The following is a 57,671-nucleotide window of genomic DNA, read 5'->3' on the forward strand; positions in this document are numbered from 1 at the left end:
GATCCAGACGAAGGCCGTTTCCGCGTACGGCGGTTACCGAACCGAGTGATCAAGTACGAGGCACCGTTCGACCTCGGACGTTAAAGGTCAAGCTAAAGGCTGTTGCGGAACGGTCAATACTCCAGTGTGACTTCGCGATCATGACGGTCTCACGGTCTGCTCTGGCTGGCCATGGGCTACGACGTGCACATCACGCGGCGTGAGAACTGGCGGGATGAAGAGGGCCAGGACATCAGCACAGCGGAATGGGAAGCGGCGGTCGCTAAGAAGGGCCGCCGCGGTTCGGCAGGCGCCCGGCGGCAGTACACGGGAACCGCCGGACGGATCGAGAACAGCCAGGTCGGCGTCTTTCTCGCCTGTGCCTCCAGCAAGGGACGGGCGTTGATCGACCGACGGCTCTACCTGCCCGAACAGACCTGGTGCCCAGACGCCGAACGACGCCGCAAGGCCGGCGTGCCCGACGATGTCGTCTTCGCGACCAAGCCCCGCCTCGCCCTGCAGATGATCGAGCAGGCGCTGGATGCCGGAGTCAGCATGTGCCGGGGCAGCCGACGACGCGAGGCCGACCAGATCCGCAGACCCGAACCGCCCCGCCCGAAGCGGAGAGCCGGTCGGCCTGGGACAACAAGTGAGACTGTTGGACATGGGAAATGACGAGGGTCGCGAGCAGTGGGTGTGGCACCCCCTCGTAGCTGTGGGACCGCTGGAGTTCGGCATGAGACCGTACGAGGTCGCGGAAGCCCTTGGCCAGCCCCAGCCCGGTGGACAGGAACGATTGGGGGCCGCCAACCATGAATACTTCGGCGGCTCAGGAGTTACGGCCTAGCACCTTGCCGCTGTGGCCTTGTGTGCGGTGCAGGGACCCCAGGTTGTCCTGGGCGAAATCCCTCTCGTTGGGCAGGTGCCGTCGCAGACGATAGAACTGCTCTTGGGCCATGCCGACAGCCACGGCCTCGAAGCCTGGTGGACGCCCTCCGGCCACCCTGCACTATCCGATGTGAGCCTCTTCCTGCCCTGATGCTCGCCCGGTCCGGCGACAGCGCTGCTGGCACCGCCCACGCCCGCGCGGCGCTGGACGCCCTCCCACCGGAGACACACTCCCTGACCCTCCGCCTCCTCATGACGGAAGCGGAACAGTCCTGACCTCCTTGGCTCATGCCGGCTGGGCGAGCGCGGTGAGGCTGTGGGGCCGGTGCTGGACGCCGGCGCGAGGACGGCGGCCGCGGAAGGGTACACAGAATCAGGTGCGTCGCGGGCACCCCGCCGTCCGATCTGGGGCACTTCCGGCCACCCGCATCCCCGGCCACCCGCATCCCCGGCCACCCGCATCCCCGGCCCCCGCATCGTGGGGACCGACCGCCTGTCCGCCGGCCTGGTACGACCCTCAAACGCCACTCCCAACCTCATTCGTGCGCCGACCAGCGCCTACGGCATGGTGGGGGCATGACGAAATCTCTCGCCGCAGCGGGTCTGCAGATAGTGGGCGGGTGGGTCGAGCCCGTGGGGCTCATACCGCCGTTCATCACCGGCCAGGCGCCGAGCTGTCCGCCTGAGGAAGGCCGCGTCGAGTCGGTGCTGGACGTCATCGACCCTCTGCTGCACGAGAGGGCGAACGCAGATTGGTACCGACTGGCGGTCGAAGGGGGGCTCTTCTCCGAGGCCGACCGCAGATTCCTGCTCGCCCACAACCCCGTGGAGGGCGGCCCCAGCCGGTGGTGCTGCGTCGAGTTGCAGGACGACTGGGACATCATGGGCAAGGGCGCCGCCGGGCTGCTCGGCAGCGCGCCGTTGCGCCCCGAGTTCCGCATGCTTTCGCTCGACGGGAACGTGCTGTGCTTCGCAACGACGTGGCAACACTCGATCAGTACCTCGGTGCTGACAGCGCCGCATCAATCGCGAGTCCTCCGCCGGTTCGCCGAATGGGTTGCCCAGGGGGCGATGGACCGGCCGAACGAGCCGCCGCTGAGCACGGCGGTGCGCCGCTGGCTCGACACTTCGTCCGGCTGAACGGGACGGAGACCTACGGCCCGCGGTAGCGCCGGAGGAGCGCCGCACGTCCCGGGCGCGGGGAGGGCCGTGCTCCTGATGCTCGTCGGGTTCTGGCTCACCTTCTGTGGAGCTGTGTCGTGCGCGCTCGTATCGGCGGCGGACCAACCCGCCGACCCGCCAGTACCCCGCGTTCGGGGTCCTTCCCGAGCCCGCCGGGTGCGATCTCTCGGGTTGGGGTCAGCGGTCGGGGTCGCGGAGGGCGGTTCTTTCGGCTGGTCGGTGGGTTGGTGGCTCCACGCAACGGACGGTCTCTTGTCCGGCTCTGTTCACGAGATCGGGTTCTGGCCGAGGTTGGCCGAGCCGGCGGCTGGTGCCTGTCACGGTGTCGTGACGCGGAGAGCGCCACTGCGGTCTGGCAGCGGGTGGAGCCCTCGCGGATCGTCTCCTCGCTTTGCACTCCACCCGTCGGTCTCGGCGTTGGCGGCCACGGGTGCAGCACCCGGGCCGGGAACGGAGCGTGATCTTCAGTATCCGCAGGGTCGGAGGGCGAGGGCAGGGGATCAAGGGCGCCCTATCCGGACCTTAAGGGACAGATAACAGCGAGCTCATAGCCCCTCAGAGGCCCGTTCCGGCCGCAAACCGCGCTTAGGGTCACGGGTGTTGACCGAGGCACTTTTCGATGCTGCCGCTGCACCGGCGGATCGGCTCTACCAAGAGGTTTCTGATGTCCCGAAAGCGAATTGCCCTGGCCTGCGTGGCCGTAGTCGTCGGGGTCTGCTCCGTCGTCGTACCCGTTGCCGCCAATGCGGGAGAGGAAGAGGACGGCTTCAGCGCCGCCTGCCGCGTCGCGGACCAGGCCACCGTGTGGTGGGCGTCCGGCGAGGTCTCCCTGGCCAACAAGGGGGACCGGCCCGTACGGGACTGGACCGCCGAGTTCGACGTGTCGCAGGGGCAAGTCACCCTCGACAACCCCTGGGCGTACGAACTCCGCCAGGCCGGCAAGCACGTCACCATCAAGCCGATCGCCGACCGCGCCGACGTGGCCGCCAAGGGCAACCGGGCCGTCAAGGTCGGGATCAACCCGGCCGGCAAGGGCATACCCAAGATCACCGGATGCCGCGTGAACGGCGCGTCGGGCAGCGGGAGCGACACCGGCACGAATACGGCCGTCCCCGCCGACAGCGGCTCCTTCGTCAAGGACGACACCGCCGTCCACCTCATGTGGAAGCCGCCCACCGGCGGCGCCGAGGTCGTGCGCTATGAGGTCTTCCAGGACGGCAAGCAGGTCAAGACCGTCAAGGACACGATGACGGACATCGAGCGACTGGCCCCCGCCACCCGGTACGCGTTCAAGGTCCGCGCCGTCCGCGCCGACGGCCGCACCACCGGCTTCAGCAAGGACATCGCGCTCACCACGCTCGCGGCGCCCGGCCAGGACAAGGCGAAGCCGGTCATCCCCGCGGACCTGGAGGCGACGGCCTCCGGCCCGTACCAGGCCGCCCTGCGGTGGCGCGCGGCGACCGACGACGTCGCCGTCACCGGCTACCGGATCTATCGCAACGGCGCGAAGGTCCAGGAAGCGGACGGCAAGGCCACCTCGGCCACCGTCTCCGGCCTGACCGCGAGCACCGCCTACCGCTTCAAGGTCACCGCTGTCGACGCCTCCGGCAAGGAGTCCGACCCGACCCGCGAAGCACAGGTGACGACCACCGCGGCCCCCGACGGGAACGGCGGCACCGCCACCCCCGGCGACTTCGCCGCCACCACCGCCACGAAGCAGGACGGCGCTGTCACCCAGCACTACCTGAACCTCACCTGGTCCGTCCCGCAGGGCGTCGGCCAGATCACCGCCTACCAGGTCTACCTGAACGACAAGCCCGCCCAGACCTTCATGTGGGGCACCGGCGACCCGGTGCTGCCGGTGCCGACGACGAAGGGTTCGCGCGAGGTGCTCGTCGGCGCCCACCCCGGCGCGACGTACACCGTGAAGATCCGGGCGCGGCTCGGCGACGGCACGTGGGGCGCGTTCTCCCGCGAGCTGACCGTGAAGACAGGCGGCTGACCGCCCCGCCCGCCTGCCGCCTCACGCACACGACCGACCCCATGACCAGGAGCGTCCCCCTCATGAGTACGACCTGCCCCGCCGCCACGACTCCCCCCGACCCGGCACGGCCCCCGGCTCGCCGCACTGCCTTCCTGCGCCTCACCGCGCTCGTGGCCCTCCCCCTCGCCGTGACCACCCTCGGCTCCGCGCCCGCCTCCGCTCACGGCTCCACCGCCGACCCGGTGAGCCGCAGCGTGGCCTGCACCAAGAACCCGAAGGCGAGTGAGGCCTGCCGGCTGGCCCTCGCCCAGAGCCCCGGCATCCCCGGCGACTGGAAGTCGATCGTTCAGGGCCGCGCCATCGACCACAGCACCCCGACCTCCTCCCCGCAGCACCGCGCCCGCATACCCGACGGCAAGCTGTGCAGTGCCGGCAACGCACAGTTCTCCGGCCTGGACCTGGCGCGGGACGACTTCCCCTCGACGACACTGCCCGGCGGCGCCGAGTACGACCTCCGCTACGACATCAGCGCGCTGCACAACCCGTACCGCATGGAGATGTACGTCACCAAGGACGGCTACGACCCGAAGAAGCCGCTGAAGTGGTCCGACCTGGAGGACACCCCTTTCCTCAGCGCCGACAACACCGCGGCCACGGCGGCACCCTCGGGCTTCCTCGGCGCGAAGGCATTCACGTTCAAGGCGGTGCTCCCCGAAAAGAAGGGCAAGCACCTGATCTACACGATCTGGCATGGGCTGAAGCGGCCCGACGGCTCCTTCCAGAGCGAGGAGGCCTTTTACTCCTGTTCGGATGTCACCTTCAAGTAGGCGGACGCCGGCAGGCCCCACACCCCGAGCCCGGGTACCCCCTTCCCCGGGCTCGGGGGTTCAGCCGCCTCTCTCGGCATCGGCGCACCGCGCCGGCGCCGAGGGGGCAAGTCGTGGACCGGCAGTACGAGCCGCGGCCCTCCGCCTTGCGATGCTTCCCCCAGGCCCTGCGGGCCTGGGGAGACCCCATGCACCGGACGCCGCGACCGGGCAAACCTTCCCGGCCACAGCACGAGGTGAGCCCGGGGTTCTGCCACACATTCCGTGAAGATCCGGTAGCGCCAGTTCCTGGTGTGGCCGCCACTTCACCCGCGTGACGACCTCATTCCCGGGTGGGGCCGAGCCCTTGTCCCTGTGCGTCAGGAGGACGCCGCTGCGGCAGCGGTGCGCAATAGCAGCGCGCGAGTGGCACCCAATAGGTCGCTGCTCCTGTCCCCTTGGAGCTGTCGGCTGCGGGCGGGTTCCGGCAGCCGTCACACGTCGCCGTGTCGCCGCCCCGGCCGGCAGCACCTCAGACCCCGCGATCCGGTCCACGGTCTGCGGCGCGATCCCGAGCGCGGGCCCGGTGTCGCACAGGGTGTGGCGGGCCCGTAGGTGTCCGGCATGCCGGTCACCGCGACCCCGATCGGTGCCGAAGCGCTCGACGATCCGGTCGTAGATCTTCAGACGGCGCGCCGATTCCACGCGATGTCGATGGTCGGCAGCGATGACCGCCGGACACTGAGGAAGCGCTCGAACAGCGTGTCGGTCGTTCCCGGCTGTTCGGGTGAACCGCGATCCGCCCCGGCCCTTCTCCCACGCGGTGCGGGCATCCATGGGCGAAACGAAAGGGAGACACGATGCCGCTCTACCTATCGAGGTTCAGCTACACGCCGGAGACTTGGGCGAGGCTGATCGGCCACCCCGAGGACCGCGCAAACGCCGCTCGGGCCTACATCGAATCCGTCGGTGGAAAGCTCCACGGCTTCTGGTACGCCTTCGGCACGCACGACGGCTACAACCTCTGGGAGGCTCCGGACAACGTGTCCATGGCCGCGGTCGCGCTGGCGATCAGCGGAGGTGGCGCGCTCAGCTCGTTCGAGACGACGGTTCTCCTGAGCGTCGAGGAAACGCTGGATGCCCTGCGCAGGGCCGAACAGATCCAGTATCGGGCTCCTGGAGAGTAGCGGCCCGCGAGCAGGGCCTGCTGCCTCAGCGGGCCCGCGCCCGGTTCGATGAAATCCACGACATGGTCGACCTGACCTGAGCTTGCCGTTTAACCCCCGACGTCGAACTGGGATCGAACTTGGTCAGTGTTTCCCCAGCTCACCGGACCGGCGAGGGGCCCGGGCCCGATCCTGTGCTGAGCGGTGAGACCGCACGGAGGCCGGGATCGTGGAACTGGGCGAGCACGGGGGTCAACGAGACGCGTTGACCACGGTGACGGACTTCCGGTCGGAGCTGTATGCGTGCTTGGTCTCCAGAAGCGACGCGCTGTTCGAATGGTATGACGCGCTGCTGTGCAGCGCCGGTCCGGTCCGCACGCTTGTGGACCTGTGCTCTCGCGCCGGAGCATCAGCGCTGGAACGGGGCTCTGTACGCCGGGCTGAACCGGGGTCGCATCGACGTAGCCCGGCTTCGTCGCGCGCTGCTGGGTGTGCCGTTGCCCCGGGCGGACGACGGCCGCCCGATGCCGGCCGTGGACGCCTCACCGTGGCTGCGGCTGGATGTCAACACCTGCTCGGACCGTTCGTTCTGCCACACCTTCGGCGGCCATACGGCGGGTAGTCCGGTGTCCGCCCGCGCCGTGGTAGCCGCCGGGCTTCCTGCCCGCGATGCGACCGTCATCCCCACGGAGTTACCGGCCGCCTCCCCTGTCGTCAGTGGCAACAGGGGAGGCGGGATACACCGGTCCGGTTCCTCGACGGGCTCGACCTGGTCCTTGTCGACGACGCGGAGGGCTGCCTGCCCGAGTGTTCAGTGCTCATAGCGGAGCCCTGGGGTGATGGGCAGCACCCGGTCCGGGCAGGTGGTCATCGGGCCGCGAACTGGGGGTGTGGGTGATCGAAGGGTTGCCCCGCTCCGCATGTGGCATGTGGCATGTGGCATGCGGTGGGGCGGGGCAGTTGCGCGGAGGGCGTGTTCGTGGTGAGGGGCAGGGTTTTACGGCCAGCCCTGCTTCACCTTGGCGGGGGCGGTGTTCCAGGTCTTGGGTATGAAAGTGACGATGTAGGTTCCGCGGTCGAAGTCGGTGTAGCCGCTGGACCAGCTGCGGAACTTGCTCTCGTATACCTGCATGGGCCCCATGGCGCCGCCGGGCGAGTGGTAGTGGTTGGCGTGGGTCCATATGGTGTCGTCGGGGTTTGCTTCTTTCTGGTCCCCGAACCAGCCGTAGTCGAAGTTGACGTAGCTCTCGCCGGGCTTGGCGGGGCTGCGCGAGGTGTTCCTGTCCTTCGACATGTCGACCAGGCCTGTGTTCTGGTTGGGGCGGAAGGCGTCCGGGTCGCCGAACTTCCTCTTGTCGGAGGGGTTCCTGGGGTCCTGTCCGCTCCAGAAGTGCTTCGAGTAGATGACCGCCTTCATCTTGGACGGGTCGTAGTTGCCCCCGCTCCTGTCCTTGAAGGCCGGTGTGTTCCTCAGGGCTGAGTAAAAGTTCGAACGGCTGTCTTCTTTGGACAGAGCGTCGTTGTTTTTCGTGAGCTCTGCCTTGAGGTTGCTGAGATAGGACCCCTCGTCGTGGGCGCTTTCCAGGGCCTTGTTCATGACGGATGCCACATCACGGGCCCGGTTGAACCCCTTTGTCTCGTCGAAGCTCTGCTTGGCGATGCGCCCCTCGAACTCGGCCCGCGTCTCGCCCGGCCGTGGGCCGGTGGTCTCCAGAGCGTTCTTGTACTTGTCCTCGTCAAAGGACGCGAAGGCCAGCTTGTTCGTCGGGTAGGGGCCTGAATTCACCCAGGTGACGCCGACGCACCCGTAGGACAGCTGCTCTCGCTGCTCTTCGGCCATCTGCTGAGGTTTGCCGTCGCGGTGACTGTAGGCCTGCTGCCACTTGCGTATGTAGTTGCTGACGCCGGTAGTGGCCCTGTTTCCGTGCGCCCGGTACGCGTCAGGCATGCTGTCGAGCGGCTCGGCGGGAGGGGTCACCCTGTCGTCAGCCGATGCGGAGGCCCTGAGGGATGCGGTGGCACTCGGCAGTAACCCTCCCGATGGCTTACCGGGCTGACCCAGATGAAGAGCCTTCTCGTTCAGTGCGTTGATGTGCCCGATGTCATCCACTGTCAGGCCGTGCTTTTCGGCGTAGGACCCCTTCTCGCCGTCGGCACTGCCGGCTGCCTGGCTGACCGATGGCGTGAGACCAGCGGTGCACATCACTACGCCCACCGTGGTGAGGGCGAGAAACCCCGAGCGTTTGTACATGAAGATCAAGAACTCCTTTGACAGTGGAATTTCGTGAATGCAGGGCATGCGAGAGGGCGGCGCGGCGGAGGAGAACGCGGCGAGCTGCTGATCAGGTCATGGCCGCGCACTCCTGCGTCATTGCGCCGAAGAGCGGTAGAACACCGGCACAGGGAGAGGTAGTAGACGCGCGAGACAGCCATGGCCGCGCGGCCGTCGGCAGTTGACGGGCGGATGGCCATGTCTTGCTCGGCCGACCGGGGACTGCCGTGGTCAGAGCCGGCTCTGCCCACCCCGTTCGGGCCGGGTCGGCTGCATCAGGCCAGGTGATGACGACGCGTGTCGGATCGCGTGGTCTGCGTCGGCGCAGTAGCGGAGCCTGGCGTGCGGGGGCGTAATACATGAAGTCGTGCCGCCAGGCGGACCCGCTCGGCGTGAACGGCCGTGCCTACGCAGATGTTGTAGCGCGGGAGAGGCTGAGAACCGCCTGCGCGAGCGCCGAGACGAAAAGCCCCCGGAGTTCGTCCGCGTGGCTTTGCAGGTGAGTTTCAGAAACGTCCGTTGCTCAGGAACCAGAACCCTGCACTGTGGCCCCGGGGTTGCAGGTACCGGAAGGCGGCCCGCAGGCCGTCCAGCCCCATCCCGTGGAAGGGGGTTTGCTATCACATCTCGGCTCCCGGGTGGGTAGTCAGGTTGTACGAGAAGCGATCATGGCCCGGTGTCAACTCCCCGACAACACCGCGGCTTCAAAATCGGCCACGCTGTCTAATAGGGCGGTATTCGGTCATCAAGACGGGCGAGTCCGGCATCGGGACACGTAGCGGCTGCGTTTTCCTGCCCGTGGCGTACAGCCCGCGGTGAGACCGGTAACAGTGACCTCGGGAGTCCTGAGGAATGGTGCACGAGGCGCCGTCGGCCGGACCGAAGCGTTTCGTGCAGCGGCGGCGGCGATCCGCATGCGGAGGCTCCGGTCCACACCCTCCGGGTCTCAACCGACGAACGCCCGCCGGAAGGACCGCAAGATCTTCGCCACTATCCGCTGCGGGCCTTCGGTCGCTGCACTGCCCGCCCCAGGGCTGTCATTCGCCCTCGTCTTCTGTAAAACGGCTGGTTGCGATCTCTTGGTTTTGGGGTGGTGGGGTGAGAGACAGTGGGCCTTGGGACGTTGTTGCTGGTAGCAGGCTGTTTTCAGCGGGTGGGGTCACTGACTTGGGGGTGAGAGATTTGCACGGGATCGCTGTTCCCGGGCTTTATCGCATGTGGGGTGACGTTGTCTCAGTTGCGTGAGTTCTGATCACGGGCCAGCGGGGGGCGGGTGGATCAGGAAGCACGGGGACCCGGACTTGGCAGGGATGGGTACTGGTTCGGACGCTGCTTTGCCGACGGTGTCGGTGCGGGCGTTGCGGGGGTCGGCAGTACGCCGGGCTGCCCGGGCAAGCCTGGTTCGACCGGTCCCACCGGTCCCACCGGACCGGCTGGTCCCGCAGGTGCGCAGGGTCCGGTCGGCCCCGTGGTGCCCGGGCCCGGCGGCTGCCCCCTCGCGCCACGCGGCCTCGGTCTGGGCGAGCAGGTCCAGTGAGGGCATCAGCACCAGCACCCGGCTCGCGTGGAGCTCGTCCGAGCTGCGGACCGCGACCCGGGTCCTCCCCGACCCCGGCGCCATGATCACGTGGGTCCGCATCCCACGCTCGGGGATGGTCCGTGCGGCGGCCAGTTCCAGGGCGCGTACCACCGCGTCGACCGCTTCACGTTGGTGGGGTCGAAGTTCCGTTGCGGCCGTTACTGCGGGTCCTGCCCGTCGCGGTCGGGCGACGTGTGCGGCTCTTCGGGGCAGACTTCTGCGGGCTGGCCGGAGGTGGCTTGGCGCTTGCGGCGCCGGTGTTCGCGCTGGCTTTCACCGAAGGTAGTACCGCTGGGCTCGATGCGGTCGACCCCGCGCCCGCAGGGATGGTCCGACGGACGGGCGGTGCGACCACCAGCACGGCGGGGCGACCCCGCGCCCGCGGGGATGGTCCCGCCTCGGCCCATGCCGAGGCGGTGCCGAGGGCATTGACCCCGTATGGGGATGGCCCCGGTCAGACTCCGTTCCGCCTCCCGTCCCGGCATGATGAGGCCTCTGCGCTTCCGTTCCGGGGCTTCGCCGGGGGGCGGGGCCGGGGCCAGGGTAGGCAGTTCTTCTGCCATTGGAGTGAGTCCATGTTGAGTTCGGCGTCGGCGAGGGCTTTCGCGGACGGGGTCTTGAGGGAGGCGAGGCTGGTGTCGATCCAGTTCTGCGTGAGGCTGTAGCCCTGCTCCCGGTGCTCGACGGCCTGGACGAGGCATTCCAGCTTGTCGGCGTCGCGGGCGACGATCGCATCTGGAGTTGCGCCGGCCTCGTACTCGGCGACCGCGCCCTGAACGCTGGTGCGGACGGCCGGGTGGGCGTTGGCGACCTGGTCGGCGGTGACCTCCTGGTTCGGGGCGGCCTTGATGTACTTGCGGCCGATGTGGGGGATGTCCCCGATCCGGGTCTCCTGGCTGTCGTGGAACAGGCACAGCAGCGCCACCCGGGCCGGGTCGGCGCCTTCCGTCATGGCGAGGACCGAGCCGATCACCCTGACCCGGAAGGAGTGCTCCGCCATGGACTCGGGGGCCTTGTTGCCGGTGAACCACCAGCCGGTCCTGGAGACGCTCTTCAAAACGCCCATCTCGGAGATGAGGCTCGCGGTTCCCCTGGTGACGTCCTCGGCCGTTGGGGTCCTCCCGCTGTCAGCGGTTGTGATCGAAAACGTAGTGGACGCGGTCGAGTTCGCGCCTGCCGCTGTCCGCGACTACCTGCAACGCTTCTCATACGACACGGCTGGCCCCATGGCGAGCGTGGCGACGCTCCTCTCACACGTGCCCGCCGACCACGTCCTCTTCGGCACCGACTGGCCTGCTGCCCCCGCCGACACCGTCACGGAGCTGGCGCTCCCCGCCCTCGACGCCGACCCGGCCTTCACACCGAAGCAACTACAGGGGATCTACCACTCGCCCGGCGCAAGGACAGGGCGAAGGCGCAGCTGGTGACGGCGAGGACGACGATCGGCGGCATGGGCAGGAGCAGGACGGATATCGCCAGGCCCACCAGTGAGGCGACGAGGGGGATCCATCCGAAGGCGGTGCGCTGTTCGACCAGTTCCGGGGCGTGCCGGACGGCGGTGAGGGCGAGGAGCCCGCACGCGATGACGAACAGGGCCATGACGAGGCTCATGCCCTGGACGATGTCGAGGGTGCTGCGTTCCAGACCGAGCAGGGTCATGCTCGACTCCCGCATGGCTGCCGAGGAGGCTTGCTGCTGGGGGGTGGGGTCGCCCAGCGCCGTCGCGGCCGCAAGGGCGAGGTGGCCCGTGCCCAGCAGGAGGAAGCCGCCGGCCCCGACTCTGAAGGGTCGCAGCGGCTTGGGCTGGGGCTTGCGCTCGAGGACGGGTGTGACGGTCGCGCTCACCGTGGCTCCTTGAAGTCGAATGAGGCCGCCCTCTACATCGGTAGAGGATGTTGCCCGCACTCTACACATGTAGAGGCGTATTGGTGGTGGTGGGTGGTGGTGGGTGGGGGGGCGAACCGGATTCGAACCGCGCACTGCTGATTTCGGCGGTCGTTGTCAGGGACGCGCTGGATGTGTCCGGGACGCTCTCCTCGGGGTGGTGCCTGGGTGCGCTGCGCCTCCCGGGCCCGCTCCACCCGCCGGGCCCGGCCCGCTGCCCGCTGCCCGCGGGCTCGGACCGGGAGCGGTCGCTGCGCCTGCTGAAGGCGATCGACGAGGCAGCCGATGACGGCTTGTCGGGGGAGTGGTCGGAGTTCGAGCGGGTCGTCCTCTACGGCTCTGCCGGAGCCCCGGGGTGGGGGTACCCGCCGCCGGGCCACGGTTACCCGCGCCTGTGAAGGCGGAGCGCCACGAGGACGGTGACCACCCTGCGGATCGTCGCCGTCTCCTTCTTCGTGCTCGCCGCGTACGTATGCGGCGACGCGGTTCGCGCGGTGGCCGGCACCGGCGAGTCCGACCGCTCCGTCCCCGGCATCGTCATCGCCGCCCTCTCCCTGGCGATCATGCCGTTCCTGTCCGCCGCCCAGCGCAAGGCCGGCCGAGAACTCGGCTCCGCCTCCGCGGTCGCCGACTCCAAGCAGACCCTCCTGTGCACGTACCTGTCCGCGGTACTCCTGGCCGGCCTGGTCCTCAACGCCACTCTCGGCTGGTCCTGGGCCGACCCGATCGCCGCCCTGGTCATCGCCGCCATCGCCCTCAAGGGAGGACGCGATGCCTGGCAGGGCAAGGGCTGCTGCGCCGCTCCGGCTCCAGAGTTCTCGCTCAGCCCACTCAGCAGGAACGCGACTCCTGCGGCTGCCGCCCTGGCTGCGACTGCTGCGGTTGATCGACCCAGCGACCGCAGCCGGAGCGCCCGGAGCTGTGGCCAACCATCGTGCTCAGACTGGCCAACTACGAGGTTCTGACCGCGCTTCCGTGACGGCTACGGCTGAAGGGGGAACGCAGGCCGTCGAGATCTTTACGGACATCCCAAGGCCGATGTCACCCAGCTTTCGGAGGACGGTGCGTCTTCGAACGCGAACCTGGCCTTCGAGCTGGCAAGCCGGCGGGCAGAAACCCTTTGTCAAAGCTCCTGTGGTCCTCCGCTTGAGAGACCGCCTCTGTCGTCCCCAGCGCGGGCCGCCAGCACCCGGTGGCGGCCCGCGCTGTCGTGAAATGGTCAGGGCCGCGCCCGCGACGCGCCGACGGACGTGGACGCGAATCCAGTGCTCGATGCGTCCGCGGTGAGTGACCGAGCGCCTCATGCGCGCCTCCAATCTGGCCGGTCGTGGCAGCTGTGGCCGCGACGGCCGGTGACTCCCGAACTCGCCAGAACCACTCCACCACCACGACCTGACCCGCCCTTGAGAGGGGGTGTACCTGGATACACCCCTTCCGGCACCCACGTGCAAGGACGGCCCCGACCGCGACCGGCAGAGTCGAACGCGGGGCGTGACAGCCGCGCCCCCAGCGATCCACGGGGAGGCCGGGCAGCATGCCGGACCACAAGCAGGACCACAAGCAGGACCAGGACCAGGACCAGGACCGGGAGCAGGGGCGGGGGCAGGGGCAGCGGCGAGTACCGCGCAGCGGATGGGCCGCGCAGGCAGGGGTGTTCCTCGCCGTCGCCTTCCTGACGGCGGGACTGTGCGGGGCGCTCCAGCCCGCGACCGGCATACCACCCGAGGTGCTGCAACTGACCCAGTTCGGCCCCGCCCTCGCCGTGGCGGCCGTGGCACTGCTGTGGCCCGGCCGGATCAGGGACCGGCTCACGGGAACGCTGCCCGCCCGCAGCAAAGGACCGGCAGACCACGAGGCCCGGCTGCCGTCCGGCAACCGGGCCGCCCTCCTCCTCACCCCCGCCCTGATCACCGCACTCTCCGCCGGCGGCGCCCTGCTCACCTCCGGCTCCCTCCCCGTCACCAGCCCCCAGGCCTTCGCACACCCCCTCACCCTGCTCGTGACCGCCCAACTCATCGGTGCCTGCGCCGAGGAGATCGGATGGCGCTGCTACCTCCAGCCACTGCTGCGCACCCGCTTCGGCCCGGTCACCGCCTCCGTCCTGGTCGGGACAGCCTGGGGCCTGTGGCACGTACCGGCCCTCACCCAGGAGCCGGCCTACGCGGCCGGATTCCTGACAGCCACCATCGCGATGTCCGTGATCCTCGGCCTGGCCCTGGAACGCGTACGGAGCAACCGGCTGCTGCTCGCGGGCGGCTTCCACACCCTGGTCAACCTCGGCATGCTGTTCGTGACGGACGAGACGTCCCCGGCAACAGCGCCGATGGCGGTCTTCGGCGCCTCCTGCCTGGCCGCTGCACTCCCGTGGATCGCCTCCGCCCGCCGGGCGGCGACCACGCCGGATAGGATCACCGCCGCAACAGCGGACGGACCGCGCTGACATGACGGAACCACAGGTGGGCATGGCACAGGGAGACAGCCGCCCCGGCATCAGCCTCAGGGGCGCGCTCGCCGACATCGGCCGCTGCCAGTTGCTCTCGCTCGCCGCGCTCGCCGTCGCCGGGGCCGGCGCCCTCGTGATCGGGGCGCTGCTCCTCCTGCCCATCGGCATCGGCTTCCTCCTGCTCCCGCCCGCCGCAGCGGCCCTGCGCCGCATCTCCGACCGCTACCGCGACTGGGCCGCCCGCTGGACGGGAACCGTGATCAGCCCACCACAACCGCTCCCATCCCGCTCGACCCGACCCGAGAACTCCACCGGCCGCCACCGGCAGGCCCGCGCCCTCCTCGGCGACGACGGGTTCTGGCACGACCTGCGCTGGGCCTGGGCAGAGCCGTCGACAGGCGCACTGCTCGCCGCCGTGCCCCTGGCCCTCGTCGAGTACGGCCTCTTCGGCGCGGCCGTACAGCCCTTCGTCTGGCGGCTCCTGGGCGACGGCAACTGGTACGCCTTCATCCTCGTCGACTCCACCCCGACGATGCTCGCAGCGCTCCTGCTCGGCCTCGGACTCATCGCCGCGGGACTCAAGCTGGCCCCCACCACCCTGCGGCTCCACGCACGCTGGAGCAGACGCCTGCTCGCCGCCCCGCACACCACCGAACTCGTCCGCCGCATCGAACACCTCGCAGGATCCCGCGCCGACATCCTCGACGTCCAGGCCGCCGAACTGCGCCGCATCGAGCGGGACCTGCACGACGGGGCACAGGCCCGCCTCGTCGCCCTGGGCATGACCCTCGACGAAGCCACCCGGCTCCTCGACCGCGACCCCCCGGCCGCCCGCGCTCTCCTGCACGAGGTACGCGCCATCTCCCAACGGGCTCTCCAGGACCTCCGCGAACTCGTCCACGGCGTCCTGCCCCCGATACTCGCCGACCGCGGGCTCGGCGACGCGGTCCGCTCACTGGCCCTCGACAGCCACCTCGACGTGCACATCGAGACAGCCCTGCCCGGCCGGCTCCCGGCCCCGGTGGAATCCGCCGGCTACTTCGCCGTCGCGGAACTCCTCGCCAACGCCGCCAAACACTCCGGCGCCCCCGAGGTCCGTATCCGCCTCAGCCACACCGACGGCGCCCTGCGCGCCACGGTCACCGACGAAGGCCGCGGCGGCGCCGACCCCGACGGAAGCGGACTGCAAGGCGTGCGCCGCCGTCTGGACCCCTTCGACGGAACCCTCGTCCTGCACAGCCCGCCGGGCGGCCCGACCACCGCGACCTTGGAGATACCGTGCGCGTCGTCCTCGCCGAAGACCTCTTCCTCCTCCGGGACGGACTCACCCGCACCCTCCGGGAACACGGATTCGAGGTGATCGCCGCAGTCGACAACGGCCCCGCCCTGCTCAAGACACTCCTCGAAGAACAACCGGACGTCGCCGTCGTCGACATCCGCCTCCCACCCACCTTCACCGACGAGGGCCTCCAAGCCGCCCTGGAAGCACGCCGGTCACGGCCGGCGCTCCCGGTCCTCGTACTCTCCCAGTACGTCGACCAGCTCTACGCCCACGAACTCCTCGCCGGAGGCCAAGGCGCCATCGGCTACCTCCTCAAGGACCGGATCACGCACACCACCCAGTTCATCGACGCGGTACGCACCGTCGCCACGGGCGGTACGGTCATGGACCCGCAGGTCATCGCACGGCTACTGGCCCGCAGCGACGCCCGGGGCACCACCGCCCAGCTGACACCGCGCGAACTGGACGTGCTGGCCCTGATGGCCGAGGGCCGCTCCAACGCGGCTGTAGCTCAAACCCTGTTCATCAGCGAAAGCGCGGTCGCCAAACACACCGCCGCCATCTTCACCAAACTCCGGATCGAACCATCCGCAGACGACAACCGCCGGGTTCTGGCCGTTCTGGCCTACCTCAAACGGTAGCCACCGATCGCTCCTCGCCCGTACGGGGGCCGGAGCCTCGGCAGCGGCGCCGGCCCGCCGGGCGCGCGGGCGGGGAAGAGCCGGCCGCAGTACGGCGAGCGCCTCCGCGACGGCAGGCGCGAACTGGGGGTCCTGCCACCCGCCGGCATCACCGCCCGCGGCCGCGGCCGCGACCGGACCCGCGGCCGCGCCACCACAGTCCGCACCGCCCTCGGCCGCGCCGGCGGCCTCCTCGGCCGTGGAGGGGACGGACCCCCCGCTCTGCTCCAGCAGCCGCTGCGCGTCACCATGGCCGAACCGGGCCGCATCCATCACGGCCGCGACTACGTCCTGCCCCCGGCGCCGTTCCGGGGCTCCGGCTCCGGGGGCGCGGTGGCACTCCTCAGCTGATCGACATGCGTGTAGTGGATTCCGGTCAGCCCGGCCGCCTGTGCCGCAGCGACGTGTCCCGGCGTGTCGTCGATGAACAGGCACCGCTGCAGCTTCACTCCCACCGCTTCCGCCGCGGCCTCGAAGACCCGGCGATCGGGTTTGGCGAACCCTGTGCGGGCGGTGTTGACCACCGCGTCGAACGCGTCGGCCAGCCCCAGCGCGGTGAGATCGGCCTCCAGCCGCGTGGTCGCGTTCGACACCAGAACCACCGGCACCCGGCTGCGGACCGCGGTCAGGATTTCCAGGACAGCGGTATCGACGCGGCCGGTCAGCGCCGTCCAGCCGCTGACGAGTTCCTGAGCACCGGCCACTGATCCGCAGACCTCGGCAAGATCTTCCGCGACGCGCCGGCGCCACTGCTCGTCGCTGATCCGACCGGTGACGGCGGCGTCCAGAAGCTCGGGGCGAAACGCGGCCGACGCGAGCGTGCCCTCGGCCAGTCCGGCCTTCCGGTCGAGCGCGGCCATCCCATCGGGATCCCACAGGCGCACAACCCCGTCGAAGTCGCAGAGCACGGCGTCAAACGCTTCATCACTCATGATTCAGATCCTGCCAGACGGCATCTGAACCGGGGAACCACCGGAACTGCCCGGTCGCGTAGGGGGTTCATGCCGTGTCGAGCTGGTGGTCGGCCCAGACGTAGCTTTCGGGGAGCAGGTCGGTGACGGAGAGGGCCCGTGGGCGGTCGTCCGTGCCGACGATGACCTCGATGGCGGGGAAGTAGTCGAGAAGGACCTGGCGGCACCGGCCGCACGGGGGAACGATCCCCCGGTCGCGGTCGCCCACGGCGACGATCGTGTCCAGTGCGGACGCGCCCTGGGCGGCCGCGGTGCCGATGAGGACCAGCTCGGCGCAGGGGCCGCCGGTGAAGTGGTAGGCGTTCACCGCGGTGATGATCCGGCCGTCCCGGGCGCGGGCCGCGGCAGCCACGGTGTGGTTGTCACCGTGGCACCGGGTGCGCGCGATGTGGGTTGCGGCCTGGATGAGTTCGTGGTCGACGGGGTGGGGAGGTGTGGTGGTCATCGGCTCTGCCTTCGTTCGGTGTCAGCCGACGCTGGCGCGAGTGACGGATGGTGCGCAAGTGAATATCGGGAGGGGGCATGCCGGCCTCGGCCCCGGGGCGGGCTGTCCGGGGTCAGGGGGAGCTCGGGGTGATGTGGGTGGCGGGCGTGTTCCAGCCCGAGATCCGGACCCGGAGTGCCCCGTCGGCCGGGTCGGCCGTCCGGTGGTGGGCCGTCAGGACGGCACTCTCACCGGGCCAGAGGCTGATCTGGTTGTCGTTCCAGCGGACTGGCAGCAGGGGTGCGTCCCGCCCGTCGACGAGATGGAGATCGGTCAGCAGCGCAGGCGTGTTTCCGCTGCTGGTGTTGCGGATGGTGACCGTGGTGGTGGAGAGCGAGCCGGCGTGGCGCGTGGTGCGGGCGGTCGCCGTCACGGTGGCGGCCGCGAGGGAGTTCAGGCCGGTGAGGTCGCCGTAGGTGGTCGTGGGGGTGTGGTACCAGTCGGTGGCGTCGTAATCGAGAACGTCGGGGCGGGTGGAGAGCCAGTAGACGTTGCGGCTGACCTCGCGGCCGGCGCTGTCGGTGAGCGTGAGCCGGGCGAGGTATGTGGAATCCGGCCCGTCCGAGGCGGCGACAACGGCGGGAACGGTGGCCGCGGTGGTCCGCGCGCCGTCGCCGCCGACCCGCAGCCCGCGCACGGTGCGGTCGTAGAGGGAGGTCCCGTCGGTGCCGAACAGGGTGACCCGGGCGGTGAGCCCGGCAACGGCGTCCGGCCGGCGGTTGATGACGGCCACGGTCCGGTCGTCGTAGGAGTACTGGATGTGCAGGGGTTCGTTGGCCTTCTTCGCGCCGTAGTAGGCACCGCCCTGGTCGAGGTAGCGGTCGACGAGCTGCCAGTGCAGGGAGGTCCAGCCGCTGTTGAACATCCAGTAGACGAGCCCCGTCGACGGGTCGGTGGAGTCCGTGGCGTTGCGGGCGTAGGCCTCGAACTGGGCGCGCACGTTCTCGTACTGGCCGAGCTGGGCCTTGGCCACGTAGTCCCGCAGGCTGCGCGGCGCGCCGTAGCGGTGCGCGAGGGCGTCGTTGAACAGCTTCAGCGTGTTGAAGGTGCGCGAGGGGGAACGGTGGTACTGCGGGGCGGAGGGCGATTCCCACAGGGTTTCGAGTTCGGCCGGCGAGAGCGTGCGCCGCAGGGTGTCGAGGGTGGGGATCGAGGGTCCGGCGCTCGTCTCGGAGTTGAAGCCCGTCGCGCCGCCCTCGCGTTTGTCGTACCAGTACGAGGGCGGGACCCAGTCGTAGGGGCCGGTCATCCGCATGCCCGACGGGCCGCTCAGGGCCGTGGTGACGGCGGAGGCGGCCGGAACCACCGGGGTGGGCCAGTCGGCGGCGCGCAGGGCGTCGAGGTAGTCCCTCTCGGTCTGGGCGTCGGGCGCGAAGTCGCTGCCGATGAGGAAGGACAGGACGCTGGGATGGTCGCGCAGCCGGGCGGCCTCGGCGGCCATGGAGGCCCGGGCGGTCAGACGGTCGGCGGCGTTCCACTTCTCGCCCGTACCGGTGGGGTTGACCTGCCCCTCCCACTTGTCGCAGCACTCCCAGCCGGGCAGCAACAGGATTCCGTGCCGGTCGGCCAGGTCGAAGAACTCGTCCGGCTCGATGTGGCCTTCGAGGCGGAGCGTGTTCAGACCCGCGTCGAGCGCGGCCTTGATCCGGTCCTCCGCCGCGGTGGTGTCCCAGCGCAGCAGCTCGTCGGCCGACCAGCCGGCGCCCCGGATCAGCAGGGGGCGGCCGTTGATCGTGTACCGGCGGGCGCCGGCCGAGTCGAGGGGTGCCTTCACGTCACGGATGCCGAAGGGGTGACGGACGGAGTCCGAGCGGCTGCCGGCCACCGTCGCCGTCAGGTGGAGTCCGTACAGGTTCTGGGGTCCCATACCGGCCGGCCACCACAGAGCGGGCCGCTGGAGGCGCAGTTGCCGGTGGCGGTCCGGGGCGAAGACGAGCGTACGGGTTTCCCTGGCGCGCAGGGTGACGTCCTCGCGCAGCACGATCCCGGTGCCGCTGATGGCGGCGGTGACGGTCGCGGTGGCGGCCTCCTGCGAGTCGTTGCGGACCCGCGCCTTCACGGTCAGCTCGGCCGGGCCCGACCCCGGGGACGACACGTCCAGACCGGTCACCACATGGGCGTCGTGCAGCGAAACCGGCCCCCGGCGGCGCACCAGGACATCACGGACGATGCCCATGTTGGCGTCGGGCGGTGGCTGCAGCCAGTCCAGCCAGCCCAGCGTGAGGTGTTTGCGCGGATCGTTGGGCTGGATCCGGAAGGCGACCGTATTGGTGCCGGCCCGCACCAGATCGGTGATGTCGAGCTCGTGGCGCGTGTACACACCGGCCACCTCGGCCGCCGAGGCGACCTGCCGGCCGTTGACGTACACGTCCGCCGCGGAGATCACCCCGCTGAAGTCCAGCGAGGTGCGCTCCGCGGTATCGGGAAGCGTGAAGTCGCTGCGGTACCACCACGGATCGGCGAAGTCACGGCGCGGGATGCGCTGCTGGTCGGTGGAGTAGAACGGGTCCGGGTGCGTGCCGTCGGCGACCAGCGCGGCGAGCACCGTGGAGCGGGGCCCGGCCCGGTGCCAGCCGGTCGTCGCATAGCCGGGCGTGGACACGGCGGCCGCCGTGTCGGGGACCTCGGCCGTCGACCGGATCGCGTACCCGGTCAGCGCGGCGGTCCCGCCCGACGCCACCGCCGCCACGGTGGGAGCGGAACCCGGACCGGCCGGGAGGCGGGGGGCCGCGGCCGAGGGTACGGCGGCCGGGGCGAGCAGCAGGCCCAGCAAGGCCGCGGCCACGGCGGCCACCCGGAGTCGCCGGGTGTGAGCGGGGCGGGGGAGTTGGGACACGGTGGTCTCCGGGGGAGCTGGTCGGACGTCCGTGTGACACGAAGATCAGGTAACGGACCGTAACCCACCCGACCCGCAGGACGGATGGTCACGGCCGTACGGCGAGCCGCGCGCCCACGACCACGCTCCGGCGCACGACCACGCTCCGGCCCACGACCACGCTCCCGCCCACGACACGACCACGCTCCCGCCCACGACCCACACGCCCGACCCTGCCGCGTGTCGGTGCACGCGATTACTGTGGCCCGCATGATCACTGAGGCGGGGGACGCGACGATGCCCGAGAACAGCAGCCCTGCCGTCCAGATCATGATCGGGGGCGGACCCGCCGTCCTGGCCCGTCCGGCGGGGGCCCTGCTGGTCGACGATCGCGGCGGGCCGTTCCACCGGAGCGTCCTCGCCGATCTCGGCCACACCCCCGATCAGCTGCGGCATCTGCACGCGCTCGGCTTCGACCCCTACGCGTACGCCGCCCCGGCGGACCGGGTGCCGACGACGGCCGTCCGGCTGTGGCTGGACCAGCTGGCCGTTTCCGGCCCGGTGATCGACGGGGCCGCCGAGCTGGCCGTGGACCAGGAGCGCCGCCTGGTCGCGGCCATCCACCCGAGCGGTGCCGCCGAACGGCTGATCGTCGACGTGGCCGGCATACCCACGCTCGCCCCGGGGCTGCCCGCGCAGCTCGCGCCCGGCACCGGCCCCGCGCTCCACTCCTTCGACCGGGCCGCCGGCGTACTGCTGGCCGAGCTGGTCAGGAGGGGACCGGCGGCCGGCGAGGCGGCGGCCGCGCTCGTCGACGTACTCAACAGCAGGGGCGGCCCGGCGGGCGTGCTGGCGCTGCTGGACCGCGTCGACCCTGCGCTGCTCGCCCCGGTCGACGCCCCGATCGAGGCGATCCGCGCGTTCGCCGCCTTCCTGCGGGCCACCGAGGACGGCGCCGGACCGCTCTGCTTCGGGGACGAGCTGGTACAGGGACGGCTCGCCGCAACGGCCGCCGACAGCTGGATCGTGGCCGGCGGCGGAGACCACGCGCTGGCCACGGCCGAGGCGCTCCTCACGGGGAACCCGGCCGCCCGGGTGACCGTGGTCGCCGCTTCCCTCACGACAGCCGCGGTCAACACGGCGCGGTACATCGAACTGCGGCGCCGCCATGTCGCGCACGACGGCGGTGACGGGCGGCTGGAGTTCCGCACCGGAGCCGGGCCCGGCGCGATGACCGTCACCGGTACGGGCCGCTACGCCGAGGGCGGGGTGGAGGCCGAAGGGTACGCGGCGTCGATCGGGCGGGCCCGTGCGATGCCGCTCGCCGTGGGCAGGCTGGCACGCTGGGCGCGCGAGCACCGCGGACAGGTCACCGGCAGCCTGCTCTTCGACACCGACCGGCAGTACCTGGGCTACCGGCTCCACTTCGCCGCCGAGGGCCTGCTGCACCAGGTGGACGTGACCGGCGCCGCCTCCTGGTTCCCGCCCGCCGAGGTGTTCGCGGCGGAGCTGGCCCGTCAGGTGGAGACGATGGGGGAGCGGGCCGTGCCGCCGGAGTCGGGCAGTGCCCCGACCGACCTGGGGCCGGTCGCGGAGCAGGCCGCCCGGTTGGGAGCCGCCCGGCAGCGGGGGGCGGTGCGGGAGGCGCGAACGGTGCCGGAGTGCTGGGTGCGGCCCGCCTGAACGGATGTGGAGGCCGGGGAAGAAGGGCGCAGCGCCCGGGCCGGGCGGGCGATGCCGGGCACGATGGTGCGGTCGTACATCGACCGGCGGCCGGTCAATATCTGTGTCCGCGCGATGAGAATTAGACGAACCACGCCATGAGGCTTTTTCCTGCAACGGGCGAAGTGAAATGTTTCACCGTACACGGGGTGTCGATTCGTGCTACTGTCGATCTCAGTTGCAGTTGTGGTTCCCAAAACTTCAAGTGCCCCCAGCAGGTGTCCACACCCCTGGGAGTACTTTTACTTTTCCGGTCATTATCGGGCGGGGTAATCATTGCGGCGACACGGAGTCCACACAGTGTGGATCCCGATGCACTGCCCCAAAGGAGATATGACATGGCTACTGGAACCGTGAAGTGGTTCAACGCGGAAAAGGGCTTCGGCTTCATCGAGCAGGACGGTGGCGGCGCCGACGTGTTCGCCCACTACTCGAACATCGCCGCCCAGGGCTTCCGTGAGCTGCTCGAGGGCCAGAAGGTCAGCTTCGACATCGCGCAGGGCCAGAAGGGCCCGACGGCCGAGAACATCGTTCCCGCCTGACGCTGACGCGCACTTCGTAGCTGGGGCCCGCATCCTTCGGGGTGCGGGCCCCAGCTGCACGCATTTTTCGCCCCACCCCGCCCCACCCCACCGGGTGCCGGCTGCGGGGACGGCGCCGAGGAATCCGCAGTCCTCCGTACGCGGATCACGCCCCGGCCGATACGCCGGTTGCGCGCCCTGACGGCGTCACCCAATTTCCGTACCTGTACCCGCCAGGATCTCCGGCCGGACAGGTTCGCTTCGCATTTTCATTCGGCCCGTTTCTTGCAATTCTCCGCGCAGCCCACGCCTGCGGGAATTCCTTGATATGCGCCGTATCGAGGAAGGTTCCGCATGAACCGCACGCGCACCAACGACCGATTCGCCCGCACGCGCAACAGCACAGCCGGATCCGGCAAGAGCGGCGGCCGCTTCGGCGGTTCCGCCCCCAGCCGTTCCGGTGGTCCGAGCCGTTCCGGTGGTCCGAGCCGCTCGGGCGGGTACGGCCGCCGGCCCGCCGCGCTGCAGGGCGAATTCGCCCTGCCCAAGACGATCACCCCCGCGCTGCCCGCCGTCGAGGCCTTCGCCGACCTCGCCATGCCCGCGGAACTGCTCGCCGCACTCACCGTGCAGGGCGTGACCGTACCGTTCCCGATCCAGGGCGCGACCCTCCCGAACTCCCTGGCGGGCCGCGACGTGCTCGGCCGCGGGCGGACCGGCTCCGGCAAGACCCTGGCCTTCGGGCTGGCCCTGCTGGCCCGTACGGCCGGTCAGCGCGCCGAGCCCCGTCAGCCGCTCGCACTGGTCCTCGTACCGACCCGCGAGCTGGCCCAGCAGGTCACCGACGCACTCACCCCGTACGCCCGCTCGGTCAAGCTCCGGCTGGCCACGGTCGTCGGCGGGATGCCCATCGGGCGGCAGGCGAGCGCGCTGCGCGGCGGCGCCGAGGTCGTCGTCGCCACGCCCGGCAGGCTGAAGGACCTCATCGACCGCGGGGACTGCCGGCTGAACCAGGTCGGCGTCACCGTGCTGGACGAGGCCGACCAGATGGCCGACATGGGCTTCATGCCGCAGGTCACCGCCCTGCTCGACCAGGTGCGCCCCGAGGGCCAGCGGATGCTCTTCTCCGCCACCCTCGACCGCAACGTCGACCTGCTGGTGCGCCGCTACCTGACCGACCCGGTCGTCCACTCCGTCGACCCGTCCGCGGGCGCGGTGACGACGATGGAGCACCACGTGCTGCACGTGCACGGCGGTGACAAGCACGCCGCCACCACCGAGATCGCGGCGCGCGACGGCCGCGTCATCATGTTCCTGGACACCAAGCACGCCGTGGACCAGCTCACCAGCCACCTGCTGAACAGCGGAGTCCGCGCCGCCGCCCTGCACGGCGGCAAGTCGCAGCCGCAGCGCACGCGCACCCTGGCGCAGTTCAAGACCGGGCACGTCAGCGTGCTCGTCGCCACGAACGTCGCCGCCCGCGGCATCCACGTCGACAACCTCGACCTGGTCGTCAACGTGGATCCGCCCACCGACCACAAGGATTATCTGCACCGCGGCGGGCGTACCGCCCGTGCCGGGGAGTCCGGCAGCGTCGTCACCCTGGTCACCCCGAACCAGCGCCGCGACATGGTACGGCTGATGGCCGCAGCCGGGATCACCCCGCAGACCACCCAGGTCCGCTCCGGTGAAGAGGCGCTCAGCCGGATCACCGGCGCCCAGGCCCCCTCCGGCATCCCGGTCGTCATCACCGCCCCGGCGGCGGAGCGGCGTGAGCGCAGCGGCCCCGCCTCGCGCAACCGGCGACGCCCCGCCGCGGCTGCCGCCCGGCGCCGGCCGGCACGGCAGCCCGCCTCCGACGCCGTAGCGTGAACCCTTCTTCTTCCCCTTGTGAGGCATCATGCGCGTCGTCATCGCCCGATTCCCCTTCGACCTGACCAAGAGCGGGGTGCTGGAGTCGATGAAGGGCGTCAAGCCCGAGCCCGTCGACGGTGAGTCCGTGATCATCGGACGCCGGCACTACCCGGTCAAGCAGGTCGGCCAGGTCATCACCCGCCAGGACCGCCGGGACTTCAGCGCCGCGGAGGTCGTACGGGCGATGACCCTGCTCGGATTCACGTGCCGCGGCCTGCCGCAGGCCCCCGCCACGCCCGCGTCCACGCCCGGCCTCACCCCGTTCCAGCGGGCCTCGGCGATGCTCGGCGAGCCCGCGCCCGTATCGGTTTCCGTCTGACCGCACAGCACCACCGGCACATCACATGAGGGCCCGACCGGCACATCCGGTCGGGCCCTCACGTGCTGTTCGAGAGAAGATCTCTTACGGTCGAACAAAGAAAATCTATCTCCGTCGCGGTAGACATCTGCTTCTGACCTGCCTAGGGTTTCTCGCATAACGATGACCGAAGAAACGGAGGAGGCAGACACCATCAGGATCGCCCGGGCAGGAGCGCACGGCCCGGGTACCGCACGACCCCCGAACGGCAGGTGGTCCCCGGTCAGGCATTCACGATCCCCGCACTCCGCCCGTCTCCAGGGCGCGACCGCGGAAACAGAAGGTCGGCGCAGCGCTGAGGCCGACAGATGGTGTTGAATTCCCTTCAGGGCCTTGGTGCCGTACGGCACCAAGGCCCTTCGACGCGTTCTAAGAAGAGGTGCAGATGACAGCGGATGACTCGCTCGGCGGCCGGCTGGACGACGATGACTACCCCGCCTACACGATGGGCCGGGCCGCCGAACTCCTCGGCACGACCCCCGGCTTCCTGCGCGCCATCGGCGAGGCCCGTCTGATCACACCGTTGCGCTCCCCGGGCGGGCACCGCCGGTACTCCCGCTACCAGCTGCGGATCGCGGCCCGCGCCCGGGAGCTCGTCGACCAGGGCACCCCGGTGGAAGCGGCCTGCCGCATCGTCATCCTGGAGGACCAGCTCGAAGAGGCCCAGCGCATCAACGCCGAGTTCCGCCGCGCCGCGACCGCCGCGCCCGACGACTCCCGCTGAGCGCCGGCCGCTCCTCGTCCCGCCACGGGCACATGAGGAACCTGCGACCCCGGTACAGGCGGATTTCTCCCTCTGCGGGGGGACCCGAGCGGTCAAGGCAACTTCCCGCGCCCTGACCGGCACAGCCCGCTTAGAGAACGGCGAGCCGGAACCCGACGCCAGGGGAGCCCGTTCCGGTCTGTTCCTGCGCGCAGAGGTCCGCGCAGAAGTCTTCGACACCCATGGCTGCTTCAGCAGCCGCACACTCCGTCTCGCACGCACCTCGGCGGATGCCGGCACGGCCGCCCCCACCCGTACGGGGACGGGCGCCGGACTGCGCCGGAGCCGCGGGCGGGATATCAAGGAGCGTGAAGGCGAGCGCGAGGTCCGACAGACGCCGCCCCGCGGTGAGGAGAACGTCTCGTGGAGTTCGAGGTCAATGGCACCCGGCACGCGGTGGACGTCGACGACGACCCGGCCGCCGTGGACGTCGTGCGGGACCGGCTGGGTCTGACCGGCACCAAGCTGGTCTGCGCGGGCGGGGTGTGCGGGGCCTGCACGATCCAGGTCGACGGCGAACCCCGGGTCTCCTGCCTGACACCGGCGGTCGCGCTGGCCGGCCGACAGGTGACGACCGTCGAGGGCCTGTCCGGTCACCCGGTCGGGCGAGCCTTCGCCGGCGAGGACGCCCTCCAGTGCGGCTACTGCACCCCGGGGTTCGTGGTCGCGGCGGCGGCGTTCTTCGAGCGGTGGCGAGCCGCCCACGGCCGCACCCGGCCCGGGAGGGAGCCGATCGCGGACGCGCTCGCGGGCCACCTGTGCCGGTGCGGCGCGTACGAGGGGATCTTCAGCGCGGTGGCCGCGGCCTGCGCGGGCGACTACGACACGGCGCCGCCCGGCGGGGAGCCGCCGGCGGTCCCGCGCGTCGAGGCCCCGCAGAAGACCGACGGATCGGCCCGGTACACCACGGACCTGCGCCCCGAGGGACTGCTGGAAGGGGTGATCATCCGCTCGCCGCACGCGCATGCTCACGTGCGCTCCCTCGAAGCCGGGGACGTGCCCCTGGTACCGCTGCTGCCCCCGGACGGCGTGGTGCGGTACGTCGGGCAGCCCGTGGCCGCGGTCGCGGCGCCGGACCGGGCCTCCGCACGGGCGGCGGCCGCCCGCGTCACGGTGCACTACGAGGTGCTCCCGGCGGCCCTGGACGTACGCCAGGCCCGCACCGGCGAGGGCCCGCTGGTCTACGCGGACAAGGCGGCACGCAAGCGGGCACCGGGTTCCGGCGAGACCCCGCAGCTGGTGCCCGCCCGCTGGCGCGGCAACCTCCGGGGCCCGTCCGCCATGAGCAAACGTCCCGCCACGGCCGTGCGCCGTATCACCGAGGCGCGGAGCCGGAACCCCGAGCGGGTGGTGGAGGGCGTCTTCACGACGGCCGCACAGACGCACACCCCGCTCGAACCGCACGCCTGCCTGGCCGAGTGGGTCGACGGCACCCTCCACCTGGAGGTGTCCACCCAGTCCGTGAAACGCACGGCCGAGCTCGCCGCCGAACGCTTCGGTGTGCCCGTCGAACGGGTGGTGGCACGGGCCGTCCACGTAGGCGGCGGCTTCGGCTGCAAGATGGGACTGACCTCCGACGTCGTTGCCGCGGTCGGGCTGGCCCGGCTGCACGGCGCCCCGGTGCGGGTGGTGCTGGACAGGGACGAGGAACTCACCGACGGCGGATACCGGCCCGGCACCCGGATCCGGCTGGCGATGGTCGCGGACGAGGCCGGCGACCTGAGCGCGCTGGCCATGGACGCGGACAACGACGGCGGTGTCTCGGTCGGCGGCACCGTGGCGGCACTGGCCCGGTTCATGTACGGCAAGGCCCCCCGCCGGCTCCGCGACTTCGACACCGTCACCCACCGTCCCCCGGGCGCCCCGTTCCGCGGCCCCGGCGGACCCACCATGTGCTGGGCCCTGGAGCAGGCCGTCGACGAGATGGCCCACCGGCTCGGCCAGGACCCGATCGCCCTGCGCCGCCGCTGGGACGGCAACCCCAAGCGGCACGCCCTGTACGACCGGGCCGCCGCGCTCCCGGTCTGGTCGGGCCCCCGCGGCGGCACCGGCCGGTTCCGCCGGGGCGTCGGCGTCGCGGCGGCCAATTGGATGTACTTCCTCGATCCCGTCACCGAGGTCGAACTCACCGTCGAGGACGGGATCGTCGTCGCCCGCTGCGCGGTACAGGACATGGGCACGGGCTCGCGCACCGTGCTGCGCCGGGCCGTTGCCACGGGACTCGGCCTGCCGGAGGACAGGGTGCGCGCCGAGGTCGGCCGGAGCGATGCCGTCCACGGCCCCACCTCCGGCGGGAGCCGCACCACGCCCTCCCTCGTGCCCGCCGCCGCGGACGCCGCCGCCCGGCTGCGCGACGCACTCGGCGGCGGCGACGTCGCCACCCGGCTGGCCATGGCGCACGGCGTACGGGTGACCGGCCGGCGCCCCCGCGACCGCCGGGGCTTCGTGACCCCCTTCACCATGGGCGGTGTCGCGATCGGCCGCGGCTTCACCGGATCGGTGCAGGTCGCCGAGGTCGAGGTGGACACCCGCCTCGGCCGCGTCCGCCCGCTGAGCGTGTGGAGCGGCATCGCCGCCGGCCGGATCCACGAGGAGCGCCTCGCCCGCAGCCAGTGCGAGGGCGCCGTCGTACAGGGCGTCGGCTACGCCCTGTGCGAGGAGCGGCGCACCGACCCGGCCACCGGGCGGGTGCTGACCGAGAACCTGGAGGACTACCGCATTCCCGGCATCGGGGACACCCCCGAGATCACCGTCCACTTCCACCAGGAGGGTTTCGAGCACGTGCCTGGTGGCGGAGTCGGCCTCGGCGAGATCGCGACCCTGCCCACCGCGGCCTGCCTGGCCAACGCCGTCCACGACGCCACCGGCTGGCGCCCGTACGACATGCCCATCCGCCCCGACCGGCTCCTGGAAGGACTGGGTACGTGAGCACCGAGACCACCCTCACCGACCTCTCGGCCGCCGTCCTGGCCCGCGGCGGGGAGCTGCGCGCCGGTGGCACCGACACCACGGCCCGGCAGCGCAGCGGAGTCTCCCCGGGGCCGTTCACCGACCTCGGCGGCGCCGGGCACCTGCGCGGCTGCACGCCGCTGCCCGGCGGCGGGCTGCGGATCGGCGCCCTGACCACCCTCGCCGAGCTGGCCGCCGATCCGCGCGTACACGCCGGCTGGCCCGCCCTGGCCCTGGCCGCCGGGACCGCCGCCACTCCGCAGATCCGCGCCGCCGGCACCGTGGGCGGCAACCTGCTGCAGCGCAACCGGTGTTGGTACTACCGCAATCCTCACTTCAGCTGCCTCCAGAAGGGCGGCACCGGCTGCCCCGCGCGCGCGGGCGACCACCACTTCGGCGTGGTCACCGGCAACGGCCCGTGCGTCGCCCCGCACCCGTCCACCCTCGCGATGGCCCTGCTCACCTACGACGCCGAGGCCCACGTCCACGGCGAATCCCCGCGCGGCGTCGCCGACTTGTACGGGGACGGCGACCGGCTCTCGCACGCCGACCACCTGCTGCGGCCGGACCGGATCCTCACCGCGGTCGACCTGCCCGCGCCCTTGCCCGGCGAACGCGCCGCCTGCCACCGGGCCATCAGCCGCGCCCAGGCCGAATGGCCCCTGGTCGAGGCCACCGCCCGGCTGGTGCTCGACGGCTCCACCGTCACGCACGCCGCCGTCGCGGCGGGCGGGGTGGCCCGCGTACCGCTGCGGCTCACGGAGGTGGAGGCCGCCCTGATCGGCCGCGAGGCCACCCCCGACGTCCTCGCCGCAGCCGCAGCGACGGTCCTCGCCCGCTGCCGGCCGCTGCCACAGACCGGCTACAAGGCCAGGCTGTTCGGCAACACCGTCCTGGAAGTCCTGGAACAGGCCCTCGGCCCGGCCACCGCCGGCTGAAGCGTTGCACGCGGCAGGGCACTATGGGGGGCATGACGATTCGGCGCCCGGTCCGGCAGCGGTTCCTCAGGCATCCTGCCGGTCAGTTCGCCGTGGTCACCGTCCTGATGCTCATCCTCTTCGCGGTGATCAGCCTCGGGGTGACGTACGCCCTCGGTGCCGTCTTCGACGGCCCCTGGATGGTCTACTGACCCGGGCACCCTGGCGCCCCTTCCGTGTGACTCGGCTCTGTCCCCCTCAGCCGGCGTGGAGGATCCGGAAGCGGGCAGGTTCCGCCGGGTCCCGATCGACGACCTGGGTCGGAGCCCACGTCCACTGCCACACGCTGATGCCCGGCGTGCGGGAGAACCGGATCTGCCCGCGGGTGCCTTCGACTGCCACGCGCGACCAGGGTTCGGCGGCGCGTGCCTCGTCCTCGCCGACGTGTGCACGCAGCACGTCGGCGAGGACGAGGACCGTGTCGTAACCCTCGAAGGCGACGAAGGAAGGAGCCTGGCCCAACCGCTCGCGGAGGGCCGTCCCGACGCGCGCACCGAGCGGGCCGAGACGTTCCGGCAGGTAGCGCAGGAACGGGATCGCGGCGCCGTCGCCGCCCAGCAGCGTCGCCCATTCGGAAAACTCCGGTTGCCCGGCCGGAGCCCCGATCAGGATTGCGGCGAGGCGCCGGTCACGGCGGACGGCCTTGACGATCGGCACGGCCGGATCCGGGTGGCCGACCAGAAGCAGGAGGGCCGTCGCGCGGTGGCCGACGAGCTCGTCGCACACCGCGGCGGGGTCGAGGGCGCGCACGTCGAGCTCGACGACGGTGCCGCCGCGCGGAGCGAGGTACTCCCGCAGAATGCGGACCCCGGACGCCCAGTAGACACTCGACTGGGTCGCTACGGCGATTCGGCTGTGGCCCGCGCCGAGGAGGAAGTCCGCGTAGATCTGCCAGCCGTGGGACTGTGCCGGGGCGAGGCGCGCGACCCGTTCCGTCGGCTGCTCGGTGAGCGCGTCGAGCACCGCTGACGAGCAGAGGAACGGCAGGCCGAGGGCGTCGGCCCGGGCGGCGGCGGCGCGAGCGACGACACTGTGATACTCACCCGCCACAGCAGCCACGCCCAGTCGGGCCAACTCGTCCACCGCCGCAGCGGCCCTCTGCGGATCCGCCGAGGTGTCCCGGACGAGCAGTTCCAGTGGCTTTCCGCCGATCCCGCCGGCGTCGTTGACGTCGCGAACGGCCAGCTCCAGGCCGGCGAGGAGGTGTTGGCCCGCCTCGACCCAGCCGGGCCGGGTCAGCGGAACGAGAACGCCGATCCGGACGGATGATCCGTCAGTACGTTCCGCCCCAGGCGGCGATGGTGGCGCAGTCATGCTTCGGTGTCTCCCGAGTGGCGGTCCGGACGCGGTGTGCCCGGACCGCGGAACGATCGTCAGTGGCGCCGAGCGTAGCCGAGCCGGACATGGCCGGCTCCGGCGCCCCGTGGCCCGTGGCCGGCCGGGTGCGCGGGCCATCCGGGCGGGACGCAGGGTGCGTACGGCATGGCATCCGGGGCAGCGCCGTCCCGCGGCGCATGCTGGGTCACCCCGCCCTGCAGGAGAGGCCTGTGAGTGATTCCAGACCGCGAGTGACCGCGAGGCCGGTCACCGCCGCGGCGGCCGATGGCATTCCCGCTCCCGGGGTCATCGGCATCGGACTTGCCGCGGTGCTGACGTTCGCGCTCGCCCAGGGCTCGTGGCAGTGGTTCGCCACGTTCATCGGGGTGACGCTGCTTGCGGTGATGCTCGCCTTTCAGCGACGGGCCGAGTGGACCCCGGACGTCCGCTCCCCGTACATGCGCGGCCTGGTCGCGTACGCGCTGGTCGTCGGCCTGTGCGTGTCGATCGCACTGGCCCCCCTGCTGCAGCGCCGGGCCTGGCTGTTCCCGATGCCGGGCACGCGCAGCGACTGCGTGCTGACGGGCAGGTACGCGGCGCTCCAGGTGGAGGCCGCGCTCGGGAACCTGGCCGCCAGTGACGGCGCGGCCGTCGCGTTCCAGCGGGAGGACCAGGCCCGTAAGGCCGTTGCCGAGTGCCTGGCGGCCACGACGACCCTGTGGCTGCCGGTGTACGGGCTCGGGGTGGCGGTGCTGGTGGGGGTGTGCGCATGGTTCCGCGACCGGGCCCGCGCCCGTTCGGGCCGAGCCGGTCAGGCGCAGGCCTCGGCCGCGAGCTGATGCGTTCGCCTCACGCAGAGAGGGACGAGGGATTCACCCATGTGCACGCGGATCTTGTGGAACACCAACAACCACGCCGTTCTTGCCGGCCGGACGATGGACTGGCCGGAATCGACCGAGCCGGTCCTGACCGTGTTCCCCCGGGGGCTCGAGCGCAACGGCGGCACACTGGGGGGCACCGCCGTCGTCGGTGACAACCCCCTGCTGTGGACGAGTGGACTCGGCAGCCTCGTGACGACCGTCTACGGTGCCGGAACGGCCGACGGCATCAACGAAGCCGGCCTCGCGGCGCACCTGCTGTACCTGGACAGCACCGACCTCGGCCCCCGCGACCCCAGCAGGCCGGGCCTCCAGATCGCCCTGTGGATCCAGTACCTGCTGGACAGCGCCCGCACGGTGCAGGAAGCCCTGGACCTGCTCGGCACCTGTCAGCTGGTGCCGGTCGAGGTGCGCGGCTTCCAGGCCTCGGTGCACGTGGCTTTGGAGGACGCGTCAGGGGACTCCGCGATCATCGAGTACATCGCGGGCCAACGGCGGGTGCACCACGACCGCAGCTACACGATCATGACCAACGAACCCTCCTACGAGGAACAACTCCGCCTGCTGCGGGAAAAGGTGCGCGCCGTGCAGGGGCTCGGCCACGACCGGCCCAGCAGCGAGGTCCCCCTGCCCGGAAACGTGAACGCGGTCGACCGCTTCCAGCGCGCCGCCTACTTCAGCTCACTGCTGCCCGAGCCGGCGGACGACCGGCAGGCGGTCGCCGCGATCCTGGCCGTCACCCGCAACGCGTCGGTGCCCTTCGGCGCGCCGTACCGCGAGGGGAGGTTCAAGACCTACAACACCGAGTACCGCACCGTCTGCGACCTCACCAGCAAGCGGTACTTCTTCGAACTCGCCACCAGCCCGAACCTCCTGTGGGCCGAGATCGACCGCTTCGACCTCTCGCCCGGCGCTCCCGTCATGACGCTGCGTCCCGAGGGGATCGACCTCGTCGGGGACGTCTCGGACAGGTTCACGCGAGCGCCCGCGCCGTTCTGAGGGCCGGCAGGGCTCTCCGGGCTGGGTCAGGGCGACCGTATCCATTGACAGAAGTTGAACGCAGGCCGAGGCTGAGAGCGCTCTCGGCCGTCAACTCATAGGCGCGGGAGCGCCGTACCTCCCCCCACCGTCAGATGCCCCCACACGGAGGATGATCGTGTTCCGTTTATCGAAAGTGCTTGCATCGGGTCTCTCGGCCCTGGTGGTCGCGGCCGGCCTGATGGCTCTCGGTCCGCTGACATCGGCAGAGGCCGTACCGGCGACCATCCCGCTCACGATCAAGAACAGCTCGGGACGCAGCGAGCCGGTCTACGTGTACAACCTGGGAACGCAGCTGACGACCGGCCGGCAGGGCTGGGCCGATGCCAACGGCGGATTCCACCCCTGGCCCGTGGGAGGCAATCCGCCCACCCCCGCGCCCGACGCATCGATCACGGGTCCGGCCAACGGGCAGACCAAGACGATCCGGATACCCAAGTTCTCCGGACGCGTCTACTTCTCCATAGGTCAGAAGATCGTCTTCAAGCTCAGCACCGGCGGACTCGTCCAGCCCGCCGTGCAGAACCCGTCCGACCCCAACCGCACCATCCTGTTCAACTGGTCCGAGTACACGCTCAACGATGCCGGCCTGTGGATCAACAGCACCCAGGTCGACATGTTCTCGGCTCCGTACGCGGTGGGCGTGAAGGCGGCCGACGGCACGGTCACGAACACGGGCCGGCTCAAGCCGGGCGGCTACAACGCCGTATTCAGCCAACTGCGTTCGGCCGGCTGGGGCGGATTGATCCAGAACCGCCCCGACGGCACGCCGCTGCGCGCGCTCTCGCCCGGTCACGGCATCGAGGCGGGCGGAATCCCCGCCGGCGTCATGAACGACTACATCAACCGGGTCTGGAGCAAGTACAGCTCCTCCACGCTCACCGTGACGCCCTTCGTGAACCAGCCGAACACCAAGTACTACGGCCGGGTCTCGGGCAACGTCATGAACTTCACCAACGGATCGGGAGCGGTGGTCACCAGCTTCCAGAAGCCGGATTCCGACAGCGTCTTCGGCTGCTACAAGCTCCTGGACGCACCCAACGACCTGGTCCGCGGCCCGATCTCCCGCACCCTGTGCGCGGGCTTCAACCGGTCGACGCTGCTGACCAACCCGGCCCAGCCCGACCCGAACAACGCCAACTTCTACCGTGACGCCGTCACCAACCACTACTCCCGCATCATCCACGGACAGATGGCCGACGGTAAGGCGTACGGATTCGCCTTCGACGACGTGGGCGCCCATGAGTCGCTGGTGCACGACGGCAACCCGCAAGAGGCCTTCATGACGCTGGAACCGTTCAACTAGGGCCGCCCGGTCATCCGCCCGTTCGGCGCTGCCGGCCTCCGTGAGCGGACGCCGGCAGCGCCACCGAAATCGCCGACACCGCCCGTGACCGAGCCGCAGTGGATCACCACACGGCCGTCACCGTCCGCACCCGCCCGGTCGCTCACCTCAGTCGCCCAGGGCGCTGCCGCGCAGGCGGCGTAATCTGACTGAACTGCCACAGAACGCGCGAACGGGTGACACGGTGCGCGGGCCGTGTACCTTGCCGCGCCCACGATCCAGGGAGGCGGCGCGTGACCGATCCGTTCGGCTTCCTCAGGATCCCCCGCGAGGCCGTGCCGGCCCGCCCCGTCGAGCAACGGCTCGGCGACTGGCGCGAGGTCTACGCGGGCCAGTCGCTGCTGCCGCTCGTCTCCCGGCAGGCCGACCGCTGTATGGACTGCGGCATACCGTTCTGCCACACCGGCTGCCCCCTGGGAAACCTCATCCCCGAGTGGAACGCGTACGCCGCCCACGGTGACTGGCATGCGGCGTACGAGCGGCTCCACGCGACCAACAACTTCCCGGAGATCACCGGCAGGCTCTGCCCGGCCCCCTGTGAGGACGCCTGCGTCCTCACGATCAACGCGGACCCGGTGACCATCAAGAACGTCGAGCAGGCGATCGCGGACGAGGGCCTGCGGCTCGGCTACATGGCGCCCAGACCGCCGGAGAAGTGCAGCGGCAAGACGGTGGCCGTCATCGGCTCCGGTCCGGCCGGACTGGCCGCAGCGCAGCAGCTGACCCGGGCCGGGCACCGCGTCACGGTCCACGAGCGGGCCGACCGGATCGGCGGACTGCTGCGCTACGGCATCCCCGAGTTCAAGATGGAGAAGGCCCACCTGGACCGCCGCATCGAGCAGATGCGGGCCGAGGGCACGACATTCGCCACGGGCGCGGACGTCGGCGGCGCGACCGGCGCCGGAGCGGACGAGCTGCGGAGCCGGTACGACGCCCTCGTCGTCGCGATCGGAGCCGGCGAGCGACGGGAGCTGCCGGTCCCAGGCCGTTCGCTGCACGGCATCCACCAGGCGATGGACTACCTGACCTGCGCCAATCGCGTGCGGGAGGGCGACTACCCCGCATCCCCTCTCACCGCCGAAGGCAGACACGTGGTCGTCGTGGGCGGCGGTGACACCGGCTCCGACTGCCTCGGGACGGCCTTGCGGCAGGGCGCGGTCTCCGTGCTCCAGCTCGACATCAATCCGGAGCCCGGTGAGGGCCGGACCGGCGACGAGCCCTGGCCGGTGTACCCGAGGACGTACCGGATCTCCCACGCCCACGAAGAGGCCCGCGGGCGCGAGGGCCGCGACCCCAGGCTGTTCGCTTGCGCCACCCTGCGCTTCGAGGGGGACGCCGCGGGCCGGGTACGGGCGCTGCACCTGACCGCCGTCGAGCCGGTGGCCCGCAGCCCGCTGGCCGGCACCGAGCAGGTCATACCGGCCGGCCTGGTCCTGCTGGCCCTCGGCTTCTCGGGCCCCGAGCGGGCCGGCGGCCTGCGCGAGCAGTTGGGCCTGGACCTCGACGAGCGCGGCAACTTCGCGCGCGACGCCGGCTTCGCGGCGGTCGGCGGGCGGGCGCCGGGGGTGTTCGTCGCGGGCGACGCGGGCCGGGGGCAGTCGCTGGTGGTGTGGGCCATCGCCGAGGGCCGCGCGGTGGCCGCCGCCGTGGACCGCTACCTGACCGGCTCCACCTGCCTCCCGGCTCCGGTCGCCGCGCATGACCGGCCGATGACGGCCTTGGGCCGCATGCGGTACGGGCTCTGAGGAGTCCGGTCGCGGGTCGCAGGACGCGGAACGAACCGGCAGGAGACAGCGTGGCGGCAGCCCGTGCGGTGGTGCCTGTGGCTGTCAGCGCTCGCCGTCAGTGCTCACGCCCGGGGCGGCGCCTCTCGCGCGGGGACTCGCCGCCGTCGCCGGGCCGGTCCAAACGGCTGGCCTCGTCCGTGTCCGCCGCCCGTACGGCTGGTTCGCCCGTGCGGGACGCCGTGGAACGGGGCGCGACGTGGGGTGCCCTGCGCCGGCTCTGCTCGTCGTCGTGGTCGTGGAGCGGGGCGCCGCCTGCGCCTCCCTGGTCGTCCATGGCGGATCCTTCCTGTACGTCGGCCCCCATACGGCGGGCCCCCATACGGCGGGCCCCCATACGGCGGGCCCCCATACGGCGGGCCCCCAGTCGGCGCGTGCCCGGAGCCCGGCCCCGGAAACCCGTAGATCCGGAGAAAATGGAGGAAACCGGTCCCGTCATCGACAGGTGCGGGGCGGGCCAAGGCGCCACCGTAGGCTGACCGGGTTGTTTCTGCTCTTCGCTGATCGGAGCTGCCGTCATGCTGACCGCCCTGACGGGTGTTTTCGGGGATCGCGCGGACGCTGTGAGCGTCGCGGGTCGCACCGCTTCCTACGAGGAACTTCTGGGTGCGGCCGGTGCGGTGGCCGCCGACCTGGCCGCCCTTGGCCCGGTGCGCGCGTTCGCGGTGACCGCTACCGCCTCGCTCGAGACCGTCGTCGCGGTGGTCGGGGGACTGCTGGCCGGAGTGCCGTGCGTTCCGCTGCCTCCCGATGCCGGGCCCGCCGAGCGTGATCACATCCTGCGTGACTCCGGCGCCCGTCCCATTGAGGTGGACTTCGCCCGCCGCGCACCTGCCGCATCGGCCGCACCCACCGGGCCGGCGGCGGCACCCGAGGACCCCGCGTTGATCCTCTACACGTCCGGGACCACCGGCGCCCCCAAGGGCGTGGTCCTCAGCACCGCCGCGATCACCGCTGACCTCGACGCGCTCGCCGACGCCTGGGAGTGGAGTGCGCAGGACACGCTCGTCCACGGGCTACCGCTGTTCCATGTCCATGGGCTGGTCCTGGGTGTCCTGGGGGCGTTGCGGACGGGGAGCCGCCTGGTCCATACGGGCCGACCGACGCCGGAGGCGTATGCGGAGGCCGCGGAGGCCGGGGGGAGTCTGTACTTCGGAGTGCCGACGGTGTGGTCGCGTATCGCGGCCGCTCCGCAGGCGGCGGCCGCGTTGTCGCGGGCCCGGCTGCTGGTGTCGGGGAGCGCGGCCCTGCCCACGCCGGTGTTCCGGGATCTGGAACGGCTGACCGGGCACCGGCCGGTGGAGCGGTACGGGATGACGGAGACCCTGATCACCGTGAGCGGGCGGGCGGGCGGTGAGGTCCGCCCCGGCGCGGTCGGCACCCCGATCACGGGAATCCGTACGCGTATCGCCGCCGAGCCGGGCGCCGAGATCGGTGAACTGCAGTTGGTGGGACCGACGTTGTTCTCGGGGTATCTGGGCCGACCGGAGGCGACGGCCGCCGCCTTCACGGAGGACGGGTGGTTCCGCACGGGTGACATCGCGGCCGTTGACGGCGACGGTGTGCACCGGATCGTGGGTCGCGCGTCCACGGACATGATCAAGTCGGGTGGCTACCGGATCGGGGCGGGTGAGATCGAGAACGCGCTGTTGGACCACCCGCGGGTGAGGGAGGCGGCGGTGATCGGTGTGCCGGATGCCGACCTGGGGGAGCGGATCGTCGCGTTCGTCGTCGCTGAGGGGGTCACGGGCGCCGAGTTGACCGAGTTCGTCGCCACGTATTTGTCGGTGCACAAGCGGCCGCGTGAGGTTCGTTTCATCGCCGCGGTTCCGCGCAACGCGATGGGCAAGCCGCAGAAGCGGCTCCTGCTGGACGGGGAGTAGCAGCGGGAGCGGGGTTTGGCGGGTGGGGGCATGTGCAGCACCTCGGTGGGGCAGGTGGGAGCCATGACCGCTTCCTCTTCCGATCCCGATTCCGCTGCCTCACCCGCCGCTGACGATCCGGCGCACTACCCAGGGCTCCACACCGACGAGGCGAAACGCCGGGCACTGGCGCACGGCTGGACGACGGTGCGCATGGTCCCGCCCGGCACGATGCTGACCATGGAACACCTCGAAGGCAGGCTGAACTTCGAGGTCGAGGGCGGCAGGGTGCGGAGAGCCTGGAGCGGCTGACCCCTAGCGCTGTGTCCGTATTCCAGCCCCGATCGCGGGGAGGCGGGTGCCACATCGCCCATCGCCGCTAGGGTTGGTCCCCCGGATCCGCAACCGCTTCCCCCGGGCCGGGGAAAGCGGCGCAAGATCTCCGTTGTCCTCACCGGAGGTGCTTGCCATGCCCGGCATTCCCTTGTTCCCCCGTCCGTACTCCGTCCCGTCCGCGTCCCCGTCCCTGTTGCACCTGCTGACAGCGGTGAACGCCCGGAAGGGCGCAGGCAGCAGCCCCACCGGAGTCGTCGGCCGACGCCTCGCGCGGCGCCTGCTCGCGGCCGGTGACCGCGTCCGCGTCCTCGCCGAACCCGAGCAGGCGGCGGACTGGCCGACGGGCACGGAGGTGGTCGAGGGCTCCGTCACCCGCCCCGCCGAGCCGGCCGGGGCCTTCGACGGCACGGACACGCTCTTCCTGGCCGGCGCGGTCCCCGCCACGGTCCGGGACGTCCTGGGCCTCGCTCGCGCGGCCGGTACACGGCGGATCGTCACGCTCTCCTCGCACGGTCCCGAGCACGAGCAGGCGTACCCGCCGGAGACCTGGTTCTGGCTGGCCGTCGAACGGGCCGTCGAGGCGGCGGGGATGGAATGGACGCACATCAGGCCCTCGGCGGTGATGGGCGCAGTCCTGGAGGGCACCTATCCGGCTACCGGATCGGACTGGCCCGAGACCGTGCGGCGCGAAGGGACCGTCCGCGAGGCGTTCCTCGAGGACGGCCACTACCCCTTCGTGCACGAGGAGGACCTGGCCGCCGTGGCCGAAACGGCACTCCGTACCGCCGACCACGTGGGCTCGGTCCTGGAAGCGGTCGGGCTGCCGCTCGCCAGCCGCGACCGCCTCGAAAGCATCGCCCGGGCCACCGGCCGCCCGATCACCGCCGTCGACCTCACCCCGGAAGCCGGCCGCGACGCCTGGCGCGAGCAGGGCTGGCCCGACGACGGTATCGAGGTCACCCTCTTCGCACTCCGCGAGTACGCCCTCCACCTCGACGAACTCACGCAGTGGACGCTCGACCAGCGACCCGCCCTCGCCGATCTGACGGGTCGCCCTCCCCGTACCTTCGACGACTGGGCCGAGGAACACCTCCACCTCTTCCGCTGAGCCGGCGCCCCGAACGGTGGCCCCCGGTCCGGAGCGTGCCTGCGAGGGACGCCGACACACCCCGGACCGGGGCCCGTTCAGTGCCGGGCGGCCGCCTGCGGCTCCGCTGCCCGGGCCTCCGGGGCGTCGATCCCACCCTGCCGACGGCCGGCGCACCCCGGCACAGCCCGGAGTGACCGCCGGCCCCGGCGGGGTCGGCCTACACGGTGGCCGGCAGGACGTGGTCGCCGGCCTTGTCGGTGCTCAGGCACAGCGAGCAGACGACCGCGTCGTGGGTGACGCACGCGGTGAGGTCGGGGCGCTCGTAGGGCTGGTGGCAGACGTGGCAGACGAGGGTCGCCGCGCTCGGGTTCCCGTCGGTGTCCAGCAGGGGCTCGCCGATGCCGTCGTCGGTGCGGCGCAAATAGTAGCGGCCCTTGGTGACCACGGCCATCAGCGGTGTGACGACGAAGGCGATGACGGCTGCGGCCACGGGCGAGTACGGCTGGAGGGTGTCGCCGAGGAGGTGGAAGTACATGGCGATCGACAGGCCGGAGGCGGCGAGGAAGGCCACGACGCCGACCGGATTGACGGCGTGGAGCATCCCGCGGCGGAACTCCGGCTGGAGCGGGGACAGCTTCAGCACGTACTTGTTGATGCCGATGTCGGTGGCCACGGTGACCACCCAGGCGATCGCGCAGTTCGAGTAGAACCCCAGGATGCTGCCCAGGAAGCTGAACATGTCGGCTTCCATCAGGACGAGGGCGAAGGCCAGGTTGACCAGGACGAACACCATGCGGCCGGGGTAGTGCCCGGTGACGCGGGTGAAGGAGTTCGTCCAGGCCAGCGATCCGGAGTACGCGTTCGTCACGTTGATCTTGATCTGGCTGATGACCACCAGGACCACGGCCAGCGGGATGACCAGCCAGGCTGGCATCATCGCGTCGAAGGCGCTGCGGAACTGCTGGATGGGCTCGGGCGCGGCCGCCGGTCCGACCTCGGCGAGGATGTAGACGGCGAGGAAGACACCGATGGCCTGCTTGAGCGCGCCGAGCACCACCCACCCGGGACCGGCCATGACCACGGCGGTCCACCAGGTGCGCTTGTTCGCCTCGGTCTTGGGCGGCATGAAGCGCAGGTAGTCGATCTGCTCGCCGATCTGCGCGATCAAGGACAGGCACACCCCCGCGCCGAGCATGACGGAGGCGGTGGTGACGGCGCCGTCGCCGCTCGTGCCGGGGTAGGTCAGGAAGCGGTCCACCGTGCCGGGGTCGTCGGCGATCAGATAGACCAGCGGGCCGACCATGAGCAGCAGCCAGATCGGGGTGGTCCACACCTGGAGCTTGCTGAGCGCCTTCATGCCGTAGACGACCAGCGGGATCACCATGAGGGTGGAGACGGCGTAGCCCAGCCACAGCGGCAGCCCGAGGCCGAGTTCGAGCCCCTGGGCCATGATCGAGCCTTCGAGGGCGAAGAAGATGAAGGTGAAGCTGGCGAAGATGATGCTGGTGAGGACCGAGCCGTAGTAGCCGAAGCCGGAGCCGCGAGTGATCAGGTCGAGGTCGATGTTGTAGCGCGCGCCGTAGTAGGCCAGCGGGAAGCCGGTGATGAAGATGACGGCCGCGGCGACGGTGATGGCCACGAGCGCGTTGCTGGTGCCGTGGGCCAGGCCGATGCCGGCGCCGATGGAGAAGTCGGCCATGTAGGCGATGCCGCCGAGGGCCGTGGTGGCCACGACCATGGGGGTCCAGCGGCGGTAACTACGGGGTGCGAAACGGAGGGTGTAGTCCTCCAGCGTCTCCTTGACCGCCTGGTCGGCAGCGGTCTTCGTCGCGTGTGCCGTGGTCTGTCGCGACTCGGTGGTACTCATGCCACGCCTCCCGGTGGGGCTGGGTGCCCGTATAGGTGCGGCGCCGCCGGCAGGACGGGGAGCGATGGGCCGTCATGAGTGTTCTCCGGCAGCGCTGTTCATGCCTGTGGTCCCACGTCGGTCACGCTAGAAAGCGGTTGTTACCCCGGGTGCGCGAAGTGGTGAACACCATGTTGCTGCCGACCCTCGCCGCGTATGCACGCCACACGCGCGCAGATGCCGACCCACCGTGCCGGTCGACCGGTCGGTGGCCTGACCGACCCCGGTCTATGGTGGCCGCGCGCCGCGCGGCGCGTGCCGACCCACCGGCTCCGGCCGGGCCGGCAGGAAGTCGGCCACGGTGTCCAGGTCCGTGTCGGACCAGCGCAGCTCGGCCCGCCGGAAGTGCGCGTACCGTTCCACGCGGTCGGGGTCCGTGCGTGTCGGGGTGAGCCAGACCCACCGGCCCCCGTACGGGCCACCGCGAGGTCGTGCAGGGCGGTCAGGTTGCGGCAGATCTCGGCGAAACCGACGAGCGGGGTGCGGTCGATGCGCTGCACGTCGTTCGCGCCGAGCATGCACAACACCCAGTCGGGCCGCTGGAATCCCAGCGCCGACAGCTGCTGCGCCAGAGCCTGGGGTGGTGGTGCTCCCCGATACGGCCAGGTTGGTGCACCGTACGCCCTCGGGCAGCAAGTGACGCAGGATCTCGAACCAGGAGAGCCGGTCGGCGGTGGTGCTCTAGCCCAGGGCCACGACGTGCTCACCCGCCCGGAACGGCAGTGCGGCGATCCGAGCGGTTGCGCCCGGTTCGGCCGACAGCGCTGCCGCCGCTTCCCGGTTGCGCTCCTCGAACCGCTCCAGCCGGCCCCGGCAGTCCCCGGCGTCGGTCCCGAACAGGGCGGCCGGTATTGGCGCGTCGAGCGGGCCCAGGTGGCGCAGGAGCTTCTCCGGCCGGCCCCGGCGGGGTCAGGCGCTGCCGGCCGCGGTCTCCGCCTTGAGCAGGCGGGTCGCCATCGCGCGCATCTCGATCTTGCGGATCTTCCCGGTGACGGTCATCGGGAACTCCTCCACGACGTGGACGTAGCGGGGGATCTTGAAGTGGGCGAGCCGGCCCGCGCAGTACGCGCGCACGGCCTGCGCGGTCAGCGGCTCGGCCCCCGCGCGCATCCGTACCCACGCCATCAGTTCCTCCCCGTACTTCGGGTCGGGCACCCCGATGACCTGGACGTCCATGATGTCGGGGTGGGCGTGGAGGAACTCCTCGATCTCGCGGGGGTAGAGGTTCTCGCCTCCCCGGATCACCATGTCCTTGATCCGGCCGGTGATGCTCAGGTAGCCGTCACCGTCCATGACCGCCAGGTCGCCGGTGTGCATCCAGCCGTCCGGATCGACGGCCTCGGCGGTCTTCTCGGGCTCGCCCCAGTAACCGAGCATCACCGAGTAGCCGCGGGTGCACAGTTCTCCCGGGGTGCCGCGCGCTACGGTCCGGCCGGACTGCGGATCGACCACCTTGACCTCCAGGTGCGGGCCGACGCGGCCCACCGTGGAGACCCGGCGCTCGACCGAGTCGTCCACACGGGTCTGCGTGGACACGGGGGAGGTCTCCGTCATGCCGTAACAGATGCAGACCTCGGTCATTCCCATCCGCTCGATGACCTCGTTCATGACCTCCACCGGGCAGGGCGAACCCGCCATGATCCCGGTGCGCAGGCTCGACAGGTCGTACCCGTCGAACCCGGGGGCGGCCAGTTCGGCGATGAACATGGTGGGGACCCCGTACAGGGAGGTGCAGGCCTCCGCCTCCACCGCCGCCAGCGTCGCCGCCGGGTCGAAGGCGGGCGCGGGAATCACCATCGTTGCGCCGTGGCTGGTGCAGGCGAGGTTGCCCATCACCATCCCGAAACAGTGGTAGAAGGGGACCGGGATGCACACCCGGTCGCGTTCGTCGTAGCCGCACAGCTCGCCCACGAAGAAGCCGTTGTTGAGGATGTTGTGGTGCGAGAGGGTGGCTCCCTTGGGGAAGCCCGTGGTGCCCGAGGTGTACTGGATGTTGATCGGGTCGTCCGGGCTCAGTGCAGCCTGCGCCCGCGCCAGTGCGGCCGGATCGGCCCCGCGCCCGCGTTCCAGCAGAGCGTCCCACCGCGGCCCGTCGAACAGGATGGTGAACTCCAGCCCCGGGCAGCGCGGCCGGACCTCCTCGATCATCGCCGCGTAGCCGGAGGTCTTGAAGCGCTCCGCCGCGACCAGCAGCCGGATGCCGGACTGCCCGAGCACGTACTCCAGCTCGTGGGAGCGGTACGCCGGGTTCACGGTGACCAGGATCGCCCCGATCTTCGCGGTGGCGTACTGCACCAGCGTCCACTCGGCGCGGTTGGGCGCCCAGATGCCGACCCGGTCGCCCCGGACGATCCCGAGGTCCAGCAGCCCCAGGGCGAGGGCGTCCACCTCGGCGGCCAGCTCCGCGTACGTCCACCGGCGGCCGGCGGCCACGTCCACGAGGGCGTCCCGGCCGGGGAAGCGTCGTACGGTCCGGTCGAGGTTGTCCCCGATCGTCTCGCGGAGCAGCGGGACTTCGGAACTCCCGGACGCACGACTCGACGCTACGGACACACGTACCTCCTGCACTCACTGCGGCGATGACGGCCAACGCGCACGCCCATGATCCCCTCCCGGCGGGCCGCGGCACCAGAGGTGCGGGGGCGTGGCAGCGCTCCGCTCACGCACCCGCTTCGGGGTGACATTTCGCGCACATGTGCCCGTGGGGGCCGGCGCGGTCGTCGACCTAAATGCCGACGGCGTCATCTCGCCGGAGGAGCACCGGCGACTCGTGGAGACCTGGAACGGCCGCCCGGCCGACCTGGACGGCGTCTTCGAGCTGCTCGCCCCGGAGGGCGCCGGCCACCTCGGCCGCGAGCGCTTCGCCCTCCTCTGGCGCCAGTTCTGGATCAGCGACGACCCGGCGGACCCGGGCAACATGCTCTGCGGCCGAATCCTCGGCCCCCGGTGAGGAACGCCCTCCCGCCGACGCCCTCCCGCCGACGCCCGCGACCGTGGTCCCCAGCCCGGTGGGTCCCCTTCCGCATATCCACGGCGGGGCCGGGCAGACGCTGACAACCGATCGGTGAACAGGACGGCGAAGAGAGGGGCGAATGCATGCGGAGCGTCGGCGTGGAGGAAGAGCTGCTGCTGGCGGACGCGGACAGCGGGGAGCCGCTGGCCGTGTCGGGAGCAGTGCTCGCCGCAGCCGACCGCGCCGCAACCGCCAGTGCGGCGGACGGAACGGAGTCCGGCCACACGTTCGAGGCGGAGCTCCAGGAGGAGCAGGTCGAGTTCGGCACGAAACCGGTGACGGAGATCGGCGAGCTGCAGGAGGAGATCCTCCGGTGGCGCGCCGAGGCCGCCCGGCACGCCGCGGCGGCGGGTGCGGTCGTGGCGGCGATCGGCACCTCACCGCTGGCCGTCCGACCCTCGATGTCCCCCGGACACCGGTACGAGTGGGTGTCGCGGCAGTTCGGCATGACCGCGCAGGAGCAGCTGACCTGCGGCTGCCACGTCCACGTGGCGGTGGAGTCGGACGAGGAGGGCGTGGCCGTACTGGACCGCATCCGGCTCTGGCTGCCCGTACTGACCGCGATGAGCGCGAATTCCCCGTTCTGGCAGGGCGAGGACACCGGGTACGGCAGCTATCGCAGCCGGGTCTGGAACCGGCTGCCCGCGGCCGGGCCGGTGGACGTCTTCGGCTCTGCGGACCGCTATCACGCGGAGGTGCGGGCCATGGTCGAGTCGGGCGTGCTGCGCGACGAGGGGATGATCTGGTTCGACGCGCGGTTGTCCGCCTCCTACCCGACGGTGGAGGTCAGGGTGGCGGACGTGTGTCTCGACGCGTCGACCCCCGTCCTGCTGGCCGCCCTCGTGCGCGCCCTGGTGGAGACCGCGGCCCGGAAGTGGCGAGCCGGTGAACCGCCGGCCAGGGTCAGCACCGGGCTGCTCCGGCTGGCGTCGTGGCAGGCGGGCCGCTCGGGACTCGACGGTCCGCTGCTGCACCCCGAGACGCTGCGGGAGACCGCGCCTGAGGCCGCCGTCGACGCGCTGTACCGCTACGTCGGCGAAGCCCTGGCCGACTCCGGCGACGAGGGGCTCGTGCGGGCCGCAATCGCCGGCCTCCTGGAGCACGGCAACGGCGCGCGCGTCCAGCGGAACCTGCTGCGGTCGGAGGGGGACCTGGCCGCGGTCGTCCGGCATTGCGCGCGCCGGACCGCCGCCGGTGTGGCGTCATAGCGGACGGAACAGGCGCTTCCGCGGGAGCGTGATCTTGGGTGAGTCTTTTCGGTCAGAATGGAACCCGTTACTCAGGGTAAGGAAGGTCGCTCGGCGCCTCCCTGTGCTCCCTGTCCTCCCTTGCCCCACCTGTCCCGCATTGCATGCACACCGGCAGGAATTCACGCGGCCGTACCCCGTGTAGTGCGAAGGATTTCCCGATCTGTGTCCACGACAGCGCAAAACAAGTCCGAAAGTGACAGGTTTGCTTTGACTGTTGAGCGATGGATCCGTGAATGTCGTTCACATGTCCGACACATCCCGAGCCACCGCCGGTGGCCCTCTGCGCTTGCGCGACTTCCGACTGTTACTCGCGGGAGCTGCCACCGGACAGCTCGGTGCACAAGTGACACTGGTGGCGCTGCCCCTCGTGGCCGTCCTCGAACTCGACGCCCCTGCCCTCCAGGTGGGCCTCCTGACCGCCGCGGAGACCGCCGCCTTCCTGCTCGTCGGGCTGCCCGCCGGCGCGCTCACCGACCGCATGCGCAAGCGGCCCCTGATGATCCGCGCGGACCTGGTGCGCGCCGTCGCCATGGCCAGCATCCCCGTCGCCGCGCTCGCCGGCGTCCTGACCATGGCCCAGCTCTACCTCGTCGCGCTCGTGACGGGCGTGGCGACCGTGTTCTTCGACGTCGCCCATCAGAGCTACCTGCCGCAGATCCTGCCCCGTGATCAACTCGTGGCCGGCAACGGCGCCCTGGAGACCGTCCGTTCCACCGCCCAGGTGACCGGCCCCGGTATCGGCGGCGGACTGGTCCAGCTCGTCGGAGCGCAGTTCGCGGTCACCGTCGACGCCATCGGCTACGTGCTCTCCGCCCTCTTCCTCCAGCGCGTCGAGCGGGCCGAGGAAGCGCCCGAGCCCGCTGCCGCCGGGGGCTCCCTGCGCAAGGAGATCGGCGAGGGCGTCCGCTTCGTCTTCGGCCATCCGCTGCTCCGCGTCATCGCCCTCACGACCGGCCTCGCCAACTTCTGTACGGCCGTCCTCATGGCGACGCAGACCGTGCATCTCGTCCGTGTCGTCGGCCTGGAGGCCGGGGGGCTCGGACTGGTGCTGTCCGCGTCGGCCGTGGGAGGTCTCCTGGGCGCCCTGTGCGCCGGGCGCCTCGCAGCCCGGCTGGGGCAGGCCCGGGTCATGCTCCTGTCCGTCCTTGTGTCCGGCCCGTTCGCGCTGCTGTGGCCCCTGTCCGGGCACGGTGTCCCCGGGGCGGTCCTCTTCGCCGCCGGATCGGCGGTCGTCTCCTTCGGCGCCGTCGTCTACAACGTCGCCCAGGTCAGCTTCCGCCAAGGCATGTGCCCACCGCGGCTGCTCGGCCGGATGAACGCCACCCTGCGCTTCCTCATGTGGGGCACCCTGCCGCTGGGCGCGCTCCTCGGCGGAGCCCTCGCCCAGTCCTACGGTTCGCGTACGGCACTCGCCTGCTGCGCCGTCGGCATCCTCGCCGTACCACTGCCGCTGCTGCTCTCCCCGCTGCGCCGGATGCGGGACCTGCCCGGTCCGCAGGACGACGGTGGCGCCGGCGGCACGGGCGCCGACCGCGGGACACCCCGGGACACGGCCTCCGCCGACGGTGACGAACGGCCGGCCCCCGCACCCACCGTCTGACGCTCGACCGACCACCGTACGGCGACCGGGGACAACCCCTGCACGGGCACCGCCCGCCGCGCCACCGTTCCGCACGACCGCGGCCACGACAGAGAGGACCACGTGCTCAGCATCACGAGTCAGTACCTGGCCCGCTACCGGCGTCTCACCGACGACCGGTCCGACATCCTGCTGCCGGTCACCGGAGCACAGCGCCGCTTCCAGCTGGTGCGTTCGCTGGACCCGTCCGGACGCCCCGACGTGGTGCCGATGTTCTTCGCGTTCCCGCACGGGACCGTCGACCCCGAACGCCTGCGGGCGGCGGCATCCCGGCTCGCCGCTCGGCACACCGCCCTGCGCTCGCGGCCCGCCGTCATCCGCGGTACCCCCGTCCTGCGCGTCGCCGATCCGGACGTCGTCGTGACCCGGCCGGACCTCGTACCGGGGGAGTCGCCCGCCGACGCGCTCCGTCGCGCGCTGGACTCCTGGGATGCGCAGGGTCCCCCCTTGCGGCTCTTCCTCGTACACGATGCGGAGCGGGCGGAGGACATCCTCGCCGTCGCCCTGGACCACGCCGTCTGTGACGGCCGTTCGCTGGCGCGGATCGTCGACGAACTCGGCGCCGCCTACAGCGAGGAGCCCGCCGCGTCCCACGCAGCACCGGGGGAGACGGCAGCCGAACTCGCCGCCTACCAGGACGCGGTCCTGCGCCAACTCGCTGCCGAGGAACGGGCGGACACGCCCGAAGCAGCCGCGTACTGGGCGGACCGGCTGAGCGCGTTGCACGCCCACGCTCCGGCGCCCCGTCCGGCCCGCGTGCCCGAGGGCGCACGGCCCAGCGGCGCGGCGCAGGCCCGGCTGCCCGCGCACGACGGTGGCGTGTCCTTCCCCGGACTGCTCGATGCCTGCCGCTCCGCGGCCCGCGAGCTGTACGGCCCCGGATCCGGCCGCGCCGTCCCGCTCGGCTACCCGTGGGGCGGCCGGCCCCCGGGAGCGGAGCCGGTCGTCGGATGTTTCCTCAACACCCTCGTCTTCCCCGCCGACACCGACACCGACACCGACACCGACACCGGCACCGACACCGGCACCGGCCGCGGACCCGGCCCGGAGGCGACGGCCGACGCGTGGTGGGACGACCTCGACCGGGCCGACGTACCGTTCGACGCGGTCGTGGCCGCGGTGCGGGCCACCGGCTCGGGCTGGACCGGAGGCCTCGACGGACTGCTCACCGTGGACGACGACAGCCGTCGCCCGCCCCTGGTGCTCGCCGGTGTCGAGGGACGGGAGGTCCACGTCGACGGCAGACCGGTACGCGGACCCTTCGCCGTCTCCGTCACCCAGGGCGCGGAGATCCGTCTGCGGATGGTCTGGGACCGGGCGGTACTGGACGACGAGACCGCGCACCGGGCCTTCGACGCGCTCACCCACGCGCTGCGCCCCTCGGATCACACCCTGCAGTGACCCCGCCGTCCCACCGCCCCGCCGCTCCGCGCCCGGACGCCGCCTCGTGCTGTGACCGGCAAGGTTCGCAAGTACGTCCAGTACGAGCCGCGGCCCTCCGCCTTGCGAAGCTTCCCCCAGGCCCTGCGGGCCTGGGGAGACCCCATGCACCGGACGACGCAACCCGGCAAACCTTCCCAGCCACAGCACCAGGTCCGTGCGCCACGGCGGCACCACCCTCCCCCGGGAACGACGCGCACGTGTCCGCTCCCGCGGCGCCGCGCACCGGCGCTCACGCGTACCCGGCACCGCCCGCACCACCCGCACCGCCCGGCACTAGGCGCATCCCACGCCGCCGCGCACCCCGAGCTTCCCCCACGGCATCCCCCCACGCAGTAAGCGGCGCCGCGCGACCCGCGTAGCCGCCCGCACGACGACCGGACACGACCGTGGCCGGCACCGGAGACCGACCCGACAACCTCAGGGATCGCCCATGCTTCCGCTCTCCTCCTCGCAGGAGATCGTCTGGCTGCACGAGCAGATGCAGCCCGGCAGTCGCGCCTACAACTTCACCGCCTCACTGGACCTGTGGGGCACCCTCGACACCGAGGCGCTGCGCCGCGGGCTCGCCGCCACCTTGGCACGCCACCCCGGTCTGCGGCTCGAACTCGTCGCCTCCACCGGGTCCGTACCGGCCCAGCGGGTCGCGTCGCAGTGTGCGCCGAGACTGCACACGGCCGACCTCAGCACCGAGGAGGACCCCGAGGCGGCCTTCGCCCGCCTCCTGCGCACGGAGGCCGAGACACCGCTCGACACCTTCGAGGCACCGCTGATCCGCTGGACGCTCGTGCGACTGGCCGAACGCCACCACCGGCTGGTCCACGTCGAGCACCACCTGATCCACGACGGGCACTCCTTCGCGATCCTGCTCGACGACGTCTTCCGCGTCTACCGGGCCCACGTCCTCGGCGAGACCCTGGAGCTCCCGCCCGCCTCCTCGTACGCGGACCACGTCCGGGAGCGGGCCGAGGCCGCGTACGCTCCCGAATCGCTCGACTTCTGGCGGGCCGAACTGCGCGACCAGCAGCACGACCTGCCGCTGCCGGGCCTGACCCGCCCCGGCGCCCGCCGCAAGCACCACGGCGGACAGCTGCGCCAGACGATCGGCGCCGATCTCACCGAACGCCTGCGCGCGCACGCCCGTACACGCGGTCTCACCCCCTTCTCCACGCTCCTCGGACTGTTCGCCGAACTCCTGCGCCGCCACAGCGGCCGCTCCCGGATGGTCATCGGCACCGCCGTCGGCAACCGCCCCCTCGGCTACGAGGACGCCGTCGGCATGTTCGTCAACACCATCCCGCTGCCGCTGGCCCTGGACGGCGCCGCCCCCGCCCAGGACGCCATGGACGAGGTCACCGACACCCTCATCCGGGCCCTGCCGCACCAGGACGTACCGGTCCAGGAGCTGACCCGGGCGCTCGGCATGCACACCTCCGGCGCCGACAACCCGCTCTTCTCCGTCATGTTCAGCGCCCACGACGCGCCGCTGCCCGAGATCGACGTGCCCGGCCTCGACATCACCCTCTTCGAGGGCTTCAACACCGGCACCACCCGCTTCGACCTCGACGTGGTCCTGCTCCCGGACGACCGGCGCGGCGTCACCCCGCGCCACGGCTCGCCCGGCATGACGCTGGTCTGGGACTACGACATGGACCTCTTCGGCGAAGACGTCGCCCGGCTGCTCTCCGGCCGCTTCCTGGACCTGCTGCGCGCCTATCTCGACAGCCCCGAGACCCCGCTGGCCGACCTGGAACCGACCGCCGCGGAGCCGGCCGCCGAGCCCGTGCCCGTCCCGGCCGACCGCGATCCGCTGGATCCCGTCGCCGCGCACCACCCGTCGCAGCCGGCCCTGCTGTGCGGCGCCCGCCGTCTCACCTACGGCGAACTCGACGACCGCGTCCGCTCGCTCGCCGAGCGACTGCGCGCCGCCGGTGTGACGCCCGGCCGGCCGGTGGCCGTGGTCCTGCCCAGGGGGATCGACTCGGTCGTCGCCCTGCTCGCATGCCTGCGGACCGGCGCCGTCTACTGCCCGCTGTCCCCGTCCGATCCGCCCGCCCGGCTCGGTCTGCTGCTGGAGCGGCTCGCCCCGGCGCTGGTCCTCACCGGTGACGGCACCCCGGCCCTGCCGGAAGCACTGCCGACAGCCCGGATCGACGCTCCGGTACTGCCTCCCGCACTCGGAACCACCGCACTTCCCGGCACCGCGTACGTCATCCACACCTCCGGTTCCACCGGGCTGCCGAAGCCGGTCGCCGTCGGCCCCGCGGCGCTCGTGCACCATCTGACCGCGGCCGCCGACCGGTTCGGCCTCACCACCTCGGACCGCGTCCTGATGTTCGCCCAGCCGTCCTTCGACGTGGCGCTCGAGGAGGTGCTGCCGGCCCTGCACGCCGGTGCGTGCCTGGTCCTGCCCGAGTACGAGGTGCCCACGGGCGCGGAGCTCGCCGAACTGCTGGGATCCGCCCGGGTCACCGTCGCCAACCTGCCCACCAGCTACTTCCTCGCCACCCGCGAGGACCTGCGTCCCGCACTGCGTGACGGGAGCTGGGCGCCCAGGCTCCTGGTCCTCGGCGGCGAGCGCCTTCCCGTGGAGGCACTGCGCGGCATCCTCACCGACACCGACGCCACCGTGCTCAACGTGTACGGCGTCACGGAGGCCGCCATCAGCTCGACCGTCCACGAGGTCTCCCGCGACGCCCTCGCCGAGGGTGCCGAGATCCCCCTGGGCACCGAGCTCCCGGGCGAGCGGATCCACGTCCTGGACGCCCACCACCGCCCGCTGCCGTCCGGCGCGGTCGGTGAACTCGCCGTCGCCGGACCTGGTCTCGCCGAGGGCTACGCGGGCAACGAGGAGGCGACGGCCGCCCGGTTCGTGACCGTCGACGCACTCGACGGGCAGCGCGTCTACCTCACCGGCGACCTCGGCTACCGCGGTCTGGACGGTCTGCTGTACTTCCTCGGGCGGCGCGACAACCAGATCAAACTGCGCGGCCACCGCATCGAGCTGGAGGAGATCGAGGCGGCGGCGTCCGCCGTGCTGGGCGGCCGGTCCTGCGCCGTCGTACTGGACCGGGAGAGCCCCGGCGGACCCCGGCTCGTCGGCTTCCTCGAAGACGGAGCCGACGGCGCGGCCTTCGACGAGAAGGCGCTGCACGCCGAGCTGAGCCGCCGCCTGCCCGGCCCCCTCGTGCCCGGCCGGTGGGCACGGCTGGACACGATGCCGACCCTCGCCGGCGGCAAGCCCGACCGTACGGCACTGTCCCGCCGAGCGGCGGAGCTCGACCCCGACGACGCCGCGACCCCCGAGCCCGGAACCGGATCCGGATCCGAGCCGGGTCCTGCGGCCACCGCCGCGTCCGCCACGTCCGCCGCGTCCGACGATCCGATGACGGCTCTGCTCACGGAAGGCTGGCGCAAGGTCCTCGGCCACAGCCGGTTCGACGCCCGCTCCCACTTCTTCCACAGCGGGGGCCATTCCCTGCTGGCCGCGGAGCTGGCCGCCTGGCTGGAGCCCCGGCTGGGCACGCGCCCGCCGCTGAAGGTGCTCTTCCGCAACCCCGTGCTCGCCGACCAGGCCGAAGCCCTCGCCACCACCGCCCTTTCCACGGAGTCGTGATGACCCAGTCCCCGACCGCGCCCGCCCTTCCCGCCATGCCCCTCGGCCTCGACACCGACACCGACACCGCGCCGAGCGTCGCCCATGGACCCTCCGCCCAACCGACCCGTGTGCTCGCCCGCTTCGAGGACTGGGCCCGGCGTACCCCGCAGGCGCCGGCAGTGATCGACCGGACAGAGACCTGGACATACCAGGACCTCGACGCGGCGGCCGCGCTGGTCGCCGCCGACCTGGCCGACCGCGTCCGGCCCGGTGACCTCGTCGGCGTCTGCCTCGACCGGTCCACCGCCCTGGTGGTGACCGCCGTCGCGCTCGCCCGGATCGGCGCCGTCTACCTGCCGCTCGGCCCCCGCCCCGGCGAACGCCGCATCCAGGCCGTCACCGAGGACCTCGACATCGCCTGCCTCATCGGCGACCCCGCTGTCCTGCCCGCGGAACACCGCAGCGGGGAGCACTCCCCGCTGCTGCTGCCCACCGACGGTGTCAACGCCCCCGCCGCCGCGGTGGCGGCCTTCACCGACACGGTCCGCGGCACCCGGCGCGCACCCGAGGGCGCCCTGTACGCCGTCCTCACCTCCGGTTCCACCGGCCGCCCCAAGGCGGTCGCCGTGGCCGAGCCCTCGCTCTCCGTCGCCCTCGACTGGTACCGGGCCGAGACCGGCCTCGCGCCGGGCGACCGCCAGTCCCTGCTCATCGGTGTCGCGTTCGACCCGCACCTGCTGGAACTGTGGGCCGCCCTGACCTCAGGTGCCGCCCTCGTCCCGGCCCCGGACGACACCCGCTGGGACTCGCACCTACTCACCGACTGGTGGCGTGACGCCGCGCTCACCCACGCCGTGGCGGCCACTCCCACCGTCGAGCCGCTCCTGGACCGGCCGTGGCCGCAAGATCTGGCGCTCCGTCACCTCGTCGTCGGCGGCGACCGCATGCGCCGCCGCCCCGGCGCCGACGTCACCGCGACCGTCCACAACGCCTACGGCCCCGCGGAAGCCACCGTCGTCACCACCACCCACACCATGCGCGGCACCGACCCGGAGGCCGGCGACCTGACCCCGCCCCCCATCGGCACCGCGCTGCCGGGCGTCACCCTCGTCGTCACGGACGACGAAGGCCGCCCCGTCGCCCGCGGGCAGGAGGGTGAACTGCGCGTCGGCGGCCACTGCCTGGCGCTCGGGTACCTCGACCCCGAACTCACCGCACGCCGGTTCACCCCGCCTCCACAGGACCTGGCGCTGCCCGAGATCGACCGCCTCTACCGCACCGGTGACCGGGTCCGGATGAACGCCGACGGCAGCCTGGACTTCCTCGGCCGCCTCGACGACCAGGTGAAGATCAGCGGGGTGCGGATCGAACCGGTCGAGGTGGAAGCCGCCTTCGAGCAGGACCCCCGGGTGCGCACCGCCGTCGTCACCGTGCTGCGCGACAGCTCCGGCCACGTCCGCCTCGTCGCACACGTACGGCCCGCCGACGGCGCCCGACCCGCGACCGGTGACCTCCTCGACACGGTCCGGTCCTGGCTCCCCGAGCAGGCCGTCCCCGCCGCCGTACGGATCGTCGACGGCTTCCCGCTCGACGCCAACGGCAAGGTGGACCGGCCCGCCCTGGCAGCCCAGGCCCAGGCCTCGGCCCCCGTGCCGCCCAGGACCACCACCACGGACGACCTCGCCGACGCCACCGCCACCGCCACCGCCTCCGAGCGGCTCGTGCTGGCGACCGTACGCGACCTCCTCGGCCGGCCCGGCATCGGCCTCGGCGACAACTTCACCGACGCCGGCGGCACCTCCGTCGTCGCCGCACGACTGCTGGCCACCGTCGAACGCGAGGCCGGAGTACGCCTGCGCGCCCCCGAGCTGCTGCGCAGCACCGACCTGCGCGCCTTCGCCGCCCTCCTCGACCAGCGCCGGACCCCGCGCCCGGAAGGAGCCTGACATGACACCCACCACCCCGCGGCCCACCACCGCGCAGCCCACCACCGCGCAGCCCGCCGCCCCGCAGCCCACCACCCCGCAGCCCACCACCGCGCAGCCCGCCGCCCCGGCGACCGCCCTGCCGGCGCTCGTCGCGCGGCACGCCGAGCTCACCCCCGACGCCCTCGCCGTCGTGGACGGCGACACCACCCTGACGTACGGCCGTCTCCTCCAGGCCGGCCGCGCCCTCGCGGCACACCTGCGCGCACACGAGGTGGCTCGCGGCGACCGGGTGGCGCTCCTGACGGCGCGGTCGTCCCGTACGGTCGTCGCCCAGCTCGGGCTGTGGCTGGCGGGAGCCGTGTGCGTGCCGCTCGACCCCGCCCAGCCCCGCCCGCGCACCGAGGCGATGATCGCCGACGCGGAGGTGAAGCTCACCGTCGGCGACGCGAAGCTGCTGGAGGCGGCCACCCTCCCCGGTCCCGTCCTCGCCCTGCCCGAGGAGCCGCTCACGGCCGGTCGGCCGGTCGACGAGTCCGACCCCGACAGCCCGGCGTTCATCATGTTCACCTCCGGTTCCACCGGCCGCCCCAAGGGCGTCCTCGTACCGCAGCGGGCCATTGCCGAGCTGGTCACCGCACCCGACTACGTCACCCTCACCGGCCGCGACCGCGTCCTGTTCCACTCGCCCATGACCTTCGACGCCTCGACGTTCGAAGTCTGGGCCGCGCTCGCCAACGGCGCCGCGGTCGTCGTCTGCACCGAGCAGCGGCCCTCCCTGGAGGACCTGGCCCGGCACGTGGAGCGGCACGGCGTGACGGTGGCGTTCTTCACCACGGCCCTCTTCCACCAGCTCGCCGCCCGCCGCTCCCGCGTCTTCGCCCAGCTCCGCTCGGTCGTCGTGGGCGGCGAGGCGATGGCCGCCGCCCAGGCCCGTGAGGTGCTCACCGCCTTCCCCTGGCTTGAGCTCGTCAACGGCTACGGGCCGACCGAGACGACCACCTTCGCAACCGCCCACCGGGTCACCGAGCAGGACTGCGAGGGGCAGATACCGATCGGCAGGCCCGTCTCCGGCGCCACGGCACACGTCCTGGACGCCGACGGCCACCCGGCGGCCGACGGCGACCGGGGCGAACTGTGGATCGGCGGCAGCAGGCTCGCCCACGGGTACACGGGACTGCCCGCACTCACCGCCGAACGGTTCGTCGAGCATCCCGCAGCCGGCGGGCGGCTCTACCGAACGGGCGACATCGTCTCCCTCCGGCCCGACGGCATCCTGCAGTTCCACGGCCGCAACGACGACCAGGTGAAGGTCCGCGGCTTCCGCATCGAACCCGCCGAGGTCGAACACGCCCTCCGCGAGCAGCCGGACGTGGACGACGCCGCCGTCACGGTCGATGGCGCCGGCACCCCCGAGGCGCGCCTCGTCGCGTTCGTCGTCGCCGCGCCCGGCCCTGTAGCGCACGGCGCGGCGCTGCGCGGGCGGCTCACCGCGGTCCTGCCCGCCCACCTGGTTCCCGACACGGTCACCGTGCTGGAGCGGCTTCCCCTCACCCCGGCCGGCAAGGTCGACCGGCGCGCACTCACCGCACGCGCGCACGCTGCCGAGGAGCAGCCCGCCGACGAGCCGGCGGCGCGGATGACACCGCTGGAACAGGCCGTCGCCGAGGTGTGGAGCCAGGCACTGGGCAACGAGGTCACCCGAGCCGACGACGAGTTCCTCCTCCTCGGAGGCCATTCCCTCCTCGCCCTCGCCGTCACCGACGACCTGCGCGAGGAACTCGGCGTAGAACTGTCCCTCGCCGAGTTCTTCGCCGCCCCGACCGTCGCCGCACAGGCCGCGCTGGTCGAACGCGCCCTCCTGGCCACCCACGCAGACCTCCACCCCGAGACCCCGGAGCACAGCGATGTCCACTGACACCGACTCCGCGGCCCGCGACCGCAGGCAGCAACTCCAGCAGGAGCTGCTGCGCCGGGCCCGCGCCGGAAGCGCCCGGCGCGCGACGGCCGAGCCCACCGCAGGTGCGAGCGCAGGTGCGAGCGCGGGCCAGGGCGGCCGCGTACCGCAGGACACCGCCCACTCCGGCTCGGCCACCACTGCCCCGCAGGCCGCAGGCGTCCCCCTCTCCCGCGCTCAGCGCCGCATGTGGCTGATGGAGCGGCTCGGCGGCGCGGGCGACTCGTACCACGTACCGTTCGCCACCCGTCTGCGCGGTCCGTTCGATGTGGCCGCGTTCTCCACCGCCCTCACCCAGCTGGTGGCCCGGCACGCCATTCTCCGCACCCGCTACACGGAGCACGAGGGCGTGCCCTGCCAGGAGGTGCTCCCGACGCCGCGGACCGTCCCCGTCCACGTCGTCGACACCGGCGCGACGGACGCCCCGGAGCTGCTGCGGCGCGAGACGGGCCGGCCGTTCGACCTCGCGGCCGGCGACGCGGTACGGGCGCTCGTCCTGCGCCACGGCCCGCAGGACCACACCGTGCTGCTGACGTTCCACCACATCGCCGTGGACGGCGCCTCACTGGAGACCGTGGCCGCCGAACTCGCCGTCCTCTACACGGCGGCCACCGACGGAACGAGCGGGCACGCACTCGCCGCACCGCCCCGGTACGCCGACCACGCGCGCCGCGAGCACGAGGCCCTGCCCGGCTTCGAGGAGGACCTGAACCGCTGGAGCGCCCTGCTGGCCGATGCCACCCCACCGCGCCTGCCCCAGCCGGCGGCGGCCGGGCCGCACACGACCGTGCGGCCCGGGGCCGCGCACCTCGTGCCCCTGGCGCCGACCGTGCCCGACGCCCTGCGGGCGCTGGGTGCACAGCGGCAGGCCACGCTCTTCGCGGTGTCGCTCACCGCGGCCTTCGCCGCACTGCACCGCCTCACCGGCGACGACGACCTCGTCATCGGCGTGGCGGGCACCCACCGCAGCGGAACCGCCATGCGCGGCCTCGTCGGCCTGTGCGTCAACACCCTTCCCGTACGGGTGGACGTCTCCGGCGACCCCTCCTTCGCCCAACTGCTGCGCCGCGTGAGCGACGCGCTCCTCGAAGCCCAGCGCCACCGGCACATCCCCTTCGACCTGGTCCTCGAACGCCTCGGCGCCGGGGCGCGCGGCGCCGACGGCACCGCACTGGTCCGCGTCACCTCCGACGTCCTCGGCGAGCCGACGGTACTCCGGCTGCCGGATACGTCGGCCGAGTACGTCGACATCCCCTCCGACGGCGCCAAGTTCACCTTGTCCTACGGCATCGTGCCGGGGGGCGACGCCGCCCAGCCCCAGGCGCTCGTCCAGTACGACCCGAACACGCTGGACGACACCGTCGCCGAGGCGGCCGTACGGGACTACGCGGCCCTGCTCCACGCGGTCGCCGCCGACCCGGAACTCGCCCTGGGCAAGCTGCCCCTCCCCGGCCCGAACGACGGCTCCCGGTCGCAGGACGACGCCGGCCCCCAGGACGGCGCCGCCCCGGAGGGCGACCGTCACCCGGCCGCGAAGGCCCTGCGTGCCCACCCGAGCGTCGCCGACGCCACGGTGGTCCGGCCCGAGCAAGGGCCGCCCGTGGCCTATGCCGTCCTCCACGACAGCGTCGGCCCGTCCGGTCACGAACTGCTGGGCCTGCTGCGCCGGTCGCT

At 71.8% G+C, this 57,671-nt stretch carries 43 protein-coding genes and 4 pseudogenes (1 of these 47 running past the window's edge); 34 read left to right on the plus strand and 13 right to left on the minus strand.

Annotated features, from left to right (window positions below; translation table 11 throughout):
* Positions 1 to 249: 249 nt before the first annotated feature.
* The 4 genes and pseudogenes from ACFY04_RS37410 to ACFY04_RS37425 all read left to right on the plus strand — a co-directional run.
* Positions 250 to 531: pseudogene (locus ACFY04_RS37410) on the plus strand (transposase); the annotation flags it as partial.
* A gap of 912 nt (positions 532 to 1,443) precedes the next feature.
* The gene (locus ACFY04_RS37415; RefSeq protein ID WP_389124215.1) at positions 1,444 to 2,007 is read left to right on the plus strand and encodes a hypothetical protein; all 564 of its coding nucleotides are present in this window, start codon (positions 1,444 to 1,446) and stop codon (positions 2,005 to 2,007) included.
* Between the two features lie 706 nt (positions 2,008 to 2,713).
* On the plus strand, positions 2,714 to 4,051 hold the full coding sequence (locus ACFY04_RS37420; protein ID WP_389124218.1) for a fibronectin type III domain-containing protein: 1,338 nt from the start codon (positions 2,714 to 2,716) through the stop codon (positions 4,049 to 4,051).
* A gap of 62 nt (positions 4,052 to 4,113) precedes the next feature.
* The gene (locus ACFY04_RS37425) at positions 4,114 to 4,860 is read left to right on the plus strand and encodes a lytic polysaccharide monooxygenase (protein ID WP_389124219.1); all 747 of its coding nucleotides are present in this window, start codon (positions 4,114 to 4,116) and stop codon (positions 4,858 to 4,860) included.
* A gap of 513 nt (positions 4,861 to 5,373) precedes the next feature.
* Here the strand turns inward: ACFY04_RS37425 and ACFY04_RS37430 are convergent.
* Positions 5,374 to 5,600: pseudogene (locus ACFY04_RS37430) on the minus strand (hypothetical protein); the annotation flags it as partial.
* Between the two features lie 99 nt (positions 5,601 to 5,699).
* On the opposite strand from ACFY04_RS37430, the gene ACFY04_RS37435 reads away from it, so the two are divergent.
* On the plus strand, positions 5,700 to 6,026 hold the full coding sequence (locus ACFY04_RS37435) for a GYD domain-containing protein (protein ID WP_389124221.1): 327 nt from the start codon (positions 5,700 to 5,702) through the stop codon (positions 6,024 to 6,026).
* A 320-nt stretch (positions 6,027 to 6,346) separates the two neighbouring features.
* A complete protein-coding gene (locus ACFY04_RS37440; RefSeq protein WP_389124223.1) occupies positions 6,347 to 6,829 on the plus strand; it encodes a transposase in 483 nt (160 codons plus the stop codon).
* A 173-nt stretch (positions 6,830 to 7,002) separates the two neighbouring features.
* Here ACFY04_RS37440 and ACFY04_RS37445 read toward each other — a convergent pair whose 3' ends face one another.
* From ACFY04_RS37445 to ACFY04_RS37460, 4 genes and pseudogenes are all read right to left on the minus strand, one after another.
* Positions 7,003 to 8,256 carry a protein-glutamine gamma-glutamyltransferase gene (locus ACFY04_RS37445; protein ID WP_389124370.1) on the minus strand — a complete coding sequence of 418 codons (1,254 nt, stop codon included), beginning with the start codon at positions 8,254 to 8,256 and terminating at the stop codon, positions 7,003 to 7,005.
* Positions 8,257 to 9,529: 1,273 nt separating this feature from the next.
* On the minus strand, positions 9,530 to 10,069 hold the full coding sequence (locus ACFY04_RS37450) for a DEAD/DEAH box helicase family protein (RefSeq protein ID WP_389124372.1): 540 nt from the start codon (positions 10,067 to 10,069) through the stop codon (positions 9,530 to 9,532).
* Between the two features lie 331 nt (positions 10,070 to 10,400).
* Positions 10,401 to 10,922: pseudogene (locus ACFY04_RS37455) on the minus strand (HD family hydrolase); the annotation flags it as partial.
* Between the two features lie 290 nt (positions 10,923 to 11,212).
* The gene (locus ACFY04_RS37460) at positions 11,213 to 11,701 is read right to left on the minus strand and encodes a hypothetical protein (RefSeq protein ID WP_389124225.1); all 489 of its coding nucleotides are present in this window, start codon (positions 11,699 to 11,701) and stop codon (positions 11,213 to 11,215) included.
* Positions 11,702 to 11,874: 173 nt separating this feature from the next.
* Between ACFY04_RS37460 and ACFY04_RS37465 the strand changes: the two genes are divergently transcribed.
* From ACFY04_RS37465 to ACFY04_RS37485, 5 genes and pseudogenes are all read left to right on the plus strand, one after another.
* On the plus strand, positions 11,875 to 12,138 hold the full coding sequence (locus tag ACFY04_RS37465; protein WP_389124227.1) for a hypothetical protein: 264 nt from the start codon (positions 11,875 to 11,877) through the stop codon (positions 12,136 to 12,138).
* 15 nt (positions 12,139 to 12,153) lie between these two features.
* Positions 12,154 to 12,626: pseudogene (locus ACFY04_RS37470) on the plus strand (cation transporter); the annotation flags it as partial.
* A gap of 648 nt (positions 12,627 to 13,274) precedes the next feature.
* A complete protein-coding gene (locus tag ACFY04_RS37475) occupies positions 13,275 to 14,180 on the plus strand; it encodes a CPBP family intramembrane glutamic endopeptidase (RefSeq protein WP_389124229.1) in 906 nt (301 codons plus the stop codon).
* Position 14,181: 1 nt separating this feature from the next.
* Positions 14,182 to 15,543 (plus strand): sensor domain-containing protein, encoded by a 1,362-nt coding sequence (locus ACFY04_RS37480; protein WP_389124231.1) that lies wholly within the window; start codon positions 14,182 to 14,184, stop codon positions 15,541 to 15,543.
* On the plus strand, positions 15,462 to 16,106 hold the full coding sequence (locus tag ACFY04_RS37485; RefSeq protein ID WP_389124234.1) for a response regulator: 645 nt from the start codon (positions 15,462 to 15,464) through the stop codon (positions 16,104 to 16,106). The genes ACFY04_RS37480 and ACFY04_RS37485 overlap by 82 nt, the downstream gene beginning before the upstream one ends.
* 323 nt (positions 16,107 to 16,429) lie before the next feature.
* Here ACFY04_RS37485 and ACFY04_RS37490 read toward each other — a convergent pair whose 3' ends face one another.
* The 3 genes from ACFY04_RS37490 to ACFY04_RS37500 all read right to left on the minus strand — a co-directional run bounded on the left by ACFY04_RS37490 (position 16,430) and on the right by ACFY04_RS37500 (position 20,436).
* Positions 16,430 to 17,077, minus strand: coding sequence for an HAD family hydrolase (locus tag ACFY04_RS37490; protein WP_389124236.1), 648 nt, complete (start codon positions 17,075 to 17,077; stop codon positions 16,430 to 16,432).
* Between the two features lie 67 nt (positions 17,078 to 17,144).
* Positions 17,145 to 17,561 carry a cytidine deaminase family protein gene (locus ACFY04_RS37495; RefSeq protein WP_389124239.1) on the minus strand — a complete coding sequence of 139 codons (417 nt, stop codon included), beginning with the start codon at positions 17,559 to 17,561 and terminating at the stop codon, positions 17,145 to 17,147.
* 112 nt (positions 17,562 to 17,673) lie between these two features.
* Positions 17,674 to 20,436, minus strand: a complete 2,763-nt coding sequence (locus tag ACFY04_RS37500; RefSeq protein WP_389124241.1) for a sugar-binding domain-containing protein — start codon at positions 20,434 to 20,436, stop codon at positions 17,674 to 17,676.
* A gap of 249 nt (positions 20,437 to 20,685) precedes the next feature.
* Between ACFY04_RS37500 and ACFY04_RS37505 the strand changes: the two genes are divergently transcribed.
* The 8 genes from ACFY04_RS37505 (at position 20,686) to ACFY04_RS37540 (ending at position 29,771) form a co-directional block, all read left to right on the plus strand.
* Complete coding sequence (locus ACFY04_RS37505) at positions 20,686 to 22,098, plus strand: hypothetical protein (RefSeq protein WP_389124244.1); 1,413 nt, start codon at positions 20,686 to 20,688, stop codon at positions 22,096 to 22,098.
* Between the two features lie 377 nt (positions 22,099 to 22,475).
* On the plus strand, positions 22,476 to 22,679 hold the full coding sequence (locus ACFY04_RS37510) for a cold-shock protein (RefSeq protein ID WP_004986771.1): 204 nt from the start codon (positions 22,476 to 22,478) through the stop codon (positions 22,677 to 22,679).
* Between the two features lie 333 nt (positions 22,680 to 23,012).
* On the plus strand, positions 23,013 to 24,530 hold the full coding sequence (locus tag ACFY04_RS37515) for a DEAD/DEAH box helicase (protein WP_389124247.1): 1,518 nt from the start codon (positions 23,013 to 23,015) through the stop codon (positions 24,528 to 24,530).
* A gap of 28 nt (positions 24,531 to 24,558) precedes the next feature.
* Positions 24,559 to 24,891 (plus strand): SCO5918 family protein, encoded by a 333-nt coding sequence (locus ACFY04_RS37520; RefSeq protein WP_389124250.1) that lies wholly within the window; start codon positions 24,559 to 24,561, stop codon positions 24,889 to 24,891.
* Between the two features lie 424 nt (positions 24,892 to 25,315).
* The gene (locus ACFY04_RS37525) at positions 25,316 to 25,654 is read left to right on the plus strand and encodes a MerR family transcriptional regulator (protein ID WP_202204195.1); all 339 of its coding nucleotides are present in this window, start codon (positions 25,316 to 25,318) and stop codon (positions 25,652 to 25,654) included.
* Between the two features lie 402 nt (positions 25,655 to 26,056).
* Entirely contained in the window at positions 26,057 to 28,621 is a 2,565-nt protein-coding gene (locus ACFY04_RS37530) for a molybdopterin-dependent oxidoreductase (protein ID WP_389124253.1), read from the plus strand.
* Complete coding sequence (locus tag ACFY04_RS37535; protein WP_389124254.1) at positions 28,618 to 29,580, plus strand: FAD binding domain-containing protein; 963 nt, start codon at positions 28,618 to 28,620, stop codon at positions 29,578 to 29,580. Before ACFY04_RS37530 ends, ACFY04_RS37535 begins: the two co-directional genes overlap by 4 nt.
* 32 nt (positions 29,581 to 29,612) lie before the next feature.
* A complete protein-coding gene (locus ACFY04_RS37540; RefSeq protein WP_389124257.1) occupies positions 29,613 to 29,771 on the plus strand; it encodes a hypothetical protein in 159 nt (52 codons plus the stop codon).
* Between the two features lie 46 nt (positions 29,772 to 29,817).
* On the opposite strand, the gene ACFY04_RS37545 is transcribed toward ACFY04_RS37540, so the two are convergent.
* Positions 29,818 to 30,933, minus strand: a complete 1,116-nt coding sequence (locus ACFY04_RS37545; RefSeq protein ID WP_389124260.1) for an ABC transporter substrate-binding protein — start codon at positions 30,931 to 30,933, stop codon at positions 29,818 to 29,820.
* A 233-nt stretch (positions 30,934 to 31,166) separates the two neighbouring features.
* On the opposite strand from ACFY04_RS37545, the gene ACFY04_RS37550 reads away from it, so the two are divergent.
* The 4 genes from ACFY04_RS37550 to ACFY04_RS37565 all read left to right on the plus strand — a co-directional run bounded on the left by ACFY04_RS37550 (position 31,167) and on the right by ACFY04_RS37565 (position 35,942).
* A complete protein-coding gene (locus tag ACFY04_RS37550; RefSeq protein ID WP_389124263.1) occupies positions 31,167 to 31,775 on the plus strand; it encodes a hypothetical protein in 609 nt (202 codons plus the stop codon).
* Between the two features lie 39 nt (positions 31,776 to 31,814).
* Entirely contained in the window at positions 31,815 to 32,813 is a 999-nt protein-coding gene (locus ACFY04_RS37555; RefSeq protein ID WP_389124266.1) for a linear amide C-N hydrolase, read from the plus strand.
* A gap of 220 nt (positions 32,814 to 33,033) precedes the next feature.
* Positions 33,034 to 34,158, plus strand: a complete 1,125-nt coding sequence (locus ACFY04_RS37560; protein ID WP_389124374.1) for a glycoside hydrolase family 64 protein — start codon at positions 33,034 to 33,036, stop codon at positions 34,156 to 34,158.
* A 272-nt stretch (positions 34,159 to 34,430) separates the two neighbouring features.
* Entirely contained in the window at positions 34,431 to 35,942 is a 1,512-nt protein-coding gene (locus ACFY04_RS37565; protein WP_389124269.1) for a glutamate synthase subunit beta, read from the plus strand.
* Positions 35,943 to 36,039: 97 nt separating this feature from the next.
* Here the strand turns inward: ACFY04_RS37565 and ACFY04_RS37570 are convergent, their stop codons facing one another.
* Positions 36,040 to 36,258, minus strand: coding sequence for a hypothetical protein (locus tag ACFY04_RS37570; RefSeq protein WP_389124270.1), 219 nt, complete (start codon positions 36,256 to 36,258; stop codon positions 36,040 to 36,042).
* 241 nt (positions 36,259 to 36,499) lie between these two features.
* On the opposite strand from ACFY04_RS37570, the gene ACFY04_RS37575 reads away from it, so the two are divergent.
* From ACFY04_RS37575 to ACFY04_RS37585, 3 genes are all read left to right on the plus strand, one after another.
* Positions 36,500 to 37,864 carry an AMP-binding protein gene (locus ACFY04_RS37575; protein ID WP_389124273.1) on the plus strand — a complete coding sequence of 455 codons (1,365 nt, stop codon included), beginning with the start codon at positions 36,500 to 36,502 and terminating at the stop codon, positions 37,862 to 37,864.
* A 63-nt stretch (positions 37,865 to 37,927) separates the two neighbouring features.
* The gene (locus tag ACFY04_RS37580) at positions 37,928 to 38,155 is read left to right on the plus strand and encodes an I78 family peptidase inhibitor (protein WP_389124276.1); all 228 of its coding nucleotides are present in this window, start codon (positions 37,928 to 37,930) and stop codon (positions 38,153 to 38,155) included.
* 157 nt (positions 38,156 to 38,312) lie between these two features.
* On the plus strand, positions 38,313 to 39,287 hold the full coding sequence (locus ACFY04_RS37585) for an NAD(P)H-binding protein (protein WP_389124279.1): 975 nt from the start codon (positions 38,313 to 38,315) through the stop codon (positions 39,285 to 39,287).
* Between the two features lie 199 nt (positions 39,288 to 39,486).
* On the opposite strand, the gene ACFY04_RS37590 is transcribed toward ACFY04_RS37585, so the two are convergent.
* The 3 genes from ACFY04_RS37590 to ACFY04_RS37600 all read right to left on the minus strand — a co-directional run bounded on the left by ACFY04_RS37590 (position 39,487) and on the right by ACFY04_RS37600 (position 43,728).
* Positions 39,487 to 41,136 (minus strand): allantoin permease, encoded by a 1,650-nt coding sequence (locus ACFY04_RS37590; RefSeq protein WP_389124282.1) that lies wholly within the window; start codon positions 41,134 to 41,136, stop codon positions 39,487 to 39,489.
* Positions 41,137 to 41,403: 267 nt separating this feature from the next.
* On the minus strand, positions 41,404 to 41,538 hold the full coding sequence (locus ACFY04_RS37595) for a hypothetical protein (RefSeq protein ID WP_389124284.1): 135 nt from the start codon (positions 41,536 to 41,538) through the stop codon (positions 41,404 to 41,406).
* Between the two features lie 546 nt (positions 41,539 to 42,084).
* Positions 42,085 to 43,728, minus strand: coding sequence for an AMP-binding protein (locus tag ACFY04_RS37600; protein WP_389124286.1), 1,644 nt, complete (start codon positions 43,726 to 43,728; stop codon positions 42,085 to 42,087).
* Between the two features lie 91 nt (positions 43,729 to 43,819).
* Between ACFY04_RS37600 and ACFY04_RS37605 the strand changes: the two genes are divergently transcribed.
* The 8 genes from ACFY04_RS37605 to ACFY04_RS37640 all read left to right on the plus strand — a co-directional run.
* Complete coding sequence (locus ACFY04_RS37605; protein WP_389124288.1) at positions 43,820 to 44,125, plus strand: hypothetical protein; 306 nt, start codon at positions 43,820 to 43,822, stop codon at positions 44,123 to 44,125.
* Positions 44,126 to 44,271: 146 nt separating this feature from the next.
* Positions 44,272 to 45,396, plus strand: coding sequence for a glutamate--cysteine ligase (locus tag ACFY04_RS37610; protein WP_389124291.1), 1,125 nt, complete (start codon positions 44,272 to 44,274; stop codon positions 45,394 to 45,396).
* Between the two features lie 286 nt (positions 45,397 to 45,682).
* Complete coding sequence (locus tag ACFY04_RS37615) at positions 45,683 to 47,038, plus strand: MFS transporter (protein WP_389124293.1); 1,356 nt, start codon at positions 45,683 to 45,685, stop codon at positions 47,036 to 47,038.
* Between the two features lie 102 nt (positions 47,039 to 47,140).
* On the plus strand, positions 47,141 to 48,478 hold the full coding sequence (locus ACFY04_RS37620; RefSeq protein WP_389124295.1) for a condensation domain-containing protein: 1,338 nt from the start codon (positions 47,141 to 47,143) through the stop codon (positions 48,476 to 48,478).
* 472 nt (positions 48,479 to 48,950) lie between these two features.
* The gene (locus ACFY04_RS37625; protein WP_389124298.1) at positions 48,951 to 52,133 is read left to right on the plus strand and encodes an amino acid adenylation domain-containing protein; all 3,183 of its coding nucleotides are present in this window, start codon (positions 48,951 to 48,953) and stop codon (positions 52,131 to 52,133) included.
* On the plus strand, positions 52,133 to 54,061 hold the full coding sequence (locus ACFY04_RS37630) for a non-ribosomal peptide synthetase (protein WP_389124301.1): 1,929 nt from the start codon (positions 52,133 to 52,135) through the stop codon (positions 54,059 to 54,061). The genes ACFY04_RS37625 and ACFY04_RS37630 overlap by 1 nt, the downstream gene beginning before the upstream one ends.
* Position 54,062: 1 nt before the next feature.
* On the plus strand, positions 54,063 to 55,958 hold the full coding sequence (locus ACFY04_RS37635) for an amino acid adenylation domain-containing protein (RefSeq protein WP_389124303.1): 1,896 nt from the start codon (positions 54,063 to 54,065) through the stop codon (positions 55,956 to 55,958).
* Positions 55,948 to 57,671 carry the 5' portion of a condensation domain-containing protein gene (locus tag ACFY04_RS37640; RefSeq protein WP_389124305.1) on the plus strand. 1,297 nt of this gene lie beyond the right edge of the window, so 1,724 of the gene's 3,021 nt are visible here — the first part of the coding sequence; the start codon lies at positions 55,948 to 55,950; its stop codon lies beyond the right edge, outside the window. The genes ACFY04_RS37635 and ACFY04_RS37640 overlap by 11 nt, the downstream gene beginning before the upstream one ends.

The sequence above is a fragment of the Streptomyces sp. NPDC001549 genome (assembly GCF_042894025.1).
Lineage (GTDB): Bacteria > Actinomycetota > Actinomycetes > Streptomycetales > Streptomycetaceae > Streptomyces > Streptomyces kutzneri.

Coding starts and splice junctions, on each gene's coding strand:
- ACFY04_RS37560 (WP_389124374.1), top strand. CDS start 33,034: ATGGCTCTCGGTCCGCTGACATCGGCAGAGGCCGTACCGGCGACCATC.
- ACFY04_RS37440 (WP_389124223.1), top strand. CDS start 6,347: ATGACGCGCTGCTGTGCAGCGCCGGTCCGGTCCGCACGCTTGTGGACC.
- ACFY04_RS37425 (WP_389124219.1), top strand. CDS start 4,114: ATGAGTACGACCTGCCCCGCCGCCACGACTCCCCCCGACCCGGCACGG.
- ACFY04_RS37510 (WP_004986771.1), top strand. CDS start 22,476: ATGGCTACTGGAACCGTGAAGTGGTTCAACGCGGAAAAGGGCTTCGGC.
- ACFY04_RS37480 (WP_389124231.1), top strand. CDS start 14,182: ATGACGGAACCACAGGTGGGCATGGCACAGGGAGACAGCCGCCCCGGC.
- ACFY04_RS37490 (WP_389124236.1), bottom strand. CDS start 17,077: ATGAGTGATGAAGCGTTTGACGCCGTGCTCTGCGACTTCGACGGGGTT.
- ACFY04_RS37520 (WP_389124250.1), top strand. CDS start 24,559: ATGCGCGTCGTCATCGCCCGATTCCCCTTCGACCTGACCAAGAGCGGG.
- ACFY04_RS37585 (WP_389124279.1), top strand. CDS start 38,313: ATGCCCGGCATTCCCTTGTTCCCCCGTCCGTACTCCGTCCCGTCCGCG.
- ACFY04_RS37475 (WP_389124229.1), top strand. CDS start 13,275: ATGCCGGACCACAAGCAGGACCACAAGCAGGACCAGGACCAGGACCAG.
- ACFY04_RS37525 (WP_202204195.1), top strand. CDS start 25,316: ATGACAGCGGATGACTCGCTCGGCGGCCGGCTGGACGACGATGACTAC.
- ACFY04_RS37420 (WP_389124218.1), top strand. CDS start 2,714: ATGTCCCGAAAGCGAATTGCCCTGGCCTGCGTGGCCGTAGTCGTCGGG.
- ACFY04_RS37570 (WP_389124270.1), bottom strand. CDS start 36,258: ATGGACGACCAGGGAGGCGCAGGCGGCGCCCCGCTCCACGACCACGAC.
- ACFY04_RS37445 (WP_389124370.1), bottom strand. CDS start 8,256: ATGTACAAACGCTCGGGGTTTCTCGCCCTCACCACGGTGGGCGTAGTG.
- ACFY04_RS37540 (WP_389124257.1), top strand. CDS start 29,613: ATGACGATTCGGCGCCCGGTCCGGCAGCGGTTCCTCAGGCATCCTGCC.
- ACFY04_RS37545 (WP_389124260.1), bottom strand. CDS start 30,933: ATGACTGCGCCACCATCGCCGCCTGGGGCGGAACGTACTGACGGATCA.
- ACFY04_RS37630 (WP_389124301.1), top strand. CDS start 52,133: ATGACCCAGTCCCCGACCGCGCCCGCCCTTCCCGCCATGCCCCTCGGC.
- ACFY04_RS37610 (WP_389124291.1), top strand. CDS start 44,272: ATGCGGAGCGTCGGCGTGGAGGAAGAGCTGCTGCTGGCGGACGCGGAC.
- ACFY04_RS37435 (WP_389124221.1), top strand. CDS start 5,700: ATGCCGCTCTACCTATCGAGGTTCAGCTACACGCCGGAGACTTGGGCG.
- ACFY04_RS37575 (WP_389124273.1), top strand. CDS start 36,500: ATGCTGACCGCCCTGACGGGTGTTTTCGGGGATCGCGCGGACGCTGTG.
- ACFY04_RS37505 (WP_389124244.1), top strand. CDS start 20,686: ATGATCACTGAGGCGGGGGACGCGACGATGCCCGAGAACAGCAGCCCT.
- ACFY04_RS37590 (WP_389124282.1), bottom strand. CDS start 41,136: ATGAGTACCACCGAGTCGCGACAGACCACGGCACACGCGACGAAGACC.
- ACFY04_RS37615 (WP_389124293.1), top strand. CDS start 45,683: ATGTCCGACACATCCCGAGCCACCGCCGGTGGCCCTCTGCGCTTGCGC.
- ACFY04_RS37580 (WP_389124276.1), top strand. CDS start 37,928: ATGACCGCTTCCTCTTCCGATCCCGATTCCGCTGCCTCACCCGCCGCT.
- ACFY04_RS37625 (WP_389124298.1), top strand. CDS start 48,951: ATGCTTCCGCTCTCCTCCTCGCAGGAGATCGTCTGGCTGCACGAGCAG.
- ACFY04_RS37415 (WP_389124215.1), top strand. CDS start 1,444: ATGACGAAATCTCTCGCCGCAGCGGGTCTGCAGATAGTGGGCGGGTGG.
- ACFY04_RS37635 (WP_389124303.1), top strand. CDS start 54,063: ATGACACCCACCACCCCGCGGCCCACCACCGCGCAGCCCACCACCGCG.
- ACFY04_RS37515 (WP_389124247.1), top strand. CDS start 23,013: ATGAACCGCACGCGCACCAACGACCGATTCGCCCGCACGCGCAACAGC.
- ACFY04_RS37495 (WP_389124239.1), bottom strand. CDS start 17,561: ATGACCACCACACCTCCCCACCCCGTCGACCACGAACTCATCCAGGCC.
- ACFY04_RS37555 (WP_389124266.1), top strand. CDS start 31,815: ATGTGCACGCGGATCTTGTGGAACACCAACAACCACGCCGTTCTTGCC.